This window comes from Lysinibacillus sp. NPDC086135, from assembly GCF_044746345.1.
Lineage (GTDB): Bacteria > Bacillota > Bacilli > Bacillales_A > Planococcaceae > Lysinibacillus.
Genome location: NZ_JBIVCA010000010.1, coordinates 109,852 through 167,522 on the forward strand (window position 1 = coordinate 109,852; position 57,671 = coordinate 167,522).

Genomic DNA, 57,671 nt, shown 5'->3' on the forward strand with positions numbered 1-57,671 from the left:
ATCAAATACATAAATGGAGTTGAGTCTTATGCAAGATGGGAAAACATTAACCGAACAAACTGTATGGGAACATTATAAAAAGGTAGAAGCCGAAAACTTTCACCTTAAAAAACAACTCGTAAATAAGAATAGACAGATTAAACAACTTAAACGTGTGATCAGTACATTGAAAGCTAAGTATGAAAAGCTTACTGAAAATCGTAAACCAAAGTATAAGAATACAATTAGAAGAAAGTAGGATGATTAAATATTGTTGTCAGTTACATTATTAGTTTTAATTATTGCTTATGAGATTTTTAGAGCATTCAAGTTAGATGAGTTTAAGTTAGTTCTAAATACGATAAAAAGCCTTAAAGGAAAAGAGAGGCATAGTCCAGAAATGGTTCAAGCGGGGCAACTATTTCTTAATAATAAAAGATTCATCACTTACATCTTGTTTGAATATGGATATCTAGTTGTAGTAGGTATTTTATTCTTTACACAGTATTGGCTAATTGCTTTACTTATCACACTTCAAAGTTTGATTTTATATCTTATTAACAAAAAGAAGAATGAATATATTACATATGAAGATTCAGCAATTACGATATTAATTATTGTATTAGGCTTATTGTTGATTTAATTAAAATGACAATATTATAGAAAGAGGTTGATTATATGTACTACTACAGTATATCTAGTGGAGAGTATGATGATTATCATCAAGTAATATTGATGCATGAAAAACATTATCCTAACATCAAACTTGCAGGAATGCATAATCAAATAGTTGGTGAAGATAATGCTCTTATGGACAAAGATGATATTGTGAAAGGTATGATTGATAAATTTGGATTTAAAAAGGTTGAAATAATCTCCGAAATAGTAACAGGGTATGTGACTGGTGAGCAAATTAATCTATTAGAAGTTGACAATGAAGAAGACTGCATAATAGTTTAAATAATATTTTGATTTTATAAAATAAAATACATAAAAAATAGAAAAGAGGAATTTGTCATGTTGAATAAAAAAGAATTAGTTAAAGATTTAGTTGCGGTTAGTGGGTACTATGAAGATCAAATGAATCTAACAGAAAATGATGAAGAAAAGGCTAATTATAGAGGTACTGTATCAATTCTAAATACTGTAATTGGAGAAATTGAAAAAGGTGTTTACGATTGTAAATAAACAAATGCAAAAGAATGGATGATAATGCAATGACAGTAAACGAATTGCTTAAAGTAACAGATGAAGAACAATATGTTTGGATAGTAGTCGATACTACAGTAGAATTTGATGGTTATGTTCACGAGATAGATAAAGATAAGTATGGGGATAAAATAGTAAATAGTATTTCGTTTGGTGGTACTGACATTATGGCTATTGTAATTAAGTAGTTAATAACTCTAAGTCAATAAAATAATAAAAAGGATAACTGTACAGTAAGAAGTGGTAGCTACCCTCCTGACGAGGAGGCAATGAAAGATTGTGTAATACATATGTAAGACCTGAGTTTGATACAACAATTGAATTGAAAGATAATGCAATGTTGAAAGTTAGACCTGAATTGTTTGATGAATGGGATTTCGAGAAGAATGATAAGTTAGGTTTAGAAGTTTATAAAGCAACTAAAGGTAGTAATAAAAAGGCTTGGTGGGTATGTAGAGATAATAAAGAACATAAATGGGATGCTATGATTAACAGTAGAACAAAGGGAACTGGTTGTTCGTATTGCAGAGGATTAAAAGTTAACAATACAAATTCATTAACTTCTCTAAATCCAGAATTAGCAAAAGAATGGCATCCAACTAAGAATGGAGATTTGACTCCTCACGATGTGACTTGTGGTAGTCACACTAGAGTATGGTGGAAATGTAGAACACATGAAAATCATGAATGGGAAGCTACGATTAACAGTAGAACAAATATGAATACATCTTGTCCTTATTGCTCAGGTCAAAAAGTATTGAAGGGTTTTAATGATATGTGGACTACAAATCCTGAGTTAGCTAAATTATTGTTGATTCCTGAAGACGGTTATAAATATATGCAGAATAGTGGACAAAAAGTAGACTGGAAGTGTCCTGATTGTGATGAGATTATTAAGAATAAAACGATAAGCATGATAATGAAAAATGGATTATCTTGTCATAAATGTTCGGATGGAGTTTCATATCCTGAAAAAGTAATGTATTGCTTATTGAAAAACTTAAATGTCAAATTTAAGTATGAAAAAACATTTACGTGGTCACAAGCTAAAAGATACGATTTCTATATTTCATCTCATGATATGATTATTGAAATGCATGGAATTCAACATTATGTACAAACCAATAGAAAACGTGCAAGATCACTACAAGAAGAACAAGAGAATGATAGGTTGAAAGAACAATTAGCTAAAGATAATGGTATTGATCATTATATTGTTATTGATGCTAGATATAGTGAGTTTGAGTATATAAGAAATTCTATAAAAAATAGTAAACTAAATGATATGCTTGATTTGAACAAAGTTAATTGGGAAGAAATACATAAGAATTTGATAAAATCATTAATCATTCAAGTATGCGATGAATGGAACAAAGGAGTAAAAAACATAAGCAATCTCTGTGAAAAATTTAGTTTAAGTAGAGGTACAATTAATAATTATTTAAAGAAAGGTGCAAAAGCTAATATTTGTGAATATAGCAAAGATATTAGCATTAGAACAAGAAATAAAATAAATGCAACGAAAAGAAATAAATCAGTAGTTCAAATTAGCTTAAACTCCACTTATATTACCAGTTGGAGTTCTGTGAGTGAAGCGTTTAATCATCTAGGTAAAGAAACTGGCTCTAGTATTTCTGCTTGTTGTAAAGGTAAGCTTAAATCGGCTTATGGTTTTAAATGGATGTACAAAGAAGATTACGAGAAATACATAGAAGATCAAAAGCAATTAGCGTAATTCATATGATAAAGACATAGTTTTAAAATACTTAGTTAATAAGAATCGGGATCATGAGAAGTACATAGTAGAAAATAAATGATTAAATACATAAAATTAGAAAAGAGGAATATAATTATGGAAATTAAATCAAATGTATGTGGTACAGTTATTTCAATCAAGGATGGTATTAAAATTTTAAGCGAAGACGGTAATGTTCACTATTATGGTAAATTGAAACAAATGAAATATATCAAATTAGGAAAACATGTAATTGTAGGTATGATTATAGGCGAGACGGAAGAAAAATCATTACATTATGAAGTTTATAAGTATAAAGAACAAATTGCTCCACATGATCAAGAAGTGTTAACTACAGAGAAATTCGAAGTTAATGCATATCCTAATCATGTTGTTTTGAACATTATCGATAAGTATAAATTGAAGATAACACCGACAATTAACATTGAGAGTATTATTGTTGATTATGTAAGAATTTCTACTAGCAAAAAATCAATTACAGGCATATGCTTGTTAGGAAATTATGTAAATAATGATAATACATATACGACATTTTTAAATTTAGACGACTTTAACTTCAATGAAGTAGCGCAATTATTAGCTACAATGATCAATCTATATAAACCGAAAGAGATCAAATTGGATACTCGTGGAATGGGTATTGGAGTAAAAGAAGCATTAGAGATTGAATTGAAGAAGTTAAATATTACATATAACGATAATGGATTGCTTGAATATGATCGCAAAGAATTAGAGGTTAAAGATAGTAATGAATCAGAATGTGTATTAAGTACTAAAGTAAATGGAGATAAGATGTATTTTGTAACGGCATCAAGCATAGTGAATCCTTTAATTAAAAGAAAAGTTATGTCTAGTATTGAAACAATGCTGAATAGTGACAGCAAGGTGGTAATGATTACTGAATGGTTTGAATTGAAGGTAATGGAACGTGGCAGTCTACTTCATGTTAAAAGCTATAATAATACTCCTTCAAAAATTAAAAAAGAAGTGCTGTCTAAGATTAACTATGCAATTAAAAATGGACACAATTTAATTATGATTCCAGACTTATTTGAGGTAAAGTACTTAGACATTTAATTAATATTTCGCTTTTATTAAACACTTGAACCATTGGTACATAAGGCTTTGTAGGTTATGAATTTAGTAAATATGCTGAAATTGATCAAAACTAAGGTAATTGCTGCATATTCTTAAAAAGTGACTTATGAGCCTTACTGCCACAAGGGATTGAGAGGTTAAATTTGAAATATGACTTTCAATAAAAACCATATATTATTTAAGAATATATAACGAGGAGTGATTATATGACAATAATGAATGTTTTAACTGCTGATGATATGTCATATGTGAAAGTGGAAATCAGAAACGTTTCATTAAAATATTATACATACTATGAGAATGTAGTGAAGAATTTATATGAACGCTTCAAGTCTGATTCGCCATGTAAAATAATATTTGGCAGCGAAAATGCATATACTCAAGAATTTAAAGAGTTACTGCATACTAATGGATTTGAATTGAATGAAGATGGAACAGTTTTAACTATTCAAGAGAACGGAATTTGTTATAACTCAATTGAACACGCTATAGAGGCAATTAGACAACAACCATATAACATAACGGTCAAATCGGGATATGATGAAAATAAACTGATCGAAGTGTTACTAAGTAACGGTTACATAATTTCTACAACTAATAATTCAGATAAAACTGATGTGTTAATCTATGGAAATATAAATGATTGACAAATAACAATTTAGTAGATTATGATATTTAATATAATAAAATACATAACGAAAGGTAGGGAGTTTATTTCTGCAAGAGAAGCGCACAATTCAATATTGTCATTAGAGCTTCAAATGAGACAAGTTTTGTAGAGAATAAGCGAACAAATGAATAAACCCACTAAATCTTTAAAAGTACCAACTATTATCACATGTGCATTAGCATTGGCTTGGTTTGTATCACATGCCATAGAAGATGATAATAAAGATGGTATGGAGAAATCCTCGGACATCATTAAACGTATGGACGATATTAAAAAGAACTCAATCTCATATCAAGTTGAGTCTTTCCAGATAGAATATGAACGTTTAAAAGAAGAGGAAAGAAAAAGATTGGAGGAGTTGGAACGTCAACGCTTAGAGGAATTAGAAAAAGAACGACAAGCTAAACTTGAACAAGAGAGATTAGCTAAGATCGAAAGAGAAAGAAAGTTAGCTGAAGCGAAGAGAATTGAAGAAGCTAAAAAAGTAAAACAGGTTAGATTGGTAAATGAAAAGAAAAAACAGCTAGTACAGAATGTTAGTAATTCAAATAAACAAGTCGATACTAGTACTCAATCAGGGTGGATTAATGCTGAATTCACAGCTTACACTGCATATTGCCCAGAGGGTTGTACAGGAACGTCTGCTAGTGGCGTATTCTTAGGTAATTCAGAGTATTATCAAGGATACCGTGTTGTTGCTTCTTATAATGGATTACCTTTATACACTCTATTAGAGTTAAAATACCCTAATGGTACAACAGAAAAAGCAGTAATCTTGGACAGAGGCGGAGCAATATCTCACGCAGGAATTTTAGATGTACTAGTTTCTAGTGAATCTAAAGCAAAGAAATTTGGAAGAATCATTGGTCAATATAGAGTTATTGGAAGTTTAAAATAAAATAATACATAAATATTGAGTGGGGATTGATAATTTCTTTCTCTGCTCAATTTAAAAGAAGGTGATTAATTATGACATTTAGAAATAAAGTAAAGTGGATTAATAGAATTAGAAAGTTAAAATCGAAAATTAGAGATACGATCTTCAAAAAGCCATTTTATAAATACCTATATAACCATATTAAAGATGAATTTACTTATAACAATAAAACAGCAATTAGATATTACATGAATGTTAATACTTTAAGAGACGAGTCATTTAAATATGAGTTAGAACTTTATCATAAGATATACTGTAGTGTATTTGATAATCGATATCTTGAATGGCTATTTATGTACACTAAAGATTATGTAGGTGCTAAAATTAAGAAGTATTCAGATTTACAATTCGTTTATGGTGAAGATGAATATGGTCTTTACTTTGAAGTAAGTTATATAGATGGATATTAAAATTAATTAATAAAATACATAAAATAAGTATTGAAATAAAAATGTTTGATGTTATAATAAGATTATAAATAAGTAAAGGAGATGAGATGATGAACATCAGCGATTCAGCACTTGAGTTTTACGGTTATAAATTTATCAATGACAAGGTTCGAGAAAACGAAGGTATTACATTTGAATATTACCTTAAACGAGAGTTAGGTGATTGAATTGGAAGACATCAAACAATTTGAAAAAGACTTAACGTTTGTAGGGAACTTTTTAGAAAAGCTGCCTAGAGAAGTAGCAAGCTTATCTAAAGTAATTAGTTGTAAGGACAGAGAACAAGAAGACTTGTTGCATCATATCGAATTTGTTAAATTGCCTGCAAATCAAGGATATACAGCATATAGAAGATTACACATCATTAGAAACGAACGTAGACAGGCTAAAAATTTATATGAAGTTGTAAAATTGGCAAATGATTTAACAAAAGATAAATTGTCAGTCTCAACATTAAGTACTGCTCTAGGCGAAGTAAGAAAGATAATTAACAACAGCTCAAATAAAAAGTATAAGCCTAGAGAATTAAGCGATTTAAATTACGGAAACAATAATACATATTAAAATACATAAGATTGTGGTGGTAATTATAAATTATATTGTGATTGGTACAGATTGTAGTGGTAAGACAAGTTTAGTGGAAATGTTATCTGACATTACCGAATTTAAAGTTGAGAAGGGATCAAGTTTTCAGCATTCACAATGTACTCAAGATGAACTATTTGAAAAGTTTTTAGAGTTTACTAAGATGGATAGTGTAGTATTTGACAGATTTACTTATTGTAATGAAGTATATGCACCGATGTATGATGACTTTGCAATGTTATCTGATGATCAACGTAGATTTATTGAACAAGAAATGAAGAATAAAGCAATTGTCATTTACTTATATGCAGATGACGAAGTATTAGAACAGCGTTATAACTCTCGTGGTGATGATTATGTTTCATTAGAAAAGTTGAAGTATGCTAAGAAGAAATATGAAGAAGCTATACATAAAATTGAACATTTAGAAGTAGTTAAATTTAATACAGGAAAGATGACAACAAAAGAAATTGTGGAACAGATACTACTTAGTTATTAATATAATAAATACATAAATAATATATATGTGAATAGAAAGAGGATGGTATTTTGAAAAATAAGTTAACATTAATTAAGCGTTCAACACCAACATGTCCTGCGTGTGAGACAATGCAGTTCATATTAATAGAAGAGGGAGTTCCATTCGATACAATAGACATTGCTAAAGATGATGATGCAATTGAGAAATATGATTTATCAAGCGTACCAGTAATCCTAATAGACAGTGATGAAGGACAAGTAAAACTAAATGGAATTCAGCCGATTGAAGTTATCAAAGAACTCCTTGAAGAATAACAAATTCATTTAAAGTGATTCAATAAGATGCATAAACAAGGAGGAAATAATTTGACATTATCTAAAACAATTAGGAAGAGAGATAATTCAATCGTAGAATTTAAACTAGAAAAGGTTGCTAGTGCCATTAGTAAAGCAGGAAGGGAGACTGGAGAGTTCAATGATGAAGTATCAGCAACTCTTGCACAAGAAGTATTATATTTATTAAATGGATCAAATGATGATTTGTCAGTTGAGAAAGTACAAGATACTGTAGAAATGGTTCTCCTTAACTCCAAGTACAAGGTAACTGCTAAGGCGTACATTCTTTATCGAGAAAAGCGTTCACAAGAACGAAAGCCTGATATTTTTAAGTCTCGTATTAATTTAAAACCTTATGAATATCCAAGTTTGGTTGAATACAAAGAAGCTATTCAACACTCATATTGGTTACATACTGAATTCAACTATACATCAGATATTCATGATTATAAGGTTAATATTAGCGACAAAGAACGTAATGCGATTAAGAATGCAATGTTAGCTATTTCACAGGTAGAAGTTGCAGTTAAAAACTTTTGGGGAGATTTGCATAACCGTATACCTAAACCTGAAGTAGGAGCTGTGGGAGCAGTATTTGGTGAGTCAGAAGTAAGACATAGCGATGCTTATTCACATCTACTTGAGATATTAGGTTTAAACAATGAATTTGAACAAATTCAAGATATTCCTGCGTTAGCAAATCGAGTAAATAGTTTGACTCGAGCAGTTAAGTATACTAAATCAGAAAATAATAAAGATTTTACATTGTCTCTTATTTTATTCTCACTATTTATTGAACATGTGTCACTATTCTCGCAATTTTTAATTATCATGTCATTTAATAAGCACAAGAATATTTTTAAAGGCATCTCTAATGCAATCGAAGCAACGTCTAAAGAAGAGCAATTACATGGATTATTTGGAATTGAGTTAGTAGACATTATTCGAAATGAAAATCCAGAATGGTTTGATGAAGAAATGTCAAATAAAGTTTATGACGCATGTAAGAAAACATTTGAATCAGAGGTTGAGGTAATAGATTGGATTTATGAAGATGGAGATTTAGACTTCCTACCTAAAAATGTGGTTAAAGAATTCATTAAGAATAGATTGAATAATTCGTTGAAAAGTACTGGGTTTGAACCATTATTTGAGGTAGATGAAAATTTAGTAGAGCAAACTGATTGGTTTGATGATGAGATCATTACTACGAAACATGTAGACTTCTTTGCTAAACGTTCAGTAAATTATACAAAGAGAACTAAGAGTTATACTGCTGAAGATATATTCTAAGAGTATTAACCTTGGTATTTTATAAAAACAACCATAAAAACTTAATTAAGGGAGTCTATTATGTATGGCATTTGAATGGTTAAATGAAAATAGTGTTAATTTTTTAAAGGGTGGATATTTACAAGAAGGAGTCAGTCCAGAACAACGATTAAAGGAAATTTCAGATTATGCTGAGAAAATTTTAGGGATTGATGGTTTTTCTAATAAATTCTATATATATCTAAGTAAAGGTTATTATTCACTATCCTCTCCAGTTTGGTCTAATTTTGGAACTAATAAAGGATTAAGTATTAGTTGTTTCGGTAGTAATATCGATGATAATATGGCTAATATTCTATTTACTCATGGCGAAGTTGGGATGATGAGTAAATTTGGCGGAGGTACTTCTGGATATTTCGGAAATTTACGACATCGAGGTGCTCCAATTTCTAACAATGGAAACTCTTCTGGTGCAGTTCATTTTATGAATATGTTTGAAACCTTAATCGACGTTGCTAGTCAAGGAAATGTGCGTAGAGGAGCATTTTCTCCGTATTTACCTATAGATCATCCAGATATTGAGGAATTCTTACAAATTGGTACAGAAGGTAATGCTATTCAAAAGATGACTCATGGAGTAACAGTTACTGATAAATGGATGAAAGAAATGATTGATGGGGATACCAAGAAACGTTCTGTCTGGGCAAAAGTGATTCAGAGTCGAGTAGAAGTTGGTTATCCATATATCTTCTTCACTGATACAGTAAATAATAATACTGTAGATGTATATAAAGATAAGAATTTAAAAATCAATCACAGTAATCTTTGTTCTGAAATTACTTTACCTAATAATGATATTTGGTCATTTGTATGTTGTTTATCTTCTATGAATCTTTTACATTTTGATGAATGGAAAGATACTGATGCTGTGGAAACTATGGTTTATTTCTTAGATGCAGTGATTTCTGAATTCATTAGTGATTTAGAGGATATGCGAGATTCCGATAGTGCTGAAAAAAGAAATGCATTCTTATATATGGAAAGAGCCTACAACTTCGCTAAAGACCATCGAGCATTAGGATTAGGAGATTTAGGATGGCATTCTTACTTACAGTCTAAAATGATTCCATTTGAAAGCGTAGAAGCTTCTAAATTGAATGTTCGCATTACTAGATTTATCCAAAAGAAAGCATTGAAAGCATCTAAAGAATTAGCTAATTTATTTGGAGAACCTGAACTATTGAAAGGTTATGGAAGACGGAATAGTACATTACTAGCAATAGCTCCTACGACAAGTTCTGCATTTATTCTAGGTCAAGTATCGCAAAGTATAGAACCTATTTGGAGTAATATTTATGTGAAAGATGTTGCTAAAGCAAAAGTAACTATTCGTAATCCATATCTTAAAGAAGTATTAAATTCTTATGGTAAGGATGATAGAGAAACTTGGAATAGTATTAGAAGTAATGATGGTTCAGTTCAACACTTGAACTTCTTATCAGACCATGAAAAAGATGTATTTAAGACTTTTGCAGAAATTGACCAATATGTAGTTTTAGAACAAGCGTCAATGCGTCAGCAATTTATTGACCAAAGTCAATCATTAAATATTATGGTTAATCCTACTATGTCGGCAAAAGAAATTAATGAGTTACATATTTTTGCTTGGAAAAACAAGATTAAAACTCTTTACTATCAACATAGTACAAATGCATCTCAACAATTTAGTAAGGATAAACTCTGCGTTGTTTGTGAAGCATAGTTTGATAAAATATTACATAAACAAAGATAATACAAAAAAAGGGGAAATATTTAATTATGGCAAACACATTCACAAATAAATTACAAACTATTGTTGAGGATTTTCAAATCACATTTGGGCATCCTGCCGAAACAGTTCCGACATTGCCCACATTAGAGCGATTCACTAATCGAAAAGGTTGGGGATCAATTGAGGAGGCTGTTGAGCAATTATACTCAATCTCTAATACTCAAGAGGAATTCGTTAAAGCAGTAGATAAGTTACATACTTACCTAGATAAAGCTAAAGAGAAGCAACTACAGAAACCTTTAATCACTAATAAGACTGATAAAATTGTAGCATTAGCCGATGGCTTAGGTGATGAATTATGGTTCTTACTTGGTGACTGCGTGGAAGCAGGTATTGATATTCAACCTGTAATCGAAATAATTAAAGCTAGTAACGATTCTAAGTTGTTCGTAGATGATAATGGTAATAAGTATGCTAAACAAGATGAGAATGGCAAGATCATGAAATCAGAATTCTTCTTTGCTCCAGAGGAACGCATTAAGGAAGAAATTCAGCGTCAAATTAATAACAGTTTAACTAAGTAATAAATCAGTATTATAATTATGATAATTTAAATGAATTAGTGGTATTAATATCATTTTAGTATCACTAATTTTTCAATAAAACATGGATATTATTTAAAATTTATATAAGAATAGGAGAACGATTAATTATGAGTGAAAAAGCTTGGGAGTTTTAGTTAGTTCATTTTCTAATGCAACAACAAATGAGATTTTAGAGAGAATGGAATTAGTGAATGTGGTCACATCGACATTGAATCTAGATCCTATAGTTGCTTTAGAGTTAATTAAAGATTGGACTGATAACGGTAAACAGGAAATTAAATAATAAAATACATAAAAAGTTGATATTTCAAAAATGAATGCTATAATGAAAATAGTTAATTAAATACATAAATACTTATGGCGGTTGAATGGATATCTACCGCCATAAGTAATAATATACTGAGCCAATTTTAGTGGCTTTAAATCGAGAAGCAAAAACACTCGATAACCTCTGTGACAAGTCCAATACATAATTTGAAGCTTTACAAGTAACATATTTTACAGAGGACTAAAAGAGTTCTGTTAGCACATCATTCTCTCAATCAGTTTTACAAGTAACATAATTATAAAAAAAATTCTATTATAAAATACCAGGCTAATTTTACTAGCCTTAAATCGAATTAGTGTCTAGGAGTAACATACATAACGAAATAATAGATATAAATAAGATACACTCGATAATCTACTGTAAATAATTTTTATATTTTTCTACTATTAAATTTTACAGAGAAGTAAAAGTTCCAGTTTTGTTTAACGTCCTGTTAATAGGCTTTACTACTATTAAATTTAAAGGATGTGATTAATTTGAATGTAACCATCAACTAAATAAACTCTCTGCGTTGATTTTAGCAACGTTAAACCGAGAACAAAACCAATATACATAGCTGTAACGAGAAATTAATTAGTGATTAAATCACTCTCGGTAAAGTCTGTAACGCTATATGCGACATTTAAGGTTTTGTAAATGTAAATTTCTACAGACTACTAAAAGTTTTGTGTGTTATTTGATTTTAATAATTACAGTTTTGTAAGTCTAAAATAATAAAAAAGGGAGAAAAAACACTTATGGTAACAAAAGTATTAAAAATTGAGGTTAAGAAGCCTTTGAATTTAGAGAAACCAGTATTTTATCAAGCAATGAGAGACGTACAATACCAATGTTGGAAATTAGCCAACAAGGGTATTCGTATGAGATGGGATTATCAAGGATTTGACTTTGCATATAAGGAACGCTTTGGTGATTACTATTTAAAGCAAAATAAAAAATTGCCGAACGGATATAAGACAATTAATTATGATATTCTGAATGAATTAAAAGAAGATGCTAGTGCATTAGCAGGTAACTGTAAAGATGCGATGATTCGTATGATTGATCAAAAGTGGAAAAATGATTTAAAGGATATTTTGTGCGGTAACAAATCAATTCCATCATTTAATCGCACACTTCCAATTGAATTACATAATAAGCAGTTCATGGACAGTAAGAAGAATGTGCGTATTTATAAAGAAGGTAAGCTATACTCTACAATAATTAATATGGTAAATAAAGAATATGCAAAGGAATTAGGATTGTCAGACGGTAATTTTCACCTAGAATTAATTGTGAAAGACCACTATCAGAAGGTAATTGTAGATGGAGTAATTAATGGCGAATATAAATTATCCATGTCTAAGATGCAATACGATGATAAGAAAAAGAAATGGTTTTTATTACTTACATATAGTTTTGAGGCACAAAAGAAAGAACTAGATAGCAATAGAATTTTAGGGATTGACTTAGGTATTAATATTCCTGCAATGTTAGCTATCTCTGATAGTACACATTATAGACAAGCAATTGGTAATGCAGAAGAAATTAAGATGTTCGAGAAACAAGTAATGCAACGTAAGAATCGTTTACAAAAATCGCGTGTATGGGCAGGAGATGGTTCTGTAGGACATGGTAGAAAAACAAGATTAAAACCCTTAGAGAAAATTGGAAATAAAATTTCTAATTACAAGAAGACTAAAAATCATTGTTGGAGTCGTGAAATAGTGAATATTGCTTTGCGTGAACAATGTGGCGTAATTCAGATGGAAGACTTATCGGGTATTGCTGAAAATGAAACATTCCTTAAAACTTGGACATACTTCCAACTTCAAACAATGATCGAAAATAAAGCTTCTGAGCATGGAATTAAAGTGGTTAAAATTGAACCTGCTCATACGTCTGCTCGCTGTAATAAATGCGGTCATATACATATGAAGCATAATAAGAATGAATGGCGACCATCACAAGAAGAGTTTAAATGTCAAAATTGCAATTACAAGGTGAATGCGGATGTAAATGCGGCTCGTAATATCGCTATGAAAGATATCGATAAGATTATTAAGAAGCAATTAGAGTTGCAAAAGAAATCAAGTCAACACGCAATGAAATACATAGCAGAGTAATAAAATTCACGTAGAAATACGTTTAATATATAATTACATAAAATAATAAATAACAAAAGGAGAATCTGTGTATGAGTAATATTAAAAATAAAGAATCTCAGATACATAAAGAGCTGTTTTTAGAGCGATTAGGATTTAGTAGAGACTCAGAATTGCGATATGTGAAGATTTCTGAAGATGGTAAATGGGTAAAAGTTGGAGTTAAGGTTATTCAGGAAGATAAGGTCATTTAATAAAATTAAGATATTATAAAAGCATGGGATGGTCAAATGTTAAAGTTAAAAGACATTGAAGTTGGAAGTTTTATTAAGGTAAATGATTTTAAGGCATTGGGAACTAAAGCGTTATTATTCGCTAATTCACCATATAAAGAAAAGTATGAAGTATACGGTGTTTATGTAGGAGAGGGCGAAGATGATGTGAGCGCATTAAGTGTGATTCTAGAAACAAAAGAAGATGGTAATCACTTATGTGGGATTATTTTCGAGCAGGATTTACATGTAATTGAATTAGTTAAATAAAAAATACATAATCAAGGGAGAATGATTTTATGAAAAATAATATCAATACTGAAATGTTTGTGGCTTATGATTCAGAAGGCAATGAAACAATTAGAATTGATGAATATGGTAATGCAAGCTTTAAAGGTCATATCACATGTGAAAAGGAGACTAACTAAGATGATTAAATCACGTAAAGAACGCAAATTAGAAGCTAAACAAAACGGAGTACCATTTGTACCTCAGTATAATGGAAATGGTGTAATTTCTGCTGAAGATTTCTATGGAAAAGGTAATGAGCGATTTAATAATAAGTTTGTACAGTTTCATAAGCCATTAGAAACACCACATGAATCATCAGAAGAAGCTTTGATTGAGGATAATGAGGTTGAAGCTTTATCGGACGACATTTTAATTACAACAGAACGAACTAATGATGAAATGATCGAAGCAGAGTTAATAGTGGAAACTCCTAAAAAGAAGAAAAAGAAAGGTAAATTTAAAAAAGCACTTAAGAAGCTTTTTAATAAATAAAATACATAACTTTATATGAGGGTGGATTAATTTCTACTCTCATTACTTTTATACATAAAGGAGTAAATTTTGATATGAGTCAATTAAATAAGATGGAAAAGTATTTATTAGAGAATTTATCTAGATTAGCCAAAGAAGGAACGATTGATGAAAATCCAAGACCTAAATACGAAGATGGCAGTCCTGCTCATACAATTTTTATTAACGGAGTATATGAAACGTATGATATTGCCAATGGAGAATTTCCAATCACAGAGACTAGAGAAATTTCTATAGAGAAAGCAATTCAGGAAATTAGAGTATTTACTCAGCTACAATCAAGTAAAATTAAGGATTTTGAAGCCTATGGTGTTAAGTGGTGGAAACCGTGGTCAGTAGGTGATGGTGATACTATAGGACAGAGATATGGTGCAACTATAAAAAAGTACGATTTGATGAATAAGCTATTGGATGGTTTAGTTGATGATCCGTTTAGTAGACGACATATATTAAACCTTTATCAGTACGCTGACTTTGAAGAAACAGAAGGTATTTATCCATGTTGTTACGAATCGATCTGGAGTGTTAGTAAAAGGACAAATGATGATTCATTATATTTAGATTGTACTATGGTACAGCGTTCAAGTGATGTGCTTGTGGCAGGAACAGGAATTAATCAAATGCAATACGTAGCATTACAAATGATGATAGCAACTCATTGTGGATATAAAGCGGGAAAGTTTAATCATCTTCGACAAAGTTATCATATTTATGATAAACACATTGAACAAGCAGAAGAAACAATTAAACGTATACATCAATTAAAACAACGTGAAGAGCAAACTAGTCCAAAGTTAATTTTAAACGTACCTAATAAGACTAATTTTTATGAAATCACAATTGACAATTTTGAATTAGTTGACTACAACCCAATTAAACCACAAATGAAATTTGAACTAGGAATCTAAAAAAAGAGTGAATGCCAATAAGACACTCACTCATGCGTGACATAGAAGTGAATCAGGAAAATTCGGTTTAGTCACATCTTGATTTTACTATCAAGTCACGTATTAAGTCAACGATAATAAGGAGGAGTACATGTCAATCAATATCATTACAGCAATTAACGAAACAAACTCTATAGGTAAGAATGGACATCTCTTATACAGGGCTAAGAAAGATCTACAACGTTTTAAGCAACTTACTCAAAATAATAGTGGACATCCTAATATCTGTTTAATGGGTAAACGGACATTTGAAGAATTACCAATGCCACTAGATAAGCGAGTAAACGTAGTTTTAACTTCAAATAAGAATTATAAAGCCCCTAAAGGAGTAATCGTTGAATCTTCGTTTGATAAAGTTTTAAACCATTATTTAAACTCGGGAAGCCAAGACAAGGATTTATGGATTTGCGGTGGACAAAAGTTATTTGAACAAGCGTTACCTTATGCAGATAAAGTTTACATTACATATATCCATGACAATAAAAAGGGAGATACTTTCTTTCCTTATGAAAAAGTAAAACGGCAATTTAAAATAATACATAAAGAAGAACATGAAGAGAATGGATTGGAATTTGAATTTATTGATTATGTAAGAAAGGATGATTCGAATAACTAGAGAGCAAGAGTTAACTCAAAATAGTTGTATAATTCAAAACGAAGAATTAAATGAACTTTTACATAACGCATTAGTTAAATATTTTAAATCATTACCAGAAGAGAGATTGCTGGAGATAGAATCTTATATGTCATGCGATTGATTACAATAATTAACACTGATGTTGTATTACGTCAGTGTTTTTTGTTATTATGTCTTTAAAGAATATTAATATTTTGGAGTGATGGATTTGAATCGTATCAGATGGTCTCAAGAAGAAAGTGATTTATTAAAAAAGGTTTATAAATACAAGACTGCTAATCAATTAGCTGAAATATTTCCTCAATATACAAATACACAAATATTAAGGAGAGCTAAAAAGTTAGGCTTGAAAAAAGATCCATTAGTTGCAAAAGAATCTCGTGAACAAAACAAAATAATTCAACGTCAAGACCTATGGACAGACGAAGAGCTTAAAATATTATCAAGTGTGTATCCTTATGAAGGAGCATATGGCGTTCAAGGTAAACTAGAAAAGGAAAGAAGTATACAATCAATAATTTCGCAAGCTAATAAGTATAAAATTTGTAGAATTAAAAAGGACTTATTCTGGAAGCAAAATTCTATAGAAATTAATGATGGTGATATTTTTTCTGTAAAATTTATTTACAAAGGACAATAGGTGATTGAAATATGAAGGATTTAAAAGATATAAAAAACGTAGCAATTTATCTTAGACGCTCTAGGGGAGAAGAGAGTGAAGACCTAATAAAACATGAACGTAGCTCGATTCAAATATGTGAAAAATATGGGTGGAGTTATACAATTTATAAGGAAATTGGTTCTGGTGATTCCATAGAAGCAAGACCAATAATGTGTGAATTATTAGATGATATTGGAGTAGGAATGTATGATGCTGTTGTTGTAACGTATTATGACAGACTTGGTAGAGGTAGTGGTACAGATCAAGATATAATTACAAATGTGTTTCTAAATAGCAATACATTGATCATAGAAACTACACCTTTCACAATATATAATATGGAAGATGAAGCTTCAGAAGAAATGTTAGCTTTTAAGCAATTTATGGCAAGAAGAGATTACAAAAACATCAATAAAAAGTTGACTCACGGTAGAAAAATGGCAGTGGAAATGGGTAGATGGGTGTTTTCATCTCCTCCTTATGGATATGATTATAATCGAAAAACTAAAAAACTTGAAATAAATGATGAGCAAGCTAAAGTTCTAAGAATGATTTATGAAATGTACCTTGATGAAAATATGTCTAGTAATGATATAGCTTGGTCATTAAATAAACAAAAAATTGCTTCTCCCAAAAATACCCTTTGGACAGGTGCAACAATATTACAACAATTGAAAGCTGAAGTTACTCTTGGACATATCATATACAACAAGACTAAAGGTAATAGGAAGTCAAAGTCTGCTGTAAAAAAGAAATTTGAATACGTGCCTAAAAGTGAGTGGAAAACAGTTTATAATGCTCATCCTGCAATAAAAACTCAAGAAGAACATGATAAAATTTTAGAAGCAATTAAGAATAATAACACTCATACTAGAAAGAACAACATTAATATATTATCTGGAGTGGTTAAATGTTACAACTGTAATTCCACATTAACAATAAGAAAATCGAGTCATGATGGGAGAGATGAAATTTCAAACTGTTCTAAATGTAAAGAGTGTAAAGGCGGTAGATCAGAGTTAGTAATGGATTCAATTTATAAATCAGCAGAAGCATTAAAAGTAACTCTAAATGATATAAAAAACGACCATTTAAAAGATAAAGAAAAGGCAATATTGCTTAAAGAGATAGAAAAAATAGATGTTAAATTAGATATTCAATATAAAGCAATTGATAATATTGAACTATGGTTTGAGGAAGGTAGGTATTCTTCAGATAAGGCTAAATCAAAGATCAAAGAGAGAAAAGAAAAGATATATGAATTAGAAAATATAGTCAGAAAGAAAAGAGAGAAATTAGAATCATTTTCTAGTATGACTAATAATGACAGAATTAAAAGAATAGACGATTTTATTGAGTCCATGAAAAAAAGTAGCGATGAAAACGATAAAGCAAAACAGAATGCTTATATCAAAAATATTATATCCGAAATAGTTTGGAAACGAACAGAATGGGATGAAATTGAGGTAACAGTAAATTTTCTTTAAGGGGATAGACTGTAAAAATAGATACTGTGCGAAGATTGTAAATACGTAGTGAATTAAGAGACATATTGAGGAATTATGAGTAGTGTAATAAAACATTCAATGTGCTTGTTTTTGTAGTGTTAACAGCAAGGTGGACCTCGTCATTCATGACAACAAGTACACCTTTCTCACGAGCTTCTTCATCAACTGCTACACGAACGGCTTCTACTAAATTATAAATACCGTCTGCACCAAGTTCGTTTGAGGAGCGCATTGCACCTGTTAGGACAATAGGAATTGATAAATCAGTCGTTAACTCTAAAAAATAAGCTGTTTCTTCTAACGTATCAGTACCATGAGTAATAACAACGCCATCAATTTTCTCCTCTGCAACTTTTTCGATAATTAGATTACGTAATTTAAGCATTTCTTTTTGCGTAATATGTGGTGATGGGAGGTTAAAAGCCTCCATTTCAATAATTGTGGCAAGTGCATCAAGTTTACGGCTTTCCTTCATTAGAGGATTTTCCTTGTTTGGCATAACGGCACCTTCATCACTCATCGCCATAGAAATTGTGCCACCTGTATGAATTAATAAAATTGTTTTTTTCATAAAAAATATTTATCTCCTTTTAAAAAGTTTTTTATCATATCATGGTATAATAATAGCAGTTTATCTTCATGTAAAAGATATTTATTGTCGAAAACGGAAGCTTAATGTCTCATAAGTTTTCCACCTGAGATATACGGATATATTTTTTATGCAGGTGTCCAATATTAGGTAGATAAAGATAAACTTGGGATATGGAATTTTAATCCTTTGAAAACACCAAAGTAACCCAACATTATGTGCTGTCGCTTTGCTTACGCGCAAGAATAGATTTGTTGGTTTAATGTATTTGAAGGATGTCACGAATTTTAAAATCTTAACATAAATATGTCAAGGCGAAATTGATTTTTTGAAAGGAGCCGGCATCATGATCATTTTATTATCAGCTGCCATTGCTCCCGGTCTAGCGCTTTTTAGTTACTTTTATTTGCGCAATCAGATGGCAACGGAGCCAAGAAGAACCTTACTTCAAACGTTTTTGTATGGCGCATTTTTAACGTTCCCAATCTTGTTCTTACAATATGTACTAACAGAGGAAGGGGTCTTTCGTTATCTTTATCTACAAGATGTAGTTTTTTCTAGTGTAGTTGAAGAGTTTTTTAAATGGTTTGTGCTGTTGATCGCAATCTACAATCATGTAGAATTCGATGATCCTTATGATGGCATACTGTATGGTGCAAGTATATCTCTTGGTTTTGCCACGATAGAAAATGTGCTTTATTTATTTTCTTTCGGTTTGAATACTGCATTTATGCGTGCATTATTACCTGTATCGAGTCATGCTTTGTTCGGTGTTGTAATGGGCTATTATTATGGACGTGCCAAGTTTTCTAAGCTTGCAAAGACGAAAGAAATGATTGCTATGGCGCTTTGTGCACCGGTAGTATTACACATTTTATATAATACAATATTATCATTCAAAGGGTATTGGGTATATTTAATGATCCCTTTTATGCTATTTTTGTGGTGGTTTGGGCTACGGAAAGTCAAGCTCGCTCACTATCACCTAGTACAACATTTGCATATGCATAAAAAAATATAAAGCGTAGAAATCTAAAAAAGATTTCTGCGCTTTTCTTAATGTTTCTCACAATACCTCGCTTGTTTCGCTTTCACTGCGGGAACTTTGCTTTGCGACGAAAGCGCAGCGACAAGAGCACTCGAGCAGCCTGTCACTCCAATCAGCGATAGTTTTGCATTTCAAAAGCCAACGCTATTGCAATAGAACTGAATAGACTTATAAAGCGAATGCGAATGTTAAATCTGTTGTTACTGCAGTTTTTTTGTATGATAAAAGCATCATTGTTGCCGATTTGATTTTGCACAGATAAAACATTGTTGCAGATAATTCGCTTTTGCACAGCACACTTGTAGTTGCAGTAGCTACTTTTTCACTGCGTTTTCGCAAAGATAAACATTATTGTTGAAGTTTCATTTTAATACACATGCCCAGAAGATGTATGTTATGTGAAGTGGTTGATTGGAGTGGAGACTGGGCGACTCCTTGGGGATTAGCGTCACAGATGAGACCCTGCAGCGAAGCGAAGCGGCTCATCGGACGCCCCTAGGAAAGCGCCCAGTTGGAACGGAAATCAACCTCTCGTTTTGCTGAAGAACCATACTTTATTTAATACGACACCTTAATCTCATTGATACAATAGTTTTTCATTTTCTATTTTTTAAATGTATAAAATGAGTCGTTTGTTTCAAGCTATGAAAAAAGGAGTGATGATCATGCGTTTAGTAAGCATAGTTTTTGCTTTGATGTTGGGGATTAGTATTTTTGCTATTCCGCAAAATGACGCCATTGCATTTACCGAGCAACAGATTTCTCGTGGTGCTTATGGAGATGATGTAATTGAGCTACAGGCAAGGCTACAATACTTAGGATTTTATAAAAGTAAAATTGATGGCAAATTTGGCTATAACACATATTGGGCTTTACGAAATTTCCAAGAGAGATATGGTTTACCAGTAGATGGAATAGCCGGTGCAAAAACTAAAAAAACTTTATCAGGTTATTCGGATTACGATGAAGGATGGGTAAAAGCGCAATTAAATGCAGGCAATCAATTTACTTATTATGGTGGAACGCCACTTGAACAGCAAGTGAAAACAAACACTGGCGGCGGTGGTGGAGGTGGTAAAAGTAGTGGTAGTAGTAATAATAATGGGACTAAAACTCAAGTACCTCCAAAGTATACTGACAGAGATGTACAGTTAATGGCGAATGCGGTTTATGGTGAAGCTAGGGGAGAGCCCTATGAAGGTCAAGTGGCTGTAGCGGCTGTTATTTTAAATCGTTTGGAAAGTCCTGAATTCCCAAATACTATTTCGGGTATTATTTTCCAACCGCTCGCTTTTACTGCAGTGGCAGATGGGCAAATTTGGCTTGAACCAAATGAACGTGCAAAAGAAGCAGTTCTTGATGCTATGAATGGATGGGATCCTTCGGAAAATGCACTTTATTATTTTAATCCGAAAACAGCAACAAGTAAGTGGATTTGGTCACGACCTCAAATTAAACGAATTGGAGAACATATTTTCTGTTCATAAGAAAGGAGGAAAAAAATGAGAACTATGCTCGTTATACTCACTGCTGCAGTTATTGGTTTAGGGGCATATAGCATTAATATGCACGGCAAAAATGCAAGTTTACAACGTACTGTGCTAGCTCAGTACACGGATAATTTAACGGATGCATCCGAGAAATTATCTCATTTACAAAGAGCTGTTTCGCAATCTCTATTGTTTCGAGATGACAATGCCATTCACAATGAGTTAGATTCTGTTTGGCGACTAAGCTCTGACGTTCGATCTTCTATATCGAATATTCCTATCGGGCAGGAAGTGTCGAACGACTGGCTAAGCTACTTAGGGCGCCTAGGAGATGAGGCAAAGAAAACATCTAAAACTGGTGATTATAAAGCATGGCGAGAAAAAATGCCACAAGTCTCTACAAATTTACAGGCACTTTCAGATGAATGGTCATCTGCAACAGTAGATTTTTATAAAAACAACGGTAAGATGGATGTCTGGTTAAGACAAGTAGATACTAAGAACCCGAATACAACATTTGATAATGTACAAAAGACATTAAAGGATTACAGTGAAAAAGACTTCCCACTTACATTAAGCGAATCGGATTGGCAGAAAAAAATGGATCTTAAAGCATTACAAGATTCAGACATTACTGAAAAAGAAGCGTTGGAAAAAGTAAAACAATTATTCCCTATCATAAAAGACGCAACATTTACTGTGACGAAAAGCAGCGATACGGCACCATATCCGTTTTATCATATCCAATTCCACCAAGATATTCGTTTAGGATATGTCGATTTAACAGAAAAGGGTGGACATTTAATATCCTATTTAGTGGAACGTCCAGTAGATGAAGCAAGGCTATCACAAGATGAAATTATGAAAAAAGCTGAAGAATATGTAAAACGACTTGGAATGAATGATGTTGCATTTGTGGAATCTCGTGAAAACCATCAAGCATGGCATGTGACATTTGCGCGTGTTCACCCTGGCGACAACGCATTGATTTATGCAGATGGGGTGCAATTGAAACTGGCTAAGGATACAGGTGAGTTACTTGGTGCAAATGCGATGGAATATATTCAGGCAGAGACGATTAAACCTCAAACTGCAAAACCAATTGATTGGAAAACTTTCTTCGATGATGATGTGAAAGTACAAGAAGTAAAAAATATTTATACAGATAACGGCTCATTTGAACAACGTCTTTGTTATGAGGTAATTGCGGTCCGTGATAAAAACGCGCAAGAAACATTCCGAATTGTTATTGACGCTGAAAATCACAATGTTTTAAAAGTGGAATATTTAACATAATATGAGAAAAAACTACCAGTTTATATAGCCAAAATGGGCATCTCATGCGATAATAAATGTATATTTGTGTTCGGGGAGATGCTCATGGAAATAAAAATTGGTACACAATTAGAACTAGAACCAACTTATACAGAGCGTGTTGAAAAATTCCACTGTAAAGTTGTAGAACAAAAAGATAATATTATTTATATCGATTATCCAATAAATATTGCCACAAAGAAAACAGCTTTTTTAATAGATGGCTCTGAATTTAGAGCAACTTTTCACACGGAAGATAAACAATCATTTGCTTTTAATACTGAAGTAATTGGACGTAAGGCTGGTAATATACCTATGATTATGTTGCATTGTCCAAAGGCAGATGACTTTATCAAAATTCAACGTCGTGAATATGTACGTGTGGAAACGCCTGTGGATGTAGCGATACAGTTTAAGGATTACAAATATCAGCTAGTAACATCAGACATTAGCGCAGGTGGTTTGGCAGTAACCTTGAAAGGGGCAATTGCTTTCCAAGATGGTGATGAGGTTCAATTAACAATCGTTTTACCATATGCCAATGGGGATATAAAATACGTGGTCACAGATGCGACGGTTGTTCGTATATACGAAAAAGATGAGATGAAAATTGCAACTATTCAACTAACAGAAACGGATGATGTGGACCAACAGCATATTGTTCGTTTCTGCTTTGATCGCCAATTAGTGAATCGCCGTAAAGAAATAAATCCTTTTGATGCCTGATTTTTACAAAGCCGATTCTGGACGCAATTATGCCGTGGCATAATTGATTGGTTTTCCCAACTTCCATTGGTGAGTGGAAAATTCCATGAAATTTTGCAGGGAGTTTACACACCTTCAACTCGAGTAGTATTTTGATTTAAGAAAGCCCTCTGCTTAAAGAGGGCTTTTTTATGATACAATATGGTGTGTTAGAAAGTAGGGGGAAATATGAAGAAAAACATTCAAATTGCGATTGATGGACCGGCTGGTGCTGGGAAAAGCACAATTGCGAAAATTGTTGCAGAGGCACTTGGATTTACTTATATAGACACAGGTGCTATGTATCGTGCTGTGACGTATAAAGCAATGCAACAAAACATACATTTAAATGATGAAACAAAATTAGCAGAAATGCTAGCATCCAGCACAATTGACTTAAAGCCTTCTGCTGAAGGACAACTTGTCTTTTTAGACGGGAAGAACGTGTCGGCAGAAATTAGATCTAATGAGGTAACTTCATCTGTTTCACAAGTAGCGGCACACGCTAAAGTACGTGAACTATTAGTAGCGCAGCAACAAAAGCTTGCGGCTAAAGGTGGTGTTGTTATGGATGGTCGCGATATTGCTACGCATGTATTAAAAACTGCAGAACTAAAAATCTTTATGTCTGCAACTGTAGAAGAGAGAGCAAGACGTCGTTTTATGGACAATCAAAAACGAGGAATCGAATCTTCTATTGAAAAACTTCAAGAAGAAATTGCCCTGCGCGATAAAATGGATAGCGAGCGTGAAGCATCGCCACTAATTCAGGCAGAAGATGCCAAATTTTTAGATACGACAGCATTGTCAATTGATGAAGCAGCACAGGCCATTTTAAAATTAGCGCAAGAAAAAATGGTATAAATCCTAAAATTTCAGACATTTTTTGAATTTAAAGGATTTATTTTTGTCTTTATCTTCAATTTCGAATAAAATAGTAAGGGAAGATGCGAAGGAGGGTTACATATGTCTGAAGAAATGAACTATGCAGAACAAACGTTTAACGAAGGTGATATCGTCAAAGGTATTGCAGAGCAAGTTGATGAAAAAGCGGTAACTGTTTCAATTCCAGGTGCACCATTTGACGGTATTATACCAATAAGTGAATTATCAAGCTTACACATTGAAAAAGCGTCTGATGTAATTTCCGTTGGAGATGCGTTAGAGCTGATGATTACAAAAGTCGAAGAAGAAAACTATGTATTATCAAAACGTAAAGTAGATGCTATAAAAGCATGGGATACACTTGAGCAACAATTCAACGCTGGGGAAATTTTCGAAGCGGAAGTCAAAGATATTGTTAAAGGCGGTCTTGTCGTTGATTTAGGAGTACGTGGCTTCGTTCCAGCATCCCTAGTAGAAGACCACTTTGTTGATGATTTTGAAGACTATAAAGGCAAATCTCTTAGCTTTAAAATTGTTGAGCTAGATAAAGAAAAAAATCGCTTGATTTTATCACATCGTGCTGTAGTTGAAGCTGAAAAAGCTTCTCAAAAGAAAGATGTTATTAACCACATTAAAATTGGCGATGTTTTAGATGGTAAAGTACAGCGTATCGCATCATTTGGTGCATTTATTGACCTTGGTGGTATTGATGGACTTGTGCATATTTCACAAGTGTCTCATGAGCATGTGAGTGATGTAAGCGAAGTTTTATCGGAAGGACAAGAGGTGAAGGTAAAAGTCCTTTCTGTAGACCCAGAAAATGAGCGTATTTCGCTATCCATTAAGGAAACGATTCCTGGTCCTTGGTCGAACATCGAAGAGCGTGCAGCTAAAGGTACAATACTTGATGGAAAAGTAAAACGTCTTACTTCATTTGGAGCATTTGTTGAAGTTTTCCCAGGTGTAGAAGGTTTAGTGCATATTTCACAAATCGCGCATAAGCATATTAATACGCCACACGAAGCTCTAAAAGAAGGACAAGATGTACAAGTAAAAGTGCTTGACGTTAATGCTGAAGAAGGTCGCTTAGCATTAAGCATTAAGGATTTACTTGAAAATCCTGAGGCAGAGGAAGTAGTTGACTATGAATTACCAGAAGAAAACACAGGTTTCTCTTTCGGTGATGTCATTGGCGATAAACTGAAAAATTTTAAATAAACTAGACATGTGAGGATGCAATTTGTGTCCTCGCTTTTTTATGGAGAAAATAGATAGAAGTGTCAAAGAGATGGATCGAATAAGACAAAGTGAGGATAAACCACATCGAACCAGCAGATTTAAGAGGAAACGATGAAAAAAATACCAAAGAGATAAATAGAACGGTACATAGCGCGCTCGTTTATGGATATGATATGATATAATGGCATTTTTCGTGTATAATAGCGAAAGACAAGAAGTTGGAAGGATGAAGTACAGATGACGAAACCAGTAGTAGCCATCGTAGGTCGTCCGAACGTAGGTAAGTCGACGATTTTTAATCGTATCGTTGGAGAACGTGTATCGATTGTGGAAGACATTCCAGGAGTTACACGCGACCGTATTTATAGTTCGGCAGAGTGGTTAGCACATGATTTTAATATTATTGATACAGGTGGTATTGAGATTGGGGACGAACCGTTTTTAGAGCAAATTCGTCAACAAGCAGAGATTGCCATTGATGAGGCGGACGTTATCGTCTTTATGACAAATGGTCGTGAAGGTGTAACAGCTGCTGATGAGCAAGTAGCAAAAATTTTATACAAAACAAAAAAACCGGTCGTTTTAGCAGTGAATAAAATTGATAACCCGGACATGCGTGAGATGATTTATGATTTCTATGCGCTTGGCTTTGGTGAACCTTGGCCAATTTCTGGTTCTCACGGCTTAGGCTTAGGGGATTTATTGGATGAATGTGCAAAACATTTCCCTAAAGAAGATGAAGATCAATATGGGGACGAGGTCATTAAATTCTCGTTAATTGGTCGTCCAAATGTTGGGAAATCCTCGTTGGTAAATGCATTTTTAGGTCAAGACCGCGTTATTGTTAGTAATATCGCAGGAACTACTCGAGATGCTATTGACACGCCTTATGAGTATGATGGACAGGAATATGTCATTATTGATACTGCAGGTATGCGTAAAAAAGGGAAAGTATACGAAACGACAGAGAAATACTCTGTATTACGTGCGTTACGTGCAATTGAACGCTCTGATGTTGTTTTAGTTGTTCTAAATGCAGAAGAAGGCATTCAAGAACAAGATAAAAAAATTGCAGGCTATGCGCATGAAGCTGGAAAAGCTATTGTCATCGTTGTTAATAAATGGGATGCTGTTGAAAAAGACGAAAAAACAATGAACGTCTTTACACAGCAAATTCGTGAGCATTTCTTATTCTTAGACTATGCTCCAATTATTTTTGTATCAGCCAATACAAAGCAACGTGTACATCAAATTTTACCGATTATACAACGTGTAAGTGAAAACCATGCAATGCGTATTCAATCATCTATCCTTAATGAAGTGATTGAGGATGCAGTAGCACGCAACCCAGCACCAACTGATAAAGGCCGCCGTCTGCGCATCTACTATGCTACTCAAGTTGCGATACAGCCACCGACGTTTGTGGTGTTTGTCAATGAACCAGAGCTAATGCATTTCTCTTATGAGCGATTTTTAGAAAATCGTATTCGAGAAACATTTGATTTCGAAGGAACGCCAATTCGTTTAATTACCCGTGCTCGTGCTTAGGAAAAATATACACATACAATACGCCAACCCGACAATTATTGTTGGGTGGCGTCTTTTTACAAGAGAGGAAAGAATAATTTTTCTAATGTCTACTATAAGATTGCTTTGAAAGCTTTACTGTTGTAAGCCTTTCTCTAGCATTTTTCGTAACGAATAAGAATGAATTGTCTTTTCTAAACAAGGGAGGATTTTGAATGGAAAAAGTTTGTGTGTTAGGGGCAGGCTCGTGGGGTACAGCACTTGCGATGGTACTTGCAGAGAATGGGCATGATACACTTCTATGGACTCATCGAACTGATCAAGCTGAAGAAATTAACAGCTTGCATACAAATAGGAAGTATTTACCTGAAACGGAGCTGCCAGCAAATTTGTATGCAACAAGTGATATTGCTCAAGCAGTTGCTCATTCGGAGACTATTGTCGTAGCTGTACCTACTAAGGCTATTCGAGAAGTATGTGAAAAAATGATAGCAGAGCTCGATAAAAAAGTACTGTTTGTTCATGTTTCGAAGGGGATTGAGCCTGATACATTAAAACGAATTTCAGAAATTTTAGCAGAAAGTCTACCAGCTGAATGTGTAGAAGAGATTGTTGTACTTTCAGGTCCAAGCCATGCAGAGGAAGTTGTCTTACACCACCCGACAACTGTTACAGCCGCTTGTGCAAGCATTGAAGCCGCGGAAAAAGTACAGGATTTATTTATGAATCAATTTTTCCGTGTCTACACAAACAAAGATGTGATTGGTGTAGAAATAGGTGGCGCCTTAAAAAACGTAATCGCATTAGCTGCGGGTATTTCAGACGGCTTAAATTATGGTGATAATGCCAAAGCGGCACTAATCACTCGAGGATTGGCTGAGATTTCACGTCTTGGTGTTAAAATGGGTGGGAATCCATTTACATTCTCAGGACTTACAGGCATGGGAGACTTAATTGTAACATGTACAAGTGTGCACTCTCGTAATTGGCGTGCAGGTAATTTACTGGGGCAAGGAATGAAACTGCCAGAGGTACTAGACCAAATGGGTATGGTTGTTGAAGGGGTACGCACAACAAAAGCTGCCTATCAACTAGCGGAGAAATATGACGTTGCTATGCCAATAACTACGGCGCTTTATAGTGTTCTATTTAGTGATATAGAACCGAAAGTAGCGGTTGATGCATTAATGATGCGTATGAAAAAGCGAGAAATCGATGACATGATGTACTAATAAAAAATATACAAAGGTAAGTGTTATCATTAACCGCTATATAGATTTTTGGATAGTGGATAAAAATGACTAATCAACATGCCTGATCTATGTGATTAGTTTTGTCATAAAATGGACATAAATAAGGTGTCTCAGTGAATAACTGAGACACCTTATTGTATGCTTTTAGTTGAAAAATCTATAACGCTACAAAGGTTGTACCTTTAACTTCTTTCAGCAAATGTCTCCCACCTCTATAGGTGTTGGTATGATGCGAATTTAAGCTACTTTTCAGCGGGTGTCCAAACACCCACTGAAAGAAGTTAAAGCCTCCGGTGGATGTCACGGAATCGGAAAGGAGTTCTTTGCGTAAGCTCGATTCCGGACGTAATTATGCCGAGGCATAATTGATTGATAGTTATTGGACAACTATTTCTTTTTGGCGAGAGCACATAGTATAATATAATTTGATTGTTTCGTGACGTTGAAGAAAGGTGGTTGTCTTAAATGGGTCCGTTAGCACATTTGCCAGCGCTTGATGTAATGTGGGTATCATTTTATTGTATCAGCTTTATGATTATCTCTGTTGGTTTAATTTATTTAGCTCGGAATAAGGTTTCAAACGGTTTTTTACGTACAATCGTAAATTTAATTGCATACATACTATTTGGGCTAGGCACATTTTTAATGGTACTAATTGTAGCAACATGGCCATGATAAAAAATGATGAGGTGGAAGTGACATGAAAAAACTAAGTGCTTTTCTTTTGGTAATAGTAACCGCAGTTCTTCTAGTAGGTTGTGCATATCCAGAAGACGAAAAAAGGGCAAAATTAGTGCCTGATGCTGACCAGTTAGCCGCTGTTCAGCGTGCGGTTGATGAATACCGTGAAGCAACTGGAGGCCTAGTTCCAATTAAAAATAGTGAGCTAGATACAGATATATATATAAAATATTTAATTGATTTTGAAAAACTAATGCCTAAATATCTTGCTCAAATTCCAGGAAATGCCTATGAAAAGGGTGGGATTTTCCAGTATATTATTTGGGATCCTGAGAATGAAGCTAAAGTAAAATTGGTAGATTTAAATGCTGCAGAGCGAATTCGTGAAATTAATATTCAAAAACTTTCTACCCAATATTTACCGATAAAGGGTGCGTCTTCTAATAATGTATATCAAATTAACTTTGAAGAATTGGGCTATAAAAAAGATGTAACTGTGAAAAGCCCCTATTCTGGTACCGAATTACCAATATTTATGACAGGTGATGGTGAAATGCATGTGGACTATTCCATCGATTTAGGTCAACTACTAAAGGAAGACAAACCTAATGTGAAGCCTGGAGATGATATACGTCAGCTACTTGTCGATAAATATCCAGTAGTACCAGCTTATTCTATACCATATACAGTAGATGAAAAAGGTGAGCCAATTTATTTTATGGACGCCTATAATAGTGACGCAAAAAAAGCTAGAGAAAAAGCTAGAGAAAAAGCAATTCAAGAATCTAAATCCAAAACTAAAAAAGATTAGTCACTAAGCTCCTTACATTTGTGAGGAGCTTTTCATATTTATCTATCTGCTCGCATATAGTGAAAAAGCGTAGATAAAGGAGGCAGAAACCTTGAGTGAAGCAGTATTTAGAGAAATTGCAGAGCGCACAAATGGCGATGTTTATATTGGTGTTGTCGGTCCAGTACGTGTAGGTAAATCAACATTTGTAAAAAAGGTTATGGAAGCAGTCGTGTTACCAAATATTGTGGATGATACAGAAAGAATGCGTGCACAAGACGAGTTGCCACAAAGCTCGCCGGGGCCAGTCATTATGACTGCTGAGCCGAAGTTTGTGCCTGCCCAAGCAACACGTATTGCGGTCGGTGATGATGAAATGACGTTCCAAATTCGTTTAGCAGATTGCGTTGGTTATGTCATTGAAGGTACAAAGGGCTATGAAGATGAAAATGGGCCGAAATATGTGCATACACCTTGGCATACAGAGCCTATCCCTTTCCAAGAAGCGGCGAAAATAGGCACAGATAAAGTTATTCGTGACCATGCCAATATTGGAATTGTTGTAACAACAGATGGCACGGTAAATGGAATTAGTCGTCGTGCGGCAGAGAAGGCTGAAGAGGAAATTGTAGAGCAATTAATGGACATCGGAAAACCTTTTGTTATTGTATTAAATTGCCAAATGCCAGCGCGAGAGGAAACGGTACAGCTTCGAAATGAGTTATTTGAGCGCTATAATGTTCCAGTAATTGCTACTTCAATTGATCAAATGCGTGCATCTGATATTCAGTTTATTTTGCAAGAAGCATTATTTGAATTTCCAATTCGAACAATTGAGGTGGAAAAACCAGATTGGTTAGATGTTTTAGATGCTACACACCCGTTGAATGTTGCGTTAATTGATTCGATGGAAGAAGTGTTGTCATCTATTATGAAAATAAGAGATGTACAGCAGGCGTCAGATGCCTTTAAAGCCATTGATTTTATTGACCAGAGTGAAGTGGTGCATGTGGATGCTGGTGTTGGGACCGCAGTCATTCGAGTGTCATTACAAGGTGAGCTATATAAGTCAGTTTGCAATGAATGGCTAGATGAGCCGATTGAGACGAAGCGAGATTGGCTACTATTTATTAAAGAGTCAGCAGAAGCAAAGGAGGCGCAAAAACGCTTTAAAACTGCTATTAGTGAAGCAGATTCGAAAGGTTATGGCGTAACATTGCCGATGATGCAGGAGTTTGAGCCAACAGCACCAGAGCTCATTAAACAAAATAATTTTTACGGTGTGCGTATGAAGGCAAAAGCGCCATCATACCATATCATTCGTGTAGATATGGAATCAGAATTCGCGCCGCTAATTGGCTCAGAATTCCATAGCCAACAATTACTTAAGGATTTAAATCATGCTTATTTACATGATCGTGATGCTTTATGGAACACACAACTTTTTGGAACTCCGCTACATGAAGTGTTAAAAGAAGGAATACGCTATAAAATGGATGCCGTTCCATCAACAGCCAAAAAACGGATGCGCCAAACAATTGAACGTATGGTGAATGAAGGTGATAGAGGATTAGTTACATTTATTTTGTAGTGAAAAAATGAAAAATAAAGCGCAAAAAAATTATCACAGGGCTCTTCGTTTTTATGCGAAAAGTCCTGTTATTTTTGTTTTTTGGGTGAAAAACGCATTTTTTGGTTATAATCATGTATGAATACAGTTGCGTAGCGGTTTTCTATGTGTTAATCTTTTTACAGAATTGGTTCATGACCCTTTGAGAGGAGGTGAATGGTGTGAATAAAACAGAATTAGTAAACTCTGTTGCTGAAGCTGCAGGTCTTTCTAAAAAAGACGCTTCTAAAGCAGTTGAAGCTGTATTTGATACAATTCAAGATGCTCTTGCAAAGGGTGACAAAGTACAATTAATTGGTTTTGGTAACTTTGAAGTACGTGAACGTGCGGCTCGTAAAGGTCGTAACCCACAAACTGGTAAAGAAATCGAAATCGCTGCTAGCAAGGTACCTGCTTTCAAACCAGGTAAAGCGCTTAAAGATGCTGTAAAATAATACACGTCTAGTAGTTACATAGAGCAGTCTTCATGTAAATAACATGGAGGCTGCTCTTTTTAACTTTTTTCAGCGGGTATCCAAAAATTCGCTTAAATAGAGTCTAAGAACACCCCGACCTTTGGCAATTTAACTGTGCGAAGGCGAAGCTATAGAAACGGAATGACCCACATAATGGTTTTTCCACTAAGAAAAGATGTGAAAGATAGCTAAAAAGTTAATGTACATAGAAAGATGCAATAAACGAAAGTGTAAGCGTTAGAGATATTATTTGCACAATTTAGGTCCATCACTAAAAATAGAGCTATCTTTGCTAATACCAGAATATTAGTTGATTGGAGTGGAGGCTGGGCGACTCCTTGGGGATCAGCGATAGAGGAACGAAGGCTAAAAGCATCACATCCTGTGATAACGCCTTCGTGACCAACATCGTGTTGGCCCGAGACCCTGGAGCGAGCATTGCGAGTGAAGCGGCTCATCGGACGCCCCCAGGAAGCTTTGCTCTGTGCGAAAGCGTAGTGCTAACGTAGCGGCAGCAACAAAGCGCCCAGCCGGAACGGAAATCAACCTGACGTTATGGTGATGAGCCAAAATTTACAAAACATACTGCTAATTAGAAAGCAATAAGTGGCTATTTTGCTCATATAGCGTTGAATTTCTTTTGAATCAAGTAAGTCGTTTTGCGCTTACCTTTTGGATATGCTACGATGCATAAGGAAATGTGTAATGTACTGATACGCAGGAGGGTTTTTACGGATGTCGAATGTTGATTTATTGAAAATAGAAGAAGCAGTAAAAATGATTTTAGAGGCGGTAGGAGAAGATGTAAATCGTGAAGGTTTACTCGATACACCGAAACGGGTAGCAAAAATGTATGCGGAAATGTTTAGCGGCTTACATGAAGATGCAAAAGATTATTTTAGAACCGTGTTTCATGAAGACCATGAGGAATTAGTACTTGTAAAGGACATTCCGTTTTATTCAATGTGTGAGCATCATTTAGTTCCTTTTTATGGAAAAGCTCATGTTGCATACATACCAAACGATGGCATTGTTGCTGGACTAAGTAAATTAGGACGTGCTGTAGAAACTATTGCTCGTCGACCGCAATTACAGGAACGAATTACTTCCACTGTTGCAGAGACGATTATGGAAATGCTCTCTCCGAAAGGTGTTTATGTAGTGATAGAGGCGGAGCATATGTGTATGACTATGCGAGGACTTAAGAAGCCAGGATCTAAAACTGTGACATCGGTTGCACGTGGTATTTACGAAGAAGATGAAGTAAAACGTAGAGAAGTTTTATCATTTATTCAAATGTCTTAAATTGAGTGTCTAATTATGTTATGATGGACTAAGAATTTGTCGGATTTAAGGAGTGTACAGACAATGGCACAAGATTATATTGTTATTCAAGCAGAGGAAGATGGCGTACATGTAATCGGTTTAACACGAGGTACAGATACAAAGTTCCATCATTCTGAAAAACTAGATGCAGGCGAAGTTATGATTGCTCAATTTACCGAACATACATCTGCCATGAAAATTCGTGGGAAAGCACAGATTCATACAGCACACGGTGTTATAAATAGCGAAGCTAAAAAGTAATAGAGAGCAATACCATTCAGAAATGCATCGTGTCTATGTAAATTAGTGAGGGCACATATAAATCGACTAGATGTGTAAAACTTAGTAATGGAGTTTTCGATTCGATTCTTTCAGCAGGTGTTAAACATCGCTGAAATAGACTAAGAATGCCACGTTCTGTGGCAATTTATCTGTGCGAAAGCGCTTTGTGCAAATACAAAGCCGATTCCAGACGCGATTATGCCGAGGCATAATTGATAGGCAGTTGGATTTCTTCCGTTTTTTAACGGGGAAGCTCTTCTGCCTATCATGTTGAATAAAGCAAAAACTTTTTATTCCGAATCGTCGCGTATGCTATAATGACTCAGTAAGCAAGCGTTAGGTCATGAAAGGACTAACGTATTTGAAAGTGAAATGGAGTAAGGTCTATGAATGCAACATACATTCAAAATTCAATTGCACAATTAAAAACAGAGATTTTCATGGATGTTCGTCATAGAACTTTGCAAAAATACACAGGATTGCCTGTGCTCGATGAAAATCAATTATTTTACTTGTTAGTGCCCTTTTTTAATGGGGAAGAGTGGCAACAAGATGAACGAGAAGCTGCAATCACTGTTGGAATTGTGTACGCAGCCTTAGCAGCGCACGATCATATAAAAGAACTGGATGCCACATCAAAAGAACAGCAGCTAACCGTTTTAGCTGGAGACTTTTATAGTGGCCGTTATTATGAGATTTTAGCGATGTCGGGAAATGTCGCAATGATTTTAAATTTGTCACAAGGAATTGTGGCACGTTGTGAACACCAAATTAAAGTATATGAGGCAGAAAAACGATCAATTGAACAATGGTTTGCCTCAATCACTAACATTGAATCAGGATTAATCTCAAAATTTTTTGAGCTCTATTCATTTAGAGATTATATTCCAATTGTGGAGAAGAGCTTATTAATCTTGCGTTTAGAAAGAGAATGGGCGACATATCAACGTGGGCAAGTATCTTTAATGAGTAAAGTTCTTGAAGAAAGCGCGAGATATGCTGGAGCGACCTATGGCAACGTCATAAAGGATAAAATTATGCAATTAAAAACAGAGCTGTTACAGGAGATAGAAGATGCATCGTTTCTACAAGGTGATGTGAAACAAGCTCTACAAGCACGTGTAGAGGCATCCATTGCTTCTACTAATGGATAAGAGAGGTTTTTCAAAATGGCTAAAACGAAAGAAGAGCACGTGCACGAAGTATTTGAAAGTATTTCGGAAAACTATGACAAAATGAATGGCGTTATTAGTTTTCAAATGCATGTTGGCTGGCGCAATGATGCGATGAAGCACATGGCAGTAAAACCTGGAGCGAAGGCTCTAGATGTTTGCTGTGGTACGGCAGATTGGACAATTGCATTAGCCGAGGCAGTTGGTGAAGGCGGAGAAGTAAAAGGGGTAGACTTCAGTAAAAACATGCTGAAGGTTGGTGAAGACAAGGTAAAGCCATACCCACAAATTGAACTAATACATGGAAATGCTATGGAGTTACCTTTCCCAGACAATACTTTTGATTATGTAACAATTGGTTTTGGGCTTCGCAATGTACCAGATTATTTACAAGTTTTAAAGGAAATGAATCGTGTTGTAAAACCAGGGGGAATGGTTGTTTGTTTAGAAACATCTCAATCTGAAATTCCAGGCTATCGACAACTATTCCGTTTTTATTTTAAATATATAATGCCGATATTTGGTAAAATATTTGCGAAAAGCTATAAAGAATATTCTTGGCTACAGGAATCAGCAAATGATTTCCCAGGTATGAAGAAGTTAGCGGCATTGTTTGAGCAGGCAGGTTTAGAAAAAGTAACGTACAAAGCATACAGTGGCGGTGCTGCGGCAATGCATATGGGCTTAAAAAAAGTACGTTAATGGGGGAAGGTTTTCACACGTGGAAAAGATGAAGTTAAAACTACTCTATTCCGATTTGAAATCAGATATCGAAATCATTGAACAAGAATTAGAAAAAGCAGTGAACTCTTCTTCAGGTTTGATCAATGATGCTTCTCTCCATTTATTGCAAGCTGGTGGCAAACGGATACGACCAATTTTTGTGTTGCTTGGCGCGAAATTTGGTGTATATGATATCGAAAAGATGAAGGATGTAGCCGTACCAGTAGAGCTTATTCATATGGCATCACTTGTGCATGATGATGTAATTGATGATTCCAATATGCGAAGAGGACGCCCGACGGTCAAATCACAATGGAATAATAGAGTTGCAATGTACACGGGCGATTTTATTTTTGCGCGTGCACTTGAATATATTACAAAGCTTGAAGACCCATTAGTTCATCAAATTTTAGCGCGTACAATGGTTGAAATTTGTAACGGTGAAGTCATTCAAATCGAAGATAAATTCAGATTAGATCAAGGCTTAAAGGATTATTTTAGACGAATCAAACGAAAAACGGCATTATTGATTTCTTCTAGTTGCGAACTTGGTGCAGTGGCAGCAGGTGTCGATCCTAAAACGGTAAGACATTTGAAACGATTTGGCTATTTTGTGGGCATGAGCTTCCAAATTATCGATGATGTTTTAGATATTATGGCAACAGATAAAGAATTAGGAAAGCCAGCAGGTAGTGATTTACTGCAAGGTAATATTACATTACCGATTCTAATGTTAAAAGATGATCCTGTAATGCAACCTTATTTGGCAAAAGTATTTGCAGGCACATTGACGGAAACAGAACGTCAAAATATGCTGCAGTATGTGCGTAAATCCGACGCGATTGAGCAAGCTAATAAAATGAGTGATAAATATTTGAAAAAGGCATTACAAGAAATAGATGCATTACCAAAACATCCCGTCAAGAAAAAACTACGTGATGTCGCGTTATTTATGGGGAAGCGTAAATTCTAGCTTTTTGTTGTACAAAGGCTCATTTTTTGTTAATATTTATCGGTAGGTGTAAAACCTGTTATACGAATTTAAGGAGTGTTTTAAACAATGGCAATCGAAAAAACTTTTTTAATGGTTAAGCCTGATGGCGTAGAACGTCAAGTAGTAGGAGACATCGTAGATCGTTTTGAACGTCGCGGTTTTGTATTGAAAGGTGCTAAATTAATGGTAATTCCTACAGAATTAGCAGAAAAGCACTATGCAGAGCATGCAGAACGTCCATTCTTTGGTGAATTAGTTGATTTCATCACTTCTGGTCCTGTATTCGCTATGGTATGGGAAGGCGAAAACGTAATTAAACTTGCTCGTACAATGATGGGAGCAACTAAACCTGAAGAATCTAACCCAGGTACAATCCGTGGTGACTATGCAACAACTGTTTCTCACAACATCATTCACGGTTCTGATTCACTTGCTTCTGCTGAGCGTGAAATCGCTTTATTCTTCGGTGAAGATTTAGTTTAATTTCTTTCAGCTAAGTAGAACAGCGAAAAGAACTACGAATAGAACTAAATAAAAAAATCATCTATTTTTCGATGAAACTTTTACCTTCTAACAAAAAATGTTAGGAGGTTTTTTTGTTTGTCTAAATCTTTTAATAAAGTTAATACAAACATTGATTTATTTACTATCAAAGCTGAAAAAGATTCAAAAGAAAAAGTGATAAAAAAAACCAATAACCCAATAGTTAAAATTGATTCTTTTGATGATATAGATAGCAGAAATATACAAATTGGACATGCTATAAAAATTTTAAATCAACAATGGCGACTAAGTGGATTAAGACCAAGGACAATTGATAGTTATAACTATAATTTTAAGCGTTTTGTTGAGGTTACCGATGTCGAATATCTCCACGAAATCAACAATGAAAAAATTTATCAATATTTATCGAGTTTCAAAAATGTGAAGGACACTTCCTTACATGGTCGTTTAAAGCAAATTAAAGCCGTTTTAAGCAAGTGTCACGATAACGGATGGTATAACTCGAAGTATTGGAAAAACATCAAAATAAAAGTGAATACAAGCGTTAAGGAAGCTACTACAGAAAAAGAGTTAGCTTTATTGTTATCACTTTTGGATAAATCAACATATTCGGGATTACGTGATAGTATAGCAATTTTACTTTTATACAAAACAGGCATTCGAATTAAAACATTGGGTGCGTTGAGAGAGCAAAATATTGATTTTGATAATATGCTACTGAAATTGCAGGGAGAAATAATGAAGGCGCATAGACCATTGATTCTTCCTTTAGATGATGAAATGTGTACTTTATTAAGAGAGTTGATTTCAATAAACGATAGGGTCAGGAAGGAAAATAGAGAAAAGAATGATTATATTTTTCTTTCAAACATTGGCGTACCAATTTCAAGTACAGTGTCGCCGTCAAATTTAATTGCAAAAAATTTATGGGTGTACAGTAAAAAGTGGAATTTAAAGAACGTTAATCCTCATTCGATTCGAAGATTGTACGCTCAGAATTTGGTGAAACGTGGAGCTGATATATACTTAGTATCTCATGCATTAGCACATTCTGACTTATCGACAACTACGAGGTATACCATAGAGCAATACAAAATAGAAGATGTTGAAAATTTTATTAATGAAATAAGAACAATATTAAAGAATTACAAACCTCAAACGGTCAGGAGAGTAGATATACCAAAACCAAATGGGAAAACTAGACCATTAGGGATTCCGACCATGAGGGATAGGCTAATACAACAAATGTTTAAACAAATACTAGAACCTATCTGTGAAGCTAGATTTTATAACCATTCCTATGGTTTCAGACCAATTAGGTCAACTCATCATGCAATAGGAAGATGCCAATACCTTGCTAATCTTACAAACAATCATCATGTTGTAGATATAGATTGACATCAACTACAACTACATAGTATATTATGCACTATGTAGTTGTAGTGTTTCCAATGTTAATACAAAATGGAAGGAGATGAATAAAACGACTAATTTTCAAAGTTTATCAGAAACAGAAATGGAATTAATGAAGGTTATTTGGAAAAAAAATTGCCCTTTTAAATCAAATGAATTATTGGACATTTTTTCTGAAAAAGATTGGAAAGGACAAACGATAGCTACTTTTTTATCCAGATTGGTAGATAAAGGGTTATTGTCTGTGATAAAAGAAGGACGTGCAAATATTTATACACCTTGCCTCTCACTACAAGAATACAAACAAAAACAAGCCCAAAGCTTATTAGACGTTATGTACCAAGGGTCAGTAAATAATTTTTTATCGGCACTCTATGAGAACAAGGTAACACCTGATGAACTAGATGAACTTCAGAAATGGCTTTCCGATAAGTAGGTGGATGAATGAGCGATTGGTTGCGTATATTTATCACCTTGTCTATTACAGGGAGTGGGGTTTTAATTTTTTGTTGGTTTATCACATTAATTTCAAAAGAAACATTTTCTGCTAAATGGCATTATTGGAATCGGAAACTAGCCCTTCTCCTATTCCTTATTCCTGTTTTTTGGATTTCGGAAATGACTTCTCTATTTAGTATTAAAAATCAGTCTAATTCATTTTTTTATTTGCCGATTGTATATGAAGATGCATTATGTCTAACAGAAATATTTGTTCAAATTGTCTTTCTTGTTTGGCTAATAGGTGTGATTGTAATAGGTTTACGGTTTATATATTTGTATAGAAATTTTCATCAAAAATTACAAAAAAATTGTGTGCCAGTACCAAAAGAGCATGGAGTATGGTCTATTTTAGAGCAACAGCGAAGTGCTATGAATTTGAGAAATACAATCAACCTTACTTATTGTCAGGCGAATATTAGTCCTATTTTAGTAGGGATATTTAAGCCAACAATTATATTACCTATGTATGTTATTCCAGATGATGAGTTAGCCATGATTATTAAACATGAATTAACACATCATAAACGAAGAGATTTATGGGTAAAAATAGCTATGACTATAGCAACTATACTGCATTGGTACAATCCATTTATCTATGTATTGCAAAAGGAAATAAACAAGTGGAGTGAGTTTTCTTGCGATGAAGATATTGTAATGAATATGTCCCAAGCTGAAAGAAAAATATACGCTAAAACGATTCTCAATACGATGCAACGAGCAACTAAAGATTCAAGTAATGCCTTTTTAAGTACATCTTTTGCTAATGGACAAATTCAATTAAAAAGGAGATTGATGAGAATGTTAAAAGTGAAAAAAGTAAGCAAGCCAATTGTTGTTTTGTCTACTGTGATCTTAATAACTTTTTGCGTTGTTGGGGTTGTAAGTTCTGCGTTCGTAAATAAAAGCCAACCATTTGTAACAGAAAAAAGTGAAACGACAATACTAGAATTTGGAGAACCATCTAAAGAATCACCGACTAAGGGAGAATATAGTTTATATTCTGTTAAATTGTCAGATGAATCAAAATTCAGAAAAGAAGAATGGGTAAAAATCCTTGAACAAATTGAAAATGGTGAGGTTATTTTAGAAGAATGATCGAAAAGTTAAATATAAAAAAATTTTTTATTAAAAATAACTGCGTCATAACGATTAAATATTTAAATGTTAAGGTCATGAATCTATTATCATATACAAAAAGTGAAAATAATTTCATAAAAACAAGAAGGAAACAAAATGCTTCAAATTTAAAACCAAATTACTACACTAAATCTAGTTCTAGTTACTACATTAAAAAGGGTGAAAAAGTAAATGTTAACAGTGTTACATGGAGTCCATCAGGGCAGAAAATTAAACTAGGTTTCGTTTCTGCTACTGGTGGTTCAAATTATTGGACTGAGGCTTATGTTGGAGGAAGTAAAACTGGTGGTTCATTTTATTTGGGTGGACCAACTGGTGAATACTACATCGCTATCTTGGCAGACAGTGGTAACAACGCGAATTTAGGTACTGTTACTGGAAGTTTTGATTTTTAATAATAACTAAATTATATTGTTATTCAGTTTTTTATAAATGACGGATTGTAATATTAAGTGCAACACCCAGAAGTCAATATAAAGGAAGCTCATAACGGCCTCGTTTGAATGTAGTTACCACACCAACATTCAAACGGGGGAATCGTTATGAGTTATACCCGTCTTACCATATCAGAACGTGTAAAAATAGAAACAAACCTGGAACTTGATTATCCAATTCGTAAAATAGCGAAACTCTTAAATCGTCAACCATCTACGATTTCCAGAGAATTAAAACGCCACGCCGGTAGTACGACTGACGAAGCGCAAGTACGTTACCACCAAAATAAATCCAACTGTGGTGCCAAGTCAAAATGTACGCCAGAAGTAAAAGAAGCTGTTCAAGAAAAGTTGCGGGATACTTGGTCGCCAGGACAGCTAAGTTTTATAACCATCTTTCGCTGGATTTACGATGGTCTTTTAGAAGTGCCTATAACCGTTCTCCGTCAAAAAGGAAAGCGCCAAAAGCCCCGCGAAACAAGAAGAAGATTTAACATTGATACACAAGAAAATATCTTGGTTGGAAAACTGCAAAAATGAGTCTTTTAATGAGACAAATCATCAAATAAAAAAGGGACAAGAGATTTTTAAATTGTTTTTGGGATGTTTATAATTCTTCTATAGATTAAAATGTTTTATTAAATATTGGAATAGGAAACAAACTAACATTAGTAGTACAAACCAAGGCCATGGTTTATGCTACTAATGTTAGTTTGTTTTTTATGCTCTGAAATAAAGCGACAGATAAAAGCATAAAACTAAAGAAGGGAACCTATTAAAACAGTTGAATAGAATTTTCTAGATACATATAGAATTGTTAAATACTTCTTAGTCATGTAAAATAAAAGATATAATATTCTGATAATTATGGTTTTTGAATAGTTTATAATCAAGAATATATTTCATAACATCTAAATACATTGGATGATAGGAAATGAGAGATGACAGTAAAAGGGGATTTTTTTATGAGAGAAGTTGTGATTGTATCAGCTGTTCGTACAGCGTTTGGCAGGAGTAAAGGGGCATTAAGCGATGTTCGAGCAGATGACTTAGCTGCAGATGTTCTGCAGGAAGTAGTGCAACGAGCAGGTATCAATAAGGATCAGGTGGAGGATGTAATCTTTGGCTGTGTAACGCAAACTGCTGAACAGGGAGCAAATATAGCGCGTACTGCATTGTTAATGGCAGGCTTTCCGGATAGTGTCCCTGGTGTGACAATCGATCGTCAATGTGGCTCAAGTCAGCAGGCTGTACATTTTGCAGCACAGGCTATTTTAGCAGGGGATATGGACATTGTTATTGCTGGTGGGGTTGAAAGCATGACGAGGGTGTCAATGGGTTCTAACATGAAGGGTGCCCATACAGGTAAACGATTACAAGACAACTACACAATTATACATCAAGGGTTATCAGCCGAGAAAATAGCGGAAAAATGGAACTTATCAAAAGAACAGCTAAATAACTATGCTTACAATAGTCATAGACGAGCATTAGCTGCAATTGAGGCGGGCCATTTTAAAAAGGAAATATTGCCTGTCCATATTACGCAAGAAGACGGCGCAGTTACAACGTTTTCTGTTGATGAGGGTCCTCGGGCAGAAACGACAGTTGATAAATTGAATGGGCTTAAAACAGTATTCCAGGAAGATGGCGTGATTACAGCCGGTAATGCTAGTCAAATGAGTGATGGTGCCTCAGCGGTAGTTATAATGTCTTTAGAAAAGGCACAAGAGCTTGGCATCCAACCGCTTGCTAAAATTGTTTCAAGAGTTGTTGTTGGCTCAGATCCGACGTTAATGCTAACTGGTCCAATTGAAGCAACTAGACAAGCGCTAAAACGTTCAGGTCTTACGATAGAGGACATTGATACGTATGAAGTGAATGAGGCTTTTGCGCCAGTACCACTTGTTTGGTTACATGAAATTGGAGCAGATCCAAATAAATTAAATCCATATGGAGGAGCAATTGCCTTAGGGCATCCATTAGGAGCGTCAGGTACAAAACTGTTAACAACGATGCTATACAGAATGGAACGAGAAAATTTACGTTATGGCTTACTAGCAATTTGTGAAGGTATGGGAATGGCGAATGCCACTATTATTGAAAAAATGTAAAAGGGGTTGTGTTTGATGAATGAAGTAATAGCAGTTGTAACAGGGGGAGCATCTGGTTTAGGAGAGGCGACGGTTCGTAAAATTGTTGCGGAGGGTGGCAAAGCAGTAATTTTTGATCTTAATGACGAACGAGGACATGCACTAGTAGAGGAGTTAGGGGAGAATGTCCAATATGCACGTGTAAATGTCACAAAAGAAGCTGATGTAGCAGCAGGTCTTGAGCAAGCAGTTGCAAGGTTTGGGGCCATTAATGTCACAGTGAATTGTGCTGGAATTGCTGATGCAAGTAAAGTACTTTCAAAGCGTGGTGTACATGCCCTTGATTTATTTGAAAAAGTGATTTCTGTAAATTTAATTGGTACTTTCAATGTTATTCGCCTAGCAGCTGAGAAGATGCAACATAATGAACCAAACGAGGATGGTCAGCGTGGCGTTATTATTAATACTGCATCTGTGGCAGCATTTGATGGACAAATAGGACAAGCAGCATATAGCGCGTCAAAGGGTGGTGTGGCAGCGATGACCTTGCCGATTGCTAGGGAGCTTGCTGAAATTGGGGTACGTGTTATGACTATTGCTCCAGGGTTAGTAGAGACACCAATGTTTGCATCGTTACCAGAGCCAGCAAGAACAGCACTTGCCCAAATGACACCGTTCCCTAAACGACTTGGGAAGCCATCAGAATACGCGCTATTAGTCGAAAGTATTATCAAAAATGGTTTATTAAATGGTGAAGTAATCCGCTTGGACGGCGCGATTCGTATGCAGCCAAAATAGGGGAAACTTCAAGGTGCTCGCCTCAAACTAAATAAGCTAGGCTGTTCACAGAGCAAAGAGAGAAAGGCTCCTGTGATTACGCATTTGTGAAGCACGGAAGTTAAAAGGTATTTGTCTGCGGCAGCGAGCGAAAAAATGACTTGTTTTATATGGTTCACACCAAGAGTTGTGGATGACTTTTGTTAAGGAGGGGGGCTGGGCGACTCCTTGGGGATTAGCGGTTCATCGGACGCCCCCAGGTAGCTTTGCTCTGCGCGAAAGCGAAACATCAGCAAAAAAGCGCCCAGCCGGAACGGAAATCAACCACACGTTTTGGTGATGATCCTTTTATATGTAATTATTGGTAGTAGCAGTTAGCCTTGGACGATTCAAAAATTTATATAAACAAAGGGGAGAGTTTCTATGCATATGATGGATACACCTTTATTATTAACAAGTTTTTTGGATCGAGCAGAACGATTTTTTCATGCGAAAAAAATATATTCGCGGACAAGCTCTACATCAATTCACGAGTTTACATATAAAGAATATGTAAAACGAACTCGTAAGCTAGCAGATGCCCTTACAAAGCTAGGAATGGAGCGAGGTATGAAGGTAGGTACCTTTGCTTGGAATCACCACCGTCATTTAGAAGCATATTTTGCAGTCCCATGCGCGGGAGCTGTCTTGCATATGATAAATATTCGATTAGCACCTGAGCACATTGCTTATGTTATTAACCATGCAGAAGATGAAATATTACTAATTGATGATAACTTAGTTCCACTTCTTGCACCGATAGTCTCACAGCTTAAATCGGTAAAGTGTTTTATCGTAATGGGAGATGCTGTTGTGTTAGAAAACATCCCATTACCGAATGCTCTATCTTATGAGGCATTACTCGAAGAAGCGAATGAGAATTTTAGATTCCCAGATGATTTAGATGAAAATACACCTGCTGGCATGTGCTACACAAGTGCCACTACAGGAATGCCAAAGGGTGTAGTGTATACGCATCGTAGTATTGTTCTCCATACTATGGCAGCAGGACTCTCCGATAGTATTGCAATAGGCGAGGCTGATGTTTTACTACCTGTCGTACCGATGTTTCATGCGAATGCGTGGGGATTTCCGTTTGCTGGTGTATTATTTGGTGCTACCCAGGTACTACCAGGGCCAATGTTTACACCACAGCTATTACTTGATTTAATCGAAACATATAAGGTAACACTGACTGCAGGAGTACCGACAATTTGGCTTGGGGTATTGCAGGAGCAACGCAAAAATCCTCGTGATTTGTCTTCGATACGGTTGATTGTATGTGGAGGCTCAGCATCGCCGCTCGGTCTAACTCGTGGCTTTGAGGAGGAACTTAAAATTCCTTACATGACGGGCTACGGTATGACCGAGACATCGCCACTTGTTAGTATATCGACGTATTTAAGACATATGCAAGATTATACGATGGATGAAAAAATGGATGTTCGTATTACGCAAGGAATAACAGTACCGCTTATTGAAACACGCGTAGTCAATGAAAACGGTGAAGTCCCTTGGGATGGCAAAACAATGGGTGAATTGACAATTAGGGGCCCGTGGATTGCAGCCGAGTATTATAACGATGAACGAACAAAGGAAGCCTTTAAAGATGGCTGGCTTTACACTGGTGATATTGCTGTAGTGACAGTAGATGGTTATATTAAAATTACAGATCGTACAAAAGTTTTAATTAAAAGCGGTGGAGAATGGATTTCTTCAGTAGAGCTTGAAAATGCTTTGATGTCACATCCTAAAGTGTTTGAGGCTGCTGTAATAGCCATTCCCCACGAAAAATGGATTGAACGACCTTTAACATGTGTTGTACCAAAGCCTGAATATAAGGATTCCATTACGAAATCCGAGCTACTAGAAGTTTTACGATCGCAATTCCATAAAACATGGATTCCTGATGATGTAGTATTTTTAAATGAAATACCGAAAACTTCTGTAGGAAAATTCATGAAGGTGAAATTGCGAGAAGATTTAAGGGAATATCGTGTAGAGGTTTAGGAAACTATAAAAAATGAAGGTGGTGACTAACTACCTTCATTTTTCACGTAAAAATATAAGGGATATAGGCTTATACCCATAACGTGGGGTTCCGGCTTTGTACTAGCACAAAGTCTATACGCTATTATGCCGAGACATAATTGATCTAGCTACGTTTAACAAATGGTAAAGAGAATATTTTAGCTGAATTAATGAAAAGAAAAATGAAACTATTTTTTCCATTTTGCCGTATAATCATTATTAATGAAAGGATGTGGACGTATTGATAGCGGAGATGGGGATTATTGCAGGAGTAGTTATTTGTTTAGCAGGTATTTTTACAGATACACATACAAAAAAACAAAATATTAAATTGAAGGCAATTGAAAAGGAAGTAGAGCTAGAGAAGCTAAGATTAGAAACGTATACGATGGAGACAGAAAAATTACGTCTAGAATTAGAGCAATCCAAAGTGTTATTGTTAGAGGAAAAACAAAACTCAACTAAGTAACTTGGATTACATGTGAAAGACTATTTCAGAAATGGCACTTTTCCGCTATAATGGAAATACGAAGCTAGAGGGGAAGAAGACCGCATGTCTGATTATGAACAATTTATAGAAGGTATAAAGCGCAAAACAGGAATAGATTTAGCGCTATATAAAGAAGCGCAAATGAAAAGACGATTAACATCTCTGTATGAGAAAAAGGGATATCGTAATTTTATGGACTTTCTAAAGGCACTTGAACAAGATCGTGATTTAATGAATGAGTTTTTAGATCGCATGACGATCAATGTTTCCGAATTTTATCGCAATGGGAAGCGCTGGGAAGTGTTGCAGAAAAAAATATTTCCGAAATTACTGCAATCTAATAAGCGTTTGAAAATTTGGAGTGCTGCTTGTTCAACGGGTGAAGAACCCTATTCTTTAGTCATGGTATTATCTCAATTAGTGCCATTATCTCAAATTCAAATCATTGCTACTGATTTAGATGAAAATGTAATTCAAAAGGCGAAATTAGGTGTCTATCCAGAGCGCTCATTAGCAGAAGTGCCGAGTGATATTAAAGCCAAATATTTTGAGCAAGAAGGTTCCTTTTATAGAGTCAAAGATGAGATTAAACGTTGTGTGACTTTTAAGAAGCATAATTTGCTTAATGATCATTACGATTCTAATTTTGATTTAATTGTTTGCCGCAACGTGATGATTTATTTTACTGAAGAAGCGAAAGATCAGATTTATACGAATTTTAGTAAAGCATTGCGTAAAGATGGAATTTTATTTGTTGGATCAACAGAGCAAATCTTTAATCCATCTCGTTATGAGTTTGAAGTCGAAGATACATTCTTTTATAAACGAAAATAATTAATAATATGAGAAAAGCATTCGTACAGAGACAATATGAATGTCATGTACATATTTCCGAAGTTTTAGACATAGATGAATCGTGCGCTTTTCGCTTGATATAAGCAAAAAGCGTATTTTTTAGTTATCTCGCATCTCGGGCAGTAAGACTCCAACCACAAAATTTAACGAAAGCCAGGTAGGGGATTAACCGATTGGTGAAGACTAACAATTAGTGGATATGATGAAATTTTTTTCGAACAAATCGTTCAGAATATTCAAATTTAACATTACAATCTAAACTAACTTCGAAAACGATAGGAGTTGCCTTCAATGATTCGGAATTTGCGAATCATTAAAATGAGTGTTAAAAGACAATTGCAAAAGGACTGTTTTTTTAGAGAATATATGTTATAGTGAAAAATACATACTTTAGCGAGTTGAAGGGAGAAAGCGTTTATGCGTTACTTAACAGCGGGAGAGTCACACGGACCCCAATTAACAACAATTATTGAGGGCCTACCGTCGCTCTTACCAATTTCAGCAGAAAAAATTAACCACGATTTAAAACGTCGTCAAGGAGGACATGGACGCGGCCGCCGTATGCAAATCGAAACAGATACAGTAGAAGTGGTCGCTGGTGTTCGTCATGGACAAACACTTGGTTCTCCCGTAGCACTCGTAGTCACAAATGATGACTGGAAGCACTGGACAAAAATTATGGGAGCAGAACCGTTAGCGGAAGATGTGAATCCTGAAGATATTAAACGTCAAATTTCACGTCCTCGACCAGGGCATGCAGATTTAGTAGGAGGCATGAAATACGGACACCGTGATTTACGTAATGTACTAGAGCGTTCTTCGGCGCGTGAGACAACTGTTCGTGTAGCAGTAGGTTCTGTTGCTAAAGCGCTATTAAATGAATTAGGCATTTCCATTGTGGCACATGTAACAGAAATCGTTGGTATTAAGGCAGATACTTCCGTAGTGGAAGGAAAATCTGCAGATGAAATTCGTGCCATTGTTGAAGCAGATCCTTGCTATTGCGTTGATCCAGAGGCTTCGGCAAAAATGGTGGAGGCAATTGATGAAGCGAAAAAAGCGGGTGACTCAATTGGTGGTGTTGTTGAAGTCATCGTTGAAGGAATGCCAGCTGGAGTCGGTTCATACGTTCATTATGACCGTAAGTTAGATGCAAAATTAGCAGCTGCCATGTTATCTATCAATGCATTTAAAGGTGTTGAATTTGGAATTGGCTTTGAAATGGCGCGCCGTAAAGGCTCTGAAGTTCATGATGAAATCATTTGGTCAGAGGAAGAAGGCTATACACGTGCAACCAACCGACTTGGTGGTTTAGAAGGGGGAATGTCTACTGGAATGCCAATTGTCGTACGTGGTGTCATGAAACCAATTCCTACTTTATATAAACCGTTGCAAAGTGTAGATATTGAAACGAAAGAGCCATTTAAAGCAAGTGTAGAGCGTTCGGATAGCTGTGCAGTACCAGCAGCATCAGTTGTTGCAGAGCATGTTATTGCCTGGGAAATAGCGAATGCAATATTAGAACAATTCCATAGCGATCAATTACCTCAACTAAAAGCTCAAATCGACGAACACCGTCGTTATACAAAGGGGTTCTAATATGCGGGTACCAGTAGCGACGAAATCGCATCAATATGAGGTTGTCCTTGGTCATAAATTTTTAGTAGAAGCAGTAAAATCATTTGATGATAAGCTTCAAAAAGCGGATAAGCTCATTGTTTTTACGGATGCTAATGTGTGGGCAGCACAAGGAGATTATTTCAAGGCTAATTTCCCTTATCATTTTGAGGTCTTTGTCTTACCAGGTGGTGAGGCATGTAAAACCTTTGAACAATATAATGCAGCGCAAACATTTTTACTTGAACAAAAATGCTCGCGTAAATCATTTGTTTTTGCATTTGGTGGGGGAGCTGTAGGTGATTTAACAGGCTTTGTTGCAGCTACTTATATGCGAGGGGTGCCGTTTATTCAAATCCCAACGACGATTTTGGCACATGACTCAGCAGTAGGTGGTAAAACAGCTATTAACCATCCGCTAGGTAAGAATATGATTGGTGCGTTTTATCAACCTGAGGGAGTTATTTACGATACTGTCTTTATCGAAAGCTTACCTGAACGCGAGGTACGTTCAGGAACAGCAGAAGTGATCAAGCATGCGATGATTTCTAATGCAGCGTGGTTAGAGGAATTAATGGCTGCTGAGACAGTTATTCATTTCACGACCGAAGAATTAGCGAAACAGCTTAGAAAAGGTATTGAAGTGAAGGCGCAAATAGTAGCAGAAGACGAGACTGAGCAATCCGTGCGAAAATTTTTAAATCTAGGCCATACTTATGGGCATGCCATTGAAGCGGCCGCTGGTTATGGAAAAGTAGCACATGGCGAGGCTGTCATGATTGGTCTAGTATATTGTTTATTATTAAGTGAACGATACGGTGAATTAGATCGTAACTTCACTACAGCATTTTTGCAGTTTGCAGTGAAGAATGGCTATCCATTTGAAGCTGTAAAAGAATATTCATTTGAACAGTTAACAGAGTATTTAATGAAAGATAAAAAAGCGGAGTATGGTATTTTACAATTTGTGTTGTTGGAGAAAATTGGTAAACCGTTCGTGCAACCAATTGATTTAGCGGAGTGTAGAGAAGTAGATGCCGAATTCCGACAACTATTAGCGGAGGTGCTTGTATGATTCGTGGACTTAGAGGAGCAATTACAATTGAATCTGACAAGCCAGAGCTTGTATGGAATGAGACAGCAAGATTAGTGAGTGAAGTAGTAGCAGCCAATAATGTAGAAATAGATGATATTGCTTCTATATTAATATCTACAACACCTGATATTACGTCAGCATTTCCGGCACGTGCTGTACGGTTAATGGACGGATGGCAATATGTGCCTGTCATGTGTACGCATGAAATGGACGTGCCAAACGCATTACCACTTTGTATTCGTGTATTAATCCATGCAAATGTGGAAGTAGCACAAAAGGATGTAAAACACTTGTATCTCAATGATGCAGTGAAATTAAGACCAGATTTAGCCCAAGCTAAATAATAGAGGAGATGTTTGAGATGAAATGGAAACAACAATTGGACGGTATGCAAGCATATAAGCCTGGCAAACCAATTGAAGAAGTACAACGTGAATATGGCTTACAAGAAGTCGTAAAATTAGCATCTAATGAAAACCCATTTGGGTGCTCACCTAAGGTAACTGCTTATTTACAAAATAATTCAGTAAATCATGCGATCTATCCAGACGGCTATGCGCAAAATTTACGTACAGCTGTTGCAAATCATCTAGGTGTCAAAGAAACACAGCTTCTTTTTGGTAACGGCTCTGACGATATTATTGCAATTATTACTCGTGCATTGTTGTATCCAGGTGTAAACACAGTGATGGCAGACCCATCCTTCTCCCAATACCGGCACAATGCTGAAATAGAAGGCGCAGAGGTACGCAAAGTTCCGTGTATCGAAGGTGCACATGATCTAGATGCAATGGCAGAAGCAATTGATGGTAATACATCGATCGTTTGGATTTGTAGTCCAAATAATCCAACAGGTGTGGTGATACCTGATGTTGAGTTGCGAGCATTTTTAGCTAAGGTTCCAAATGATGTGCTAGTAGTTTTAGATGAGGCATATATCGAATACGTAACGCATCCTGGTCACAAAGATACTCTACCTTTAATAGACGAGTTTCCAAATGTACTATTAATGCGTACATTCTCAAAAGCATATGGTCTTGCTTCTTTCCGAGTTGGTTATGCAATTGGGCAACCAGAAGTAATTGCAAAGCTTGATCCAGTAAGAGCGCCATTTAATAATACAATTTTAAGCCAAGCAGTTGCGGCAATCGCTTTAAGTGATCAAGAATATATAAATGCTTGCCGTGAAGCAAATGAAAAAGGTAAAAAACAATATATTGAATTCTGTAAGAAACATAATTTAAAATACTTCCCTTCTGATACGAACTTTATTTTCTTTAATACGAATACTGATAGTGATGTTGTTTTCAATGAGCTAATGAAACGAGGTTTTATAGTCCGCAGTGGAAATGCTTTAGGATTACCTGGGTTTATCCGCGTGACAATCGGAACAGAGGATCAAAATGCAGCGTTGTTACGCCACCTTGAAAACGTCCTAAAAGAGCAAGGAGTTTTCGCATGATACGCAACGTGCTTGTTATTGGGCTAGGCCTAATTGGAGGCTCGATTGCATTGGCATTGCAAAAGGCACCAGAAACAAAAATTATTGGCTATGATATGGATCCGAAAACTCGTGAACATGCGAAAACATTAAATATTGTTCATGATATTGTGACAGATCCAAAAGAAGTGGTGGCCGACGTGGATGTAATCATTTTTGGAACTCCTGTCAACGCAACGCTTGAATGGATGGAACAATTAAAAACATGGCCGTTAAAAAATAAAGTCATCGTAACAGATACAGGGAGTACAAAAAAGAAGATTATGCAAAAGGCTGGGGAACTACGTGAGTTAGGTATTACCTTTATTGGAGGACATCCAATGGCAGGCTCACATAAAAGCGGTGTTTTAGCTGCAAAGGCTCACCTTTTTGAAAATGCGTATTATATGCTAACACCGCTCGCCGGTGAAGAAATTGTCAATATGGCACAGCTTGAAAGTCTCTTAAAATTTACACATGCAAAGGTTGTTAGTGTATCTGCTCGTGAGCATGACCATATGACAGCTGTAGTAAGTCATTTTCCGCATGTCGTTGCTGCTTCTCTTGTGCATCAATTGGGCGGAGAAAACGGGGAATATCCGATGACACGCTCACTTGCTGCAGGTGGCTTCCGTGATGTAACGCGTATTGCCTCATCCAATCCAGTTTTATGGCGAGATATTACATTACAAAATCGAGAAGAGCTAATTGCACAGCTAGAAGGCTGGGAAAAGGAAATGAGTCGTGTGAAGGAGCTGCTTTTCAATGGTAGCTCAGATGACATAGAAACATACTTTGCTGTTGCTAAAGAGCTAAGAGATGAATTACCGATTAGTGCAGGAGCAATGTTCACATCATTTGACTTATATGTTGATGTTCCTGACTATCCGGGGGTTATTTCTGAGGTGACAGGCTTACTTGCAGACGAAGCGATTAGTATTACAAATTTACGTATCGTCGAGTCACGAGAAGACGTTTTCGGGATTCTTGTTATTAGCTTACAAAGTGAAAGTGATCGTGAACGTGCGGCAGCGTGTATACAAAAGCGTGCTAATTACGAAACATATATTTCATAGGCATCCTAGGAAATGCCTATTTAAAAGAAAGCGTCGGCATTACGGCGCTTTCTATCTTCATAATATTGGAGGGAAGAAAACGATGAGTGAAAAAGTATTACAATATGATAAACCTTCCTTACAAGGGACTTTAACGATTCCAGGTGATAAATCTATCTCACACCGTTCCGTTATGTTTGGAGCCATTGCAACGGGTAAAACAACAGTTGACGGCTTTTTATTAGGTGAGGATTGTTTAAGTACAATTGATTGCTTCCGCAAGCTCGGTGTGAAAATTGACGTAGAAGGAACAAATGTATCCATCGACAGCCCGGGTATAGAGGGGTGGCAAGAACCTACAGAGGTACTATATACAGGGAATTCTGGTACAACGACACGCTTAATGCTAGGGATTCTAGCCGGATCTACTGTACATTCAGTAATGACAGGGGATGCGTCCATAGGAAAACGACCAATGCGCCGTGTTATTGATCCGTTACGTCAAATGGGTGCACACATTACTGGAAGGGCAAATGGACAATATACGCCATTAGCCATTCAAGGTACAGCCTTACAAGCTATTGATTACCACATGCCTGTTGCAAGTGCGCAGGTGAAGTCAGCTGTTTTACTTGCTGGTTTACGCGCTGAAGGTACTACAATTGTACGAGAAATGGAAGTATCTCGAGACCATACGGAGAGAATGCTACGTCAGTTTGGTGCACAGGTTGATGAAGTGGATGGTGTTATTTCATTAAAAGGAGGACAAACTTTAACAGGGACACATGTGTCTGTGCCAGGTGATATTTCATCTGCGGCCTTTTTCTTAGTAGCAGGGGCCATCTGTGAGGATAGTAAAATAACGCTAGAAAATGTCGGAATTAATCCAACACGGGATGGTATCATCGACGTGCTTCATAATATGGGCGCATCTATAACACTTATGCCAAATGAAGATAGCCAATCAGAGCCGACGGCAACAATTACAATTGAAACGTCGACATTAAGAGGCACTACAATTGAGGGAGATATTATTCCTCGTCTTATCGATGAAATCCCGATCCTGGCTTTATTAGCAACGCAGGCAAACGGTAAAACTATTATTAAGGATGCCGAGGAGTTAAAAGTGAAGGAAACAGACCGGATAACGGCTGTTGTGGATGAATTGAAAAAACTAGGTGCTAATATTGAAGCTACTGAGGATGGAATGATTATTGAAGGACCAACTCCATTATGTGGTGCTAGCCTTAAAACCTATGGTGATCATCGTATAGGAATGATGGGTGCTGTTGCAGCACTAATAACAGATGGGGCTGTAACTTTAGATGACGTAGAATGTATTGCTGTTTCTTATCCATCGTTTTTCGAGCATATAGAGGAAGTAAAGTAATGTCATATCTTCATTCAGTAGAAGAATCCACCTCTAAAGGTAGTATGATGAATGCTGCTGCAAGCACCTACTGAAATAGAGGAACTCAGTCTAAAAACGCCATGTCCTGTAGCAATTTATCTGTGCGAAAGCGAAGCGACAGCAACACGGTTTTATCTGTGCGAAAGCGAAGCGACAGCAACAACAACAAGAACAACATACGACTGGGTGACCAACATCGCGCTGCTGGTCTACGGGCACTACGCATTCGCGCAAAAAACATCTGTTGGCCTAAAGCCACCGGCCGATGTCACGGATTTTCAAATAATGAATAAAGTCAGTTAGCCTAAAACCTTCGTATCCTGCGAAAAAGGCTAACTGACCTGCATCGGTAAAAAGCCAAGTCCTGTGGCATTACCGAAATGACTGACATCGTGTCGGCCCTCGTGCATGCCTGGGCATAATTCAAAATCCGGAAGCATTGTTTATCTGTAGTGAAAGCAAAGCGTCAGCTACAATTACGCCAAGGCGAAATTGATATTTGACTCTCCAAGTCTTTTGGGGAGTTTTTTCTTGTTTCGAGAGAAAATGTTTTGTAGCATAAAGGTATTAATGAAAGAATAGGTGAATGACTGTGAACAATGCGATGACTGAAATGATGCAAGCACTTGAACAAGGGGACTTAGCATTAATTGAACAGCTACTTGAAACATTTTTAACGAAAGAGCTACCTGAGGACATTTATGCGCTAGCTGAAATTTTTATGCAGTATGGATATATGAAGGAAGCTGACCGTGTACTGGAGCATTTACAATTTTTATTCCCAGAAGAGGCACAGTTGAAAATTGATCGTGCAAACGTCTTAATGGAACTTGGCGATGAAGATGAAGCGTTAGATTTTTTATTAGAAGTAGAGGAGGCAGCTCCAGAATATCCTCAAGCATTATTAGTATTAGCGGATTATTATCAAATGCAAGGATTGTTTGAAGTAGCAGAAATGCGCATCAATGAGGCACTATCTATATTACCTGATGAGCCATTATTACAATTTGCTAAAGCGGAGCTTTTATTTGAAACTGGTCGCTTCTTAGAGGCTGCGAGACTATATGAAGAATTGTATGAACAACAAGTTGAATTTGCTGGGGTTAGTCTTACTGAACGACTTGCTGAGGTGTATCGTGCAGGAGCTGCCTATGAAACGGCCTTAGATTACTATTTAAAAGCACTGGAAGATGAAGTAAAGCCAGATGTTTTATTTGGTGCAGCGTATTCAGCCTTTCAATCACAAAAATATGAAATGGCCATTAAACAATTAGAGGAATTAAAAGAATTAGACCCGGATTATTTTTCAGCCTATTTATTGCTTGCTGAAAGCTATACCATGACGGAGGACAATAAAAAAGCATACGCTGCCATTCTGGAAGGATTAAAGCGTGACGAATACGATAAATCCTTATTTTTATTCGCCGGTAAAATGGCTTTAAAAACTGGTTTACCAGATGAGGGCGAGCAGCATCTACGTGAAGCCATTGCCTTAGATCCTGAATACATGGAGGCAGTATTAGCATTAATCTCCGTGTTGGCACAGCAAGAGCGTCATGAGGATGTAATAGAATTATTTGAAACGTTGCAAAAAAATGATTTTGAATGGAGCACCTTATATCCATTTGCTGCGGTTGCATATGAAAATTTAGAATTGTACGACCGTGCATACGAATTTTACCGTTTGGCATATAATGATTTTAAGGAAGACGCAGCATTTTTAGAAAAGTATGTTTATTTCTTGTTAGAGGAAGGAAAACGTTCAGAAGCTAAAGAAGTGCTCGGTCAATTAATAACTATTCAGCCGGGTGAACTAGAGTGGCAAGAGAAGTTAGAAACCTTAGAATTTGAGTAAAGGAGGGAGTGGGTATGACTGCTTCTGTATCAGTTGTCGATAAAAAAGCATTTGTTAGATGGTTTTTAAAAAATTATCAATTGAAACGTCGTGAGTGTGTATGGATTTTGAATTACTTATTAAGTAACGATGAGTTATTAAAACGAATTCGATTTGTTGAAGAAGCTCACTATTGCCCTAGAGCAATGGTAATGTCAACGGTCGATTCAACAGGAGTGCCGTTTCGTTTTTACAAAGGCAATGTAATGACAGCAGATGCTGAGAAATCCTTCCATGATTTACGTTTACACGAGCATGAAGATATGTATATACAATTGAATTTTCCAAATGTACCACCAAGTGCACAATACTTAGCAGTTCTTGAAGAAAACCCTTATATGCCAGAAGCACTGATTGTTAGTGAAAAAGATCGCTTACTGGCAGAAGAGCTGCTTTCCAACAGCTTACTCGTATTCCAAGAAGAAAAATTACTCGCGCAAATTGATGAAGCCCTCGATCAGGGAAATGAAGAGCGCTTTTATGAATTGTCTAATTTGTTACAAGCTTTAAAGGAAACGGCTAATTTACGTTAGTTATAAGTAAAAATGGAATGTCCTTTATCTACCTCAATATGATAACATAACAAGTGAATGATTGTTTTCACTTTTTATTGGCTATCCTATTTGAAGAGTGGAGAAGGGCATTTTTTTATCTTCATGCAGTGGGGTACCAAACCCAACTGCATGAAGATAAAGCCCCGGCGGATGTCACAGATTTTGAAAGGAAGGAATTGTGCAGGCACAATTCAAAATCCGGACGGAATTACGCCAAGGCGAAATGGATTTATGCAACTAGAGGAGGTTTGTGAGATGTATTTTAATGCAAGTGATGTGACATTGTTTATGGCACAGAAGGAATTTATCGATACAGCAATTGTTCCACTCGTAACTGTCGATTTAACTCCTGAAAAAATGAAACAGAGCGGTACAGAGGTGGATTTTTTGTTATCGCTTACATCTTTTATCGAACAGCAGTTTAAAGGTCGTTTATTACTGATGCCACCATTTACGTATAGTGCAACATTAAAAAACGAAGATATGCCGAAGCAATTAGAGGCACAATTACATAATGCTGGTTTTAAGCATGTGTTCTTCATTACTTGTGACCATTTTTGGACAAATATTGGAGATGAAGTAAATGTTATTTGGCTACCAGCTATTCCGCTAGAAAGCATGGATAAAGGCGTGAAAAACTCCATTCTCGAAGATCAATTGCGACAAGTGATTCCGATTTTTTCGACCAAATGGACACAGATTTAACAATTAGTTTCAATAATTGTTCACATTCTCCAGCTTTCCACAGAATGCTATATTGACCAAGCTATGGAGTTGATATATCATAGATATGTCCTAGTATTACTATTTGTAAATGAATGTCCGTTGGACTGACCTTTAAGTTAGAGGGGGGAAAAAAATGAGTAATAATCGAGTTTCACGTCGTCAATTCCTAAGCTATACACTAACTGGTGTAGGTGGCTTTATGGCGGCAGGTATGCTGATGCCAATGCTTCGTTTTGCGATTGACCCAGTACTACAAAGTCATGCTGGTGGTAACTTTGTAAAAACAGAGCATAAAATCGCTGATATTACTGACAAACCTGTTAAAGTTGACTTAACATTTGAACAAGTTGATGCATGGTACAAATCAGACGTAACAAACGTAGCATGGGTTTTCAAACAAGGCGATCAAATCGTTGCATTATCTCCTGTTTGTAAGCATTTAGGATGTATGGTGGACTGGGGAACAGATTCAACACACCCAGATCAATTCTTCTGTGCTTGTCATGGTGGACGCTATGAGAAGAATGGTAATAACGTAGCAGGAACACCACCATTAGGTCCATTGGATGAATATGAAATTAAAGAAGATGATGGTTACTTATCGCTTGGGCCAATTCATCCAAATACTCTAGTTAAGTAAGGGGGTACAAAACAGTGCTAAATAAAATTTATGATTGGGTCGATGAACGCTTAGATATTACACCGATTTGGCGTGATATTGCCGACCACGAAGTGCCAGAGCACGTGAACCCTGCACATCATTTTTCAGCATTCGTTTACTGTTTCGGTGGATTAACTTTCTTCATCACGGTAATTCAAATTCTATCAGGTATGTTCTTAACAATGTACTATGTACCAGACGTAGTGAATGCTTGGAAATCAGTTTATTATTTACAAAACGAAGTAGCATTTGGTGAAATCGTACGCGGTATGCACCACTGGGGAGCTTCATTAGTAATCGTTATGATGTTCTTACATACACTTCGTGTATTCTTTACAGGTTCTTATAAGAAACC

Annotated in this window: 63 protein-coding genes and 3 pseudogenes (1 of these 66 running past the window's edge); 65 read left to right on the forward strand and 1 reads right to left on the reverse strand. The window is 35.5% G+C overall.

The window, feature by feature from the left end:
* The first annotated feature begins 28 nt into the window (after window positions 1–28).
* The 25 genes from ACIPKN_RS14530 to ACIPKN_RS14650 all read left to right on the forward strand — a co-directional run bounded on the left by ACIPKN_RS14530 (window position 29) and on the right by ACIPKN_RS14650 (window position 18,385).
* Complete coding sequence (locus ACIPKN_RS14530; RefSeq protein WP_400937255.1) at window positions 29–238, forward strand: hypothetical protein; 210 nt, start codon at window positions 29–31, stop codon at window positions 236–238.
* Window positions 239–250: 12 nt separating this feature from the next.
* A complete protein-coding gene (locus ACIPKN_RS14535) occupies window positions 251–622 on the forward strand; it encodes a hypothetical protein (protein WP_400937257.1) in 372 nt (123 codons plus the stop codon).
* Between the two features lie 35 nt (window positions 623–657).
* Entirely contained in the window at window positions 658–939 is a 282-nt protein-coding gene (locus ACIPKN_RS14540; protein ID WP_400937260.1) for a hypothetical protein, read from the forward strand.
* Between the two features lie 57 nt (window positions 940–996).
* Window positions 997–1,167 (forward strand): hypothetical protein, encoded by a 171-nt coding sequence (locus ACIPKN_RS14545; protein WP_400937262.1) that lies wholly within the window; start codon window positions 997–999, stop codon window positions 1,165–1,167.
* 29 nt (window positions 1,168–1,196) lie between these two features.
* On the forward strand, window positions 1,197–1,376 hold the full coding sequence (locus ACIPKN_RS14550) for a hypothetical protein (protein WP_400937264.1): 180 nt from the start codon (window positions 1,197–1,199) through the stop codon (window positions 1,374–1,376).
* 89 nt (window positions 1,377–1,465) lie between these two features.
* Window positions 1,466–2,923 carry a zinc-ribbon domain-containing protein gene (locus tag ACIPKN_RS14555; protein ID WP_400937266.1) on the forward strand — a complete coding sequence of 486 codons (1,458 nt, stop codon included), beginning with the start codon at window positions 1,466–1,468 and terminating at the stop codon, window positions 2,921–2,923.
* Window positions 2,924–3,040: 117 nt separating this feature from the next.
* Window positions 3,041–4,021 carry a hypothetical protein gene (locus ACIPKN_RS14560; protein WP_400937268.1) on the forward strand — a complete coding sequence of 327 codons (981 nt, stop codon included), beginning with the start codon at window positions 3,041–3,043 and terminating at the stop codon, window positions 4,019–4,021.
* A gap of 227 nt (window positions 4,022–4,248) precedes the next feature.
* On the forward strand, window positions 4,249–4,689 hold the full coding sequence (locus tag ACIPKN_RS14565) for a hypothetical protein (RefSeq protein WP_400937270.1): 441 nt from the start codon (window positions 4,249–4,251) through the stop codon (window positions 4,687–4,689).
* 147 nt (window positions 4,690–4,836) lie between these two features.
* Window positions 4,837–5,610 (forward strand): hypothetical protein, encoded by a 774-nt coding sequence (locus ACIPKN_RS14570; protein WP_400937272.1) that lies wholly within the window; start codon window positions 4,837–4,839, stop codon window positions 5,608–5,610.
* A 656-nt stretch (window positions 5,611–6,266) separates the two neighbouring features.
* Window positions 6,267–6,662 (forward strand): hypothetical protein, encoded by a 396-nt coding sequence (locus ACIPKN_RS14575; RefSeq protein WP_400937273.1) that lies wholly within the window; start codon window positions 6,267–6,269, stop codon window positions 6,660–6,662.
* Between the two features lie 184 nt (window positions 6,663–6,846).
* Window positions 6,847–7,182 carry a hypothetical protein gene (locus ACIPKN_RS14580; protein WP_400937275.1) on the forward strand — a complete coding sequence of 112 codons (336 nt, stop codon included), beginning with the start codon at window positions 6,847–6,849 and terminating at the stop codon, window positions 7,180–7,182.
* A gap of 50 nt (window positions 7,183–7,232) precedes the next feature.
* Window positions 7,233–7,478, forward strand: coding sequence for a glutaredoxin family protein (locus ACIPKN_RS14585; RefSeq protein ID WP_400937278.1), 246 nt, complete (start codon window positions 7,233–7,235; stop codon window positions 7,476–7,478).
* Between the two features lie 51 nt (window positions 7,479–7,529).
* On the forward strand, window positions 7,530–8,792 hold the full coding sequence (locus ACIPKN_RS14590; protein ID WP_400937280.1) for a ribonucleotide-diphosphate reductase subunit beta: 1,263 nt from the start codon (window positions 7,530–7,532) through the stop codon (window positions 8,790–8,792).
* A 64-nt stretch (window positions 8,793–8,856) separates the two neighbouring features.
* A complete protein-coding gene (locus ACIPKN_RS14595; protein ID WP_400937283.1) occupies window positions 8,857–10,533 on the forward strand; it encodes a ribonucleoside-diphosphate reductase subunit alpha in 1,677 nt (558 codons plus the stop codon).
* A gap of 56 nt (window positions 10,534–10,589) precedes the next feature.
* A complete protein-coding gene (locus ACIPKN_RS14600) occupies window positions 10,590–11,126 on the forward strand; it encodes a pyrophosphohydrolase domain-containing protein (protein ID WP_400937285.1) in 537 nt (178 codons plus the stop codon).
* 142 nt (window positions 11,127–11,268) lie between these two features.
* Entirely contained in the window at window positions 11,269–11,430 is a 162-nt protein-coding gene (locus ACIPKN_RS14605; protein WP_400937287.1) for a hypothetical protein, read from the forward strand.
* 782 nt (window positions 11,431–12,212) lie between these two features.
* Window positions 12,213–13,580 carry an RNA-guided endonuclease TnpB family protein gene (locus ACIPKN_RS14610; protein WP_400937289.1) on the forward strand — a complete coding sequence of 456 codons (1,368 nt, stop codon included), beginning with the start codon at window positions 12,213–12,215 and terminating at the stop codon, window positions 13,578–13,580.
* A gap of 71 nt (window positions 13,581–13,651) precedes the next feature.
* Window positions 13,652–13,813, forward strand: coding sequence for a hypothetical protein (locus ACIPKN_RS14615; protein ID WP_400937292.1), 162 nt, complete (start codon window positions 13,652–13,654; stop codon window positions 13,811–13,813).
* A gap of 36 nt (window positions 13,814–13,849) precedes the next feature.
* On the forward strand, window positions 13,850–14,101 hold the full coding sequence (locus tag ACIPKN_RS14620; RefSeq protein WP_400937294.1) for a hypothetical protein: 252 nt from the start codon (window positions 13,850–13,852) through the stop codon (window positions 14,099–14,101).
* Between the two features lie 29 nt (window positions 14,102–14,130).
* Window positions 14,131–14,259 carry a hypothetical protein gene (locus tag ACIPKN_RS14625; protein ID WP_400937296.1) on the forward strand — a complete coding sequence of 43 codons (129 nt, stop codon included), beginning with the start codon at window positions 14,131–14,133 and terminating at the stop codon, window positions 14,257–14,259.
* Between the two features lies 1 nt (window position 14,260).
* Window positions 14,261–14,614: a hypothetical protein gene (locus ACIPKN_RS14630; RefSeq protein WP_400937299.1), complete on the forward strand. Its 354-nt coding sequence runs from the start codon at window positions 14,261–14,263 to the stop codon at window positions 14,612–14,614.
* 74 nt (window positions 14,615–14,688) lie between these two features.
* A complete protein-coding gene (locus tag ACIPKN_RS14635) occupies window positions 14,689–15,561 on the forward strand; it encodes a thymidylate synthase (protein WP_400937301.1) in 873 nt (290 codons plus the stop codon).
* Window positions 15,562–15,691: 130 nt separating this feature from the next.
* Window positions 15,692–16,216, forward strand: coding sequence for a dihydrofolate reductase (locus ACIPKN_RS14640; RefSeq protein WP_400937304.1), 525 nt, complete (start codon window positions 15,692–15,694; stop codon window positions 16,214–16,216).
* Between the two features lie 229 nt (window positions 16,217–16,445).
* Window positions 16,446–16,877, forward strand: a complete 432-nt coding sequence (locus ACIPKN_RS14645; RefSeq protein ID WP_400937306.1) for a hypothetical protein — start codon at window positions 16,446–16,448, stop codon at window positions 16,875–16,877.
* Window positions 16,878–16,888: 11 nt separating this feature from the next.
* Complete coding sequence (locus ACIPKN_RS14650) at window positions 16,889–18,385, forward strand: recombinase family protein (protein WP_400937308.1); 1,497 nt, start codon at window positions 16,889–16,891, stop codon at window positions 18,383–18,385.
* A gap of 91 nt (window positions 18,386–18,476) precedes the next feature.
* Here the strand turns inward: ACIPKN_RS14650 and ACIPKN_RS14655 are convergent.
* Window positions 18,477–18,977: pseudogene (locus tag ACIPKN_RS14655) on the reverse strand (asparaginase); the annotation flags it as partial.
* Window positions 18,978–19,341: 364 nt separating this feature from the next.
* Between ACIPKN_RS14655 and prsW the strand changes: the two are divergent.
* The 40 genes and pseudogenes from prsW to qcrB all read left to right on the forward strand — a co-directional run.
* The gene (prsW, locus tag ACIPKN_RS14660; protein ID WP_132359285.1) at window positions 19,342–20,016 is read left to right on the forward strand and encodes a glutamic-type intramembrane protease PrsW; all 675 of its coding nucleotides are present in this window, start codon (window positions 19,342–19,344) and stop codon (window positions 20,014–20,016) included.
* A gap of 692 nt (window positions 20,017–20,708) precedes the next feature.
* Window positions 20,709–21,530 carry a spore cortex-lytic enzyme gene (gene sleB / locus ACIPKN_RS14665; RefSeq protein ID WP_400937312.1) on the forward strand — a complete coding sequence of 274 codons (822 nt, stop codon included), beginning with the start codon at window positions 20,709–20,711 and terminating at the stop codon, window positions 21,528–21,530.
* A gap of 15 nt (window positions 21,531–21,545) precedes the next feature.
* Entirely contained in the window at window positions 21,546–22,829 is a 1,284-nt protein-coding gene (locus ACIPKN_RS14670; RefSeq protein ID WP_400937315.1) for a PepSY1/2 domain-containing protein, read from the forward strand.
* An 84-nt stretch (window positions 22,830–22,913) separates the two neighbouring features.
* Window positions 22,914–23,573: a flagellar brake protein gene (locus ACIPKN_RS14675; protein ID WP_400937318.1), complete on the forward strand. Its 660-nt coding sequence runs from the start codon at window positions 22,914–22,916 to the stop codon at window positions 23,571–23,573.
* A gap of 207 nt (window positions 23,574–23,780) precedes the next feature.
* The gene (gene cmk / locus ACIPKN_RS14680) at window positions 23,781–24,455 is read left to right on the forward strand and encodes a (d)CMP kinase (RefSeq protein ID WP_400937320.1); all 675 of its coding nucleotides are present in this window, start codon (window positions 23,781–23,783) and stop codon (window positions 24,453–24,455) included.
* Between the two features lie 102 nt (window positions 24,456–24,557).
* A complete protein-coding gene (gene rpsA, locus ACIPKN_RS14685; protein ID WP_400937322.1) occupies window positions 24,558–25,694 on the forward strand; it encodes a 30S ribosomal protein S1 in 1,137 nt (378 codons plus the stop codon).
* A 258-nt stretch (window positions 25,695–25,952) separates the two neighbouring features.
* Window positions 25,953–27,263 carry a ribosome biogenesis GTPase Der gene (gene der, locus ACIPKN_RS14690; protein WP_370075925.1) on the forward strand — a complete coding sequence of 437 codons (1,311 nt, stop codon included), beginning with the start codon at window positions 25,953–25,955 and terminating at the stop codon, window positions 27,261–27,263.
* A 194-nt stretch (window positions 27,264–27,457) separates the two neighbouring features.
* Window positions 27,458–28,474, forward strand: coding sequence for an NAD(P)H-dependent glycerol-3-phosphate dehydrogenase (locus ACIPKN_RS14695; RefSeq protein ID WP_400937327.1), 1,017 nt, complete (start codon window positions 27,458–27,460; stop codon window positions 28,472–28,474).
* Window positions 28,475–28,960: 486 nt separating this feature from the next.
* A complete protein-coding gene (locus tag ACIPKN_RS14700; RefSeq protein WP_142508379.1) occupies window positions 28,961–29,170 on the forward strand; it encodes a DUF2768 domain-containing protein in 210 nt (69 codons plus the stop codon).
* A gap of 25 nt (window positions 29,171–29,195) precedes the next feature.
* Complete coding sequence (locus ACIPKN_RS14705) at window positions 29,196–29,987, forward strand: hypothetical protein (RefSeq protein WP_400937330.1); 792 nt, start codon at window positions 29,196–29,198, stop codon at window positions 29,985–29,987.
* A gap of 91 nt (window positions 29,988–30,078) precedes the next feature.
* Complete coding sequence (gene spoIVA / locus ACIPKN_RS14710; RefSeq protein ID WP_142508377.1) at window positions 30,079–31,557, forward strand: stage IV sporulation protein A; 1,479 nt, start codon at window positions 30,079–30,081, stop codon at window positions 31,555–31,557.
* Window positions 31,558–31,757: 200 nt separating this feature from the next.
* Window positions 31,758–32,030: an HU family DNA-binding protein gene (locus ACIPKN_RS14715; RefSeq protein ID WP_004232618.1), complete on the forward strand. Its 273-nt coding sequence runs from the start codon at window positions 31,758–31,760 to the stop codon at window positions 32,028–32,030.
* Window positions 32,031–32,786: 756 nt separating this feature from the next.
* The gene (gene folE, locus ACIPKN_RS14720; protein WP_400937333.1) at window positions 32,787–33,356 is read left to right on the forward strand and encodes a GTP cyclohydrolase I FolE; all 570 of its coding nucleotides are present in this window, start codon (window positions 32,787–32,789) and stop codon (window positions 33,354–33,356) included.
* Between the two features lie 63 nt (window positions 33,357–33,419).
* On the forward strand, window positions 33,420–33,638 hold the full coding sequence (gene mtrB / locus ACIPKN_RS14725) for a trp RNA-binding attenuation protein MtrB (protein WP_049666799.1): 219 nt from the start codon (window positions 33,420–33,422) through the stop codon (window positions 33,636–33,638).
* 407 nt (window positions 33,639–34,045) lie between these two features.
* Window positions 34,046–34,813, forward strand: coding sequence for a heptaprenyl diphosphate synthase component 1 (locus ACIPKN_RS14730; RefSeq protein WP_400937336.1), 768 nt, complete (start codon window positions 34,046–34,048; stop codon window positions 34,811–34,813).
* Between the two features lie 15 nt (window positions 34,814–34,828).
* Window positions 34,829–35,533, forward strand: coding sequence for a demethylmenaquinone methyltransferase (locus ACIPKN_RS14735; RefSeq protein WP_400937338.1), 705 nt, complete (start codon window positions 34,829–34,831; stop codon window positions 35,531–35,533).
* A gap of 19 nt (window positions 35,534–35,552) precedes the next feature.
* On the forward strand, window positions 35,553–36,527 hold the full coding sequence (hepT, locus tag ACIPKN_RS14740) for a heptaprenyl diphosphate synthase component II (RefSeq protein WP_400937341.1): 975 nt from the start codon (window positions 35,553–35,555) through the stop codon (window positions 36,525–36,527).
* Between the two features lie 87 nt (window positions 36,528–36,614).
* Entirely contained in the window at window positions 36,615–37,031 is a 417-nt protein-coding gene (gene ndk, locus ACIPKN_RS14745; protein ID WP_142508373.1) for a nucleoside-diphosphate kinase, read from the forward strand.
* 552 nt (window positions 37,032–37,583) lie between these two features.
* Window positions 37,584–38,447: pseudogene (locus ACIPKN_RS14750) on the forward strand (tyrosine-type recombinase/integrase); the annotation flags it as partial.
* A gap of 79 nt (window positions 38,448–38,526) precedes the next feature.
* A complete protein-coding gene (locus ACIPKN_RS14755; protein ID WP_400937343.1) occupies window positions 38,527–38,901 on the forward strand; it encodes a BlaI/MecI/CopY family transcriptional regulator in 375 nt (124 codons plus the stop codon).
* An 8-nt stretch (window positions 38,902–38,909) separates the two neighbouring features.
* Window positions 38,910–40,061: a M56 family metallopeptidase gene (locus ACIPKN_RS14760; RefSeq protein ID WP_400937346.1), complete on the forward strand. Its 1,152-nt coding sequence runs from the start codon at window positions 38,910–38,912 to the stop codon at window positions 40,059–40,061.
* Entirely contained in the window at window positions 40,058–40,498 is a 441-nt protein-coding gene (locus ACIPKN_RS14765; protein WP_400937349.1) for a hypothetical protein, read from the forward strand. The genes ACIPKN_RS14760 and ACIPKN_RS14765 overlap by 4 nt, the downstream gene beginning before the upstream one ends.
* Window positions 40,499–40,645: 147 nt before the next feature.
* Window positions 40,646–41,041: pseudogene (locus ACIPKN_RS14770) on the forward strand (transposase); the annotation flags it as partial.
* A 461-nt stretch (window positions 41,042–41,502) separates the two neighbouring features.
* Complete coding sequence (locus ACIPKN_RS14775; RefSeq protein WP_400937354.1) at window positions 41,503–42,651, forward strand: thiolase family protein; 1,149 nt, start codon at window positions 41,503–41,505, stop codon at window positions 42,649–42,651.
* Window positions 42,652–42,666: 15 nt separating this feature from the next.
* A complete protein-coding gene (locus ACIPKN_RS14780; RefSeq protein WP_400937357.1) occupies window positions 42,667–43,428 on the forward strand; it encodes a 3-hydroxyacyl-CoA dehydrogenase in 762 nt (253 codons plus the stop codon).
* A 402-nt stretch (window positions 43,429–43,830) separates the two neighbouring features.
* Window positions 43,831–45,456, forward strand: a complete 1,626-nt coding sequence (locus ACIPKN_RS14785) for a long-chain fatty acid--CoA ligase (RefSeq protein ID WP_400937360.1) — start codon at window positions 43,831–43,833, stop codon at window positions 45,454–45,456.
* 274 nt (window positions 45,457–45,730) lie between these two features.
* Complete coding sequence (locus ACIPKN_RS14790; protein WP_142508481.1) at window positions 45,731–45,946, forward strand: hypothetical protein; 216 nt, start codon at window positions 45,731–45,733, stop codon at window positions 45,944–45,946.
* A gap of 84 nt (window positions 45,947–46,030) precedes the next feature.
* Window positions 46,031–46,801: a CheR family methyltransferase gene (locus tag ACIPKN_RS14795; protein WP_142508369.1), complete on the forward strand. Its 771-nt coding sequence runs from the start codon at window positions 46,031–46,033 to the stop codon at window positions 46,799–46,801.
* Window positions 46,802–47,239: 438 nt separating this feature from the next.
* Complete coding sequence (gene aroC, locus ACIPKN_RS14800; protein ID WP_142508368.1) at window positions 47,240–48,421, forward strand: chorismate synthase; 1,182 nt, start codon at window positions 47,240–47,242, stop codon at window positions 48,419–48,421.
* A gap of 1 nt (window position 48,422) precedes the next feature.
* Window positions 48,423–49,514, forward strand: coding sequence for a 3-dehydroquinate synthase (aroB, locus tag ACIPKN_RS14805; RefSeq protein WP_142508367.1), 1,092 nt, complete (start codon window positions 48,423–48,425; stop codon window positions 49,512–49,514).
* Complete coding sequence (aroH, locus tag ACIPKN_RS14810; protein ID WP_400937364.1) at window positions 49,511–49,879, forward strand: chorismate mutase; 369 nt, start codon at window positions 49,511–49,513, stop codon at window positions 49,877–49,879. Before aroB ends, aroH begins: the two co-directional genes overlap by 4 nt.
* A gap of 17 nt (window positions 49,880–49,896) precedes the next feature.
* Window positions 49,897–50,997 carry a histidinol-phosphate transaminase gene (gene hisC, locus ACIPKN_RS14815; protein WP_400937366.1) on the forward strand — a complete coding sequence of 367 codons (1,101 nt, stop codon included), beginning with the start codon at window positions 49,897–49,899 and terminating at the stop codon, window positions 50,995–50,997.
* Window positions 50,994–52,091: a prephenate dehydrogenase gene (locus tag ACIPKN_RS14820; protein ID WP_142508364.1), complete on the forward strand. Its 1,098-nt coding sequence runs from the start codon at window positions 50,994–50,996 to the stop codon at window positions 52,089–52,091. The genes hisC and ACIPKN_RS14820 overlap by 4 nt, the downstream gene beginning before the upstream one ends.
* An 82-nt stretch (window positions 52,092–52,173) precedes the next feature.
* Window positions 52,174–53,460 (forward strand): 3-phosphoshikimate 1-carboxyvinyltransferase, encoded by a 1,287-nt coding sequence (aroA, locus tag ACIPKN_RS14825; protein ID WP_400937369.1) that lies wholly within the window; start codon window positions 52,174–52,176, stop codon window positions 53,458–53,460.
* Between the two features lie 51 nt (window positions 53,461–53,511).
* On the forward strand, window positions 53,512–53,784 hold the full coding sequence (locus tag ACIPKN_RS14830) for a hypothetical protein (RefSeq protein ID WP_400937371.1): 273 nt from the start codon (window positions 53,512–53,514) through the stop codon (window positions 53,782–53,784).
* A 283-nt stretch (window positions 53,785–54,067) separates the two neighbouring features.
* Window positions 54,068–55,336 carry a tetratricopeptide repeat protein gene (locus tag ACIPKN_RS14835; RefSeq protein WP_400937374.1) on the forward strand — a complete coding sequence of 423 codons (1,269 nt, stop codon included), beginning with the start codon at window positions 54,068–54,070 and terminating at the stop codon, window positions 55,334–55,336.
* Window positions 55,337–55,350: 14 nt separating this feature from the next.
* Window positions 55,351–55,908 carry a ReoY family proteolytic degradation factor gene (locus ACIPKN_RS14840; RefSeq protein WP_132359230.1) on the forward strand — a complete coding sequence of 186 codons (558 nt, stop codon included), beginning with the start codon at window positions 55,351–55,353 and terminating at the stop codon, window positions 55,906–55,908.
* A 276-nt stretch (window positions 55,909–56,184) separates the two neighbouring features.
* Entirely contained in the window at window positions 56,185–56,634 is a 450-nt protein-coding gene (locus ACIPKN_RS14845) for a DUF2487 family protein (protein ID WP_142508360.1), read from the forward strand.
* Between the two features lie 154 nt (window positions 56,635–56,788).
* On the forward strand, window positions 56,789–57,295 hold the full coding sequence (locus ACIPKN_RS14850; RefSeq protein WP_400937378.1) for a Rieske (2Fe-2S) protein: 507 nt from the start codon (window positions 56,789–56,791) through the stop codon (window positions 57,293–57,295).
* A 14-nt stretch (window positions 57,296–57,309) separates the two neighbouring features.
* A protein-coding gene (gene qcrB, locus ACIPKN_RS14855; RefSeq protein ID WP_053482547.1) for a menaquinol-cytochrome c reductase cytochrome b subunit crosses the window boundary here: on the forward strand, window positions 57,310–57,671 show its 5' portion. Its footprint extends 313 nt past the window's final position; only the first 362 of its 675 coding nucleotides appear in the window; it begins with the start codon at window positions 57,310–57,312; the stop codon falls past the right edge of the window.

Excerpts from the sequence above, each read along its gene's own strand:
- ACIPKN_RS14530 (WP_400937255.1), top strand. The coding sequence starts at position 29 with ATGCAAGATGGGAAAACATTAACCGAACAAACTGTATGGGAACATTAT.
- ACIPKN_RS14540 (WP_400937260.1), top strand. The coding sequence starts at position 658 with ATGTACTACTACAGTATATCTAGTGGAGAGTATGATGATTATCATCAA.
- ACIPKN_RS14545 (WP_400937262.1), top strand. The coding sequence starts at position 997 with ATGTTGAATAAAAAAGAATTAGTTAAAGATTTAGTTGCGGTTAGTGGG.
- ACIPKN_RS14550 (WP_400937264.1), top strand. The coding sequence starts at position 1,197 with ATGACAGTAAACGAATTGCTTAAAGTAACAGATGAAGAACAATATGTT.
- ACIPKN_RS14560 (WP_400937268.1), top strand. The coding sequence starts at position 3,041 with ATGGAAATTAAATCAAATGTATGTGGTACAGTTATTTCAATCAAGGAT.
- ACIPKN_RS14565 (WP_400937270.1), top strand. The coding sequence starts at position 4,249 with ATGACAATAATGAATGTTTTAACTGCTGATGATATGTCATATGTGAAA.
- ACIPKN_RS14570 (WP_400937272.1), top strand. The coding sequence starts at position 4,837 with ATGAATAAACCCACTAAATCTTTAAAAGTACCAACTATTATCACATGT.
- ACIPKN_RS14580 (WP_400937275.1), top strand. The coding sequence starts at position 6,847 with ATGGATAGTGTAGTATTTGACAGATTTACTTATTGTAATGAAGTATAT.
- ACIPKN_RS14595 (WP_400937283.1), top strand. The coding sequence starts at position 8,857 with ATGGCATTTGAATGGTTAAATGAAAATAGTGTTAATTTTTTAAAGGGT.
- ACIPKN_RS14600 (WP_400937285.1), top strand. The coding sequence starts at position 10,590 with ATGGCAAACACATTCACAAATAAATTACAAACTATTGTTGAGGATTTT.
- ACIPKN_RS14610 (WP_400937289.1), top strand. The coding sequence starts at position 12,213 with ATGGTAACAAAAGTATTAAAAATTGAGGTTAAGAAGCCTTTGAATTTA.
- ACIPKN_RS14615 (WP_400937292.1), top strand. The coding sequence starts at position 13,652 with ATGAGTAATATTAAAAATAAAGAATCTCAGATACATAAAGAGCTGTTT.
- ACIPKN_RS14620 (WP_400937294.1), top strand. The coding sequence starts at position 13,850 with ATGTTAAAGTTAAAAGACATTGAAGTTGGAAGTTTTATTAAGGTAAAT.
- ACIPKN_RS14625 (WP_400937296.1), top strand. The coding sequence starts at position 14,131 with ATGAAAAATAATATCAATACTGAAATGTTTGTGGCTTATGATTCAGAA.
- ACIPKN_RS14630 (WP_400937299.1), top strand. The coding sequence starts at position 14,261 with ATGATTAAATCACGTAAAGAACGCAAATTAGAAGCTAAACAAAACGGA.
- ACIPKN_RS14635 (WP_400937301.1), top strand. The coding sequence starts at position 14,689 with ATGAGTCAATTAAATAAGATGGAAAAGTATTTATTAGAGAATTTATCT.
- ACIPKN_RS14640 (WP_400937304.1), top strand. The coding sequence starts at position 15,692 with ATGTCAATCAATATCATTACAGCAATTAACGAAACAAACTCTATAGGT.
- ACIPKN_RS14650 (WP_400937308.1), top strand. The coding sequence starts at position 16,889 with ATGAAGGATTTAAAAGATATAAAAAACGTAGCAATTTATCTTAGACGC.
- prsW (WP_132359285.1), top strand. The coding sequence starts at position 19,342 with ATGATCATTTTATTATCAGCTGCCATTGCTCCCGGTCTAGCGCTTTTT.
- sleB (WP_400937312.1), top strand. The coding sequence starts at position 20,709 with ATGCGTTTAGTAAGCATAGTTTTTGCTTTGATGTTGGGGATTAGTATT.
- ACIPKN_RS14670 (WP_400937315.1), top strand. The coding sequence starts at position 21,546 with ATGAGAACTATGCTCGTTATACTCACTGCTGCAGTTATTGGTTTAGGG.
- ACIPKN_RS14675 (WP_400937318.1), top strand. The coding sequence starts at position 22,914 with ATGGAAATAAAAATTGGTACACAATTAGAACTAGAACCAACTTATACA.
- cmk (WP_400937320.1), top strand. The coding sequence starts at position 23,781 with ATGAAGAAAAACATTCAAATTGCGATTGATGGACCGGCTGGTGCTGGG.
- rpsA (WP_400937322.1), top strand. The coding sequence starts at position 24,558 with ATGTCTGAAGAAATGAACTATGCAGAACAAACGTTTAACGAAGGTGAT.
- der (WP_370075925.1), top strand. The coding sequence starts at position 25,953 with ATGACGAAACCAGTAGTAGCCATCGTAGGTCGTCCGAACGTAGGTAAG.
- ACIPKN_RS14695 (WP_400937327.1), top strand. The coding sequence starts at position 27,458 with ATGGAAAAAGTTTGTGTGTTAGGGGCAGGCTCGTGGGGTACAGCACTT.
- ACIPKN_RS14700 (WP_142508379.1), top strand. The coding sequence starts at position 28,961 with ATGGGTCCGTTAGCACATTTGCCAGCGCTTGATGTAATGTGGGTATCA.
- ACIPKN_RS14705 (WP_400937330.1), top strand. The coding sequence starts at position 29,196 with ATGAAAAAACTAAGTGCTTTTCTTTTGGTAATAGTAACCGCAGTTCTT.
- folE (WP_400937333.1), top strand. The coding sequence starts at position 32,787 with ATGTCGAATGTTGATTTATTGAAAATAGAAGAAGCAGTAAAAATGATT.
- mtrB (WP_049666799.1), top strand. The coding sequence starts at position 33,420 with ATGGCACAAGATTATATTGTTATTCAAGCAGAGGAAGATGGCGTACAT.
- ACIPKN_RS14730 (WP_400937336.1), top strand. The coding sequence starts at position 34,046 with ATGAATGCAACATACATTCAAAATTCAATTGCACAATTAAAAACAGAG.
- ACIPKN_RS14735 (WP_400937338.1), top strand. The coding sequence starts at position 34,829 with ATGGCTAAAACGAAAGAAGAGCACGTGCACGAAGTATTTGAAAGTATT.
- ndk (WP_142508373.1), top strand. The coding sequence starts at position 36,615 with ATGGCAATCGAAAAAACTTTTTTAATGGTTAAGCCTGATGGCGTAGAA.
- ACIPKN_RS14755 (WP_400937343.1), top strand. The coding sequence starts at position 38,527 with ATGAATAAAACGACTAATTTTCAAAGTTTATCAGAAACAGAAATGGAA.
- ACIPKN_RS14760 (WP_400937346.1), top strand. The coding sequence starts at position 38,910 with ATGAGCGATTGGTTGCGTATATTTATCACCTTGTCTATTACAGGGAGT.
- ACIPKN_RS14765 (WP_400937349.1), top strand. The coding sequence starts at position 40,058 with ATGATCGAAAAGTTAAATATAAAAAAATTTTTTATTAAAAATAACTGC.
- ACIPKN_RS14775 (WP_400937354.1), top strand. The coding sequence starts at position 41,503 with ATGAGAGAAGTTGTGATTGTATCAGCTGTTCGTACAGCGTTTGGCAGG.
- ACIPKN_RS14780 (WP_400937357.1), top strand. The coding sequence starts at position 42,667 with ATGAATGAAGTAATAGCAGTTGTAACAGGGGGAGCATCTGGTTTAGGA.
- ACIPKN_RS14785 (WP_400937360.1), top strand. The coding sequence starts at position 43,831 with ATGCATATGATGGATACACCTTTATTATTAACAAGTTTTTTGGATCGA.
- ACIPKN_RS14790 (WP_142508481.1), top strand. The coding sequence starts at position 45,731 with ATGGGGATTATTGCAGGAGTAGTTATTTGTTTAGCAGGTATTTTTACA.
- ACIPKN_RS14795 (WP_142508369.1), top strand. The coding sequence starts at position 46,031 with ATGTCTGATTATGAACAATTTATAGAAGGTATAAAGCGCAAAACAGGA.
- aroC (WP_142508368.1), top strand. The coding sequence starts at position 47,240 with ATGCGTTACTTAACAGCGGGAGAGTCACACGGACCCCAATTAACAACA.
- aroB (WP_142508367.1), top strand. The coding sequence starts at position 48,423 with ATGCGGGTACCAGTAGCGACGAAATCGCATCAATATGAGGTTGTCCTT.
- aroH (WP_400937364.1), top strand. The coding sequence starts at position 49,511 with ATGATTCGTGGACTTAGAGGAGCAATTACAATTGAATCTGACAAGCCA.
- hisC (WP_400937366.1), top strand. The coding sequence starts at position 49,897 with ATGAAATGGAAACAACAATTGGACGGTATGCAAGCATATAAGCCTGGC.
- ACIPKN_RS14820 (WP_142508364.1), top strand. The coding sequence starts at position 50,994 with ATGATACGCAACGTGCTTGTTATTGGGCTAGGCCTAATTGGAGGCTCG.
- aroA (WP_400937369.1), top strand. The coding sequence starts at position 52,174 with ATGAGTGAAAAAGTATTACAATATGATAAACCTTCCTTACAAGGGACT.
- ACIPKN_RS14830 (WP_400937371.1), top strand. The coding sequence starts at position 53,512 with ATGCTGCTGCAAGCACCTACTGAAATAGAGGAACTCAGTCTAAAAACG.
- ACIPKN_RS14835 (WP_400937374.1), top strand. The coding sequence starts at position 54,068 with ATGACTGTGAACAATGCGATGACTGAAATGATGCAAGCACTTGAACAA.
- ACIPKN_RS14840 (WP_132359230.1), top strand. The coding sequence starts at position 55,351 with ATGACTGCTTCTGTATCAGTTGTCGATAAAAAAGCATTTGTTAGATGG.
- ACIPKN_RS14845 (WP_142508360.1), top strand. The coding sequence starts at position 56,185 with ATGTATTTTAATGCAAGTGATGTGACATTGTTTATGGCACAGAAGGAA.
- ACIPKN_RS14850 (WP_400937378.1), top strand. The coding sequence starts at position 56,789 with ATGAGTAATAATCGAGTTTCACGTCGTCAATTCCTAAGCTATACACTA.